The following is a 57,671-nucleotide window of genomic DNA, read 5'->3' as shown; positions in this document are numbered from 1 at the left end:
ACAATGGTTTATTAAATGAAGAAATCATTGATATGACTGCTGTTGATGTATCTGATACCATTCAGAAAGGTGGTACAATCCTTTATACAGCACGTTGTGCAGAATTTCGTACAGAAGAAGGACAGAAAAGAGGTGCGGAAATTTGCAAAAAACACGGCATTGACGGGCTTGTAGTCATTGGCGGTGACGGTTCTTTTGCAGGTGCACAGAAACTGGCAAACTTAGGAATCAACACCGTTGGTGTTCCTGGAACAATTGACCTGGATATTGCATGTACTGAGTACACAATTGGTTTTGATACAGCTGTTAATACAGCAATGGAAGCAATTGATAAAGTACGTGATACATCAACATCACATGAGCGTGTAAGTATTATCGAAGTAATGGGAAGAAATGCCGGATATATCGCATTATGGTGTGGCATTGCTAACGGTGCAGAAGATATTCTGCTTCCGGAAAAATATGATTATGATGAACAGAAGATTATCAACAACATTATTGAAAATCGTAAAAAAGGTAAAAAACATCATATCATCATCAATGCAGAAGGTATCGGCCATTCACAGGCTATGGCAAAACGTATTGAAGCTGCAACTGGTATTGAAACAAGAGCAACCATTCTTGGTCACATGCAGCGTGGTGGAAGCCCGACTTGTAAAGACCGTGTATATGCATCTACAATGGGCGCATTAGCAGTAGACGTTCTGCTTGAAGGAAAAACAAAACGAGTAATCGGTTATAAAAATGGTGAATATGTTGATTTTGATATCAATGAAGCTCTGGCAATGCAGAAATCCATTCCGGAATATCAGTATGAAATCAGCTATTCTCTGTCACATAACTACAGCAAAAATGACTAATTAATAAAAAGTATAAAATATAAAATGAGGCTGTTGCACTGATATACACAGCCTCGTTTTTAATTTAGTTATGGAGAAAATAAAATGATAACAAGTATGTCAAATGGACAGATGAAGCTGGTGCAGCAGTTGATAAAAAAAGCGAAAGCCCGTAAAGAATCTGGTCTTTTTGTCGTTGAAGGAATGAAAATGTTTCGGGAAGCACCACAGGAGAGAATTGAAAAAGTGTATGCTTCCTCTTCTTTTCTGAAAGAAGCAGAAAATCAGAGTGTAATTCTGGAAAAAGGCTGCACAGAAAAGAATGGAAAATTAGAAGAGGTAGATGACAAAGTATTTAAAAATCTGTCAGATACAGTGACTCCGCAGGGAATTTTGTGTTTGATTAAAAGGGTGGAAACTCCGATCAAAGAAATTTTAAAAACAAAAGATGAAAAAGCCCCATTTCTTATGATTCTGGAAGACTTGCAGGATCCCGGAAATATGGGAACAATTCTTAGAACAGCAGAAGGCGCAGGGGTAACAGGAATTATTTTGAGTAAAAATTGCGTGGATTTATATAATCCAAAAGTAATCCGTTCTACAATGGGTTCCATTTACCGGATGCCTGTGATGCAGGCAGATTTGCTTGAAATTCTTCCGGTTTTAAAAGAAAATAAAATACAGACTTATGCAGCACATTTAAAAGGAAAAAACTGGTACCATGAGGAAGACTATACAGAGGGAACTGCATTTTTCATTGGAAATGAGGGAAATGGTCTAAGCGATGAATTATCAGATTCAGCGGACTGTCTGATTAAAATTCCGATGGAAGGAAAAGTGGAATCCTTAAATGCGGCGATGGCAGCAGGAATCCTGATGTATGAGACTGCGAGGCAGAGAAGAACCGGTAGATAAGTCTACCGGTTATCAATTTTTTCTGGATATAAATCATGCTGTGTCAATCTCTGGAAAGCAACCTGTTCCCATAAAGTGCCGGCTTTTCCATAGTTGCAGTAAGGGTCAATGGAAATTCCTCCACGTGGAGTGAACTTTCCCCACACTTCAATGTATTTCGGGTCCATGAGCCGAATCAAATCTTTCATAATAATATTCATACAATCTTCGTGAAAATCCCCATGATTTCGGAAACTATATAAATACAATTTCAAAGATTTACTTTCTACCATACGTTCTCCCGGAACATAAGAAATGTAAATCGTAGCAAAATCCGGCTGACCGGTAATCGGGCATAAGCTGGTAAATTCCGGACAATTGAATTTTACAAAATAATCATTTTCCGGATGTTTGTTTGGGAAGGTTTCTAACACTTCTGGTGCATAATCATCTTTATAAACAGTTTTTTTGTTTCCGAGCAGGCTTAAAGTTCCAAGCTCGTCTTTTGTTCTTGTACTCATATCAACGACAATCTCCTTTATATAAAATGTATCAGTTACCTCAATTAGGAAATAATAAAAGTATATCAAAATGCAGTACCTCTTACAAGAGAACCTTAGAAAAATGTAAAAATTTACAAAATATTACAAAAAACACCGTATTGACATTGAAAAGTAATCTTGATACAATAACTTTGTAATAAAAATTAATAAATTTGTAACAAATTCAAGCAAAGTAATCATAAGGCTTGATAAAACGCAGAAATTTCAGGAGGTAATTATGAAAGAAAGAATGCGCCATATTTTATGTTGTATAGGAACGGTTGGTTTGATGATGACAATGGGGGCAGTGCCTGCCATGGCAGATACTTTAGATGATGCATCTTATAACTGGGACGATAAGGTGGCTGCGAATGTAGTTACATACGCTAATATTCGCGAAAGTGCAGATGCAGATAGTAGCTGCGTTGGACGGCTTCCATCGGGAGCGGTTGCAACCGTAGTCGGAACGGAAAATGGCTGGGTAGAGATTTGTTCCGGAGAAGTAGAGGGATATATTCGTGAGGATTTACTGTTATATCAGGACGATGCAAAGAATTTATACGAAGCACTGCATGGAACAGGCGATGTTGTTACGGCAGAGGCGGTAACACAGGAAGAGATTCAGGAAACAGAGGAAATTCAGGAAGAAATTCAGGAAACGGCAGCAGTAGAGACAGATGCTTCTGCTTCAAACCAAGATTTGGATTTGATGGCTGCAATTATTGAATGTGAAGCAGGTGGGGAATCTTATGAAGGAAAAATCGGAGTTGGAGCAGTTATTTTAAATCGAATCAGAAGCAGTGAATTTCCAAATACCCTTTCAGAAGTAATTTATCAGAGTGGGCAATTTGAGCCGGTCTGGACAGGAAAATTAGCAAGTGTACTTTCAAGAGGAGCAAATGCAGACTGCTATGCGGCAGCCCGTGATGTCTTTGCAGGAGCAAATACAATTGGTGAATGTCTCTTCTTCCATGCGGGTGGTGGAAGTGGACTTACTATTGGAAATCAGACATTTTATTAAACTTTGTTAAGAATTAATACAAAACTAATATACAAGTTGTTAGAATCAGTCTTTTACGATATAATATCCTAAAGGGCTGATTTTTTATTTCATAGAAAATTTTGTTCTATGAAATAGGCAAAATAAACAAGAAAGGAATGTGAGGAAGATGGCAATACTATCAGCAGGCATGATTTCTCTTGGTTGGCTGATACTGCTTGGGATTCTCCTAATCATTGAGATTATCACGCTGGGGCTTACGACTATATGGTTTGCAGGAGGAGCATTAATTGCATTTCTTGTGGCGATTTTAGGCGGTGCAGTCTGGCTTCAGGTTGTGGTATTTCTGGCAGTATCAATTTTGCTTTTGCTGTTTACCAGACCAATTGCAATGAAGTACATGAACAAAAATGTACAGAAAACCAATGTGGACAGTCTGAAAGGGGAAAAAGCAGTGGTCATTCAAACCATAGATAACTTAAAAGGAACAGGACAGGTTGTCATCCGTGGAATGGAATGGTCTGCAAAAGCAAGAGAAGATAAGATTATAAAAGAAGGAACTGTAGTAAAAGTCATTACTGTAGAAGGCGTAAAAGCCGTAGTTGAGGAGGAAAAATAATATGCCGATTATTTTATTAGCAGTCATTATTTTACTGGCACTTATGGTTGCAGCATCCTGTGTAAGAATTGTTCCGCAGGCGCATGCAATGATTATTGAACGACTGGGAATGTATAAAGAAACCTGGTCCACCGGTCTTCATTTTAAACTGCCATTTTTTGACCGGATTGCAAAGAGAGTGAATTTAAAAGAACAGGTAGTGGATTTTGCACCACAGCCGGTTATCACAAAGGATAATGTTACAATGCGGATTGATACGGTTGTGTTTTTCCAGATTACAGACCCGAGACTGTTTGCTTATGGAGTGGAAAATCCGATTATGGCGATTGAAAACCTGACGGCTACAACGCTTCGTAATATTATCGGTGATATGGAACTGGATGCAACGCTGACTTCAAGAGAAATTATTAATACCAAGATGAGAGCATCTCTTGATGTGGCAACCGACCCGTGGGGAATTAAAGTAAACCGTGTGGAATTAAAAAACATTATTCCGCCGTCTGCAATTCAGGAAGCAATGGAGAAACAGATGAAAGCGGAACGTGAACGTCGTGAAGCAATTCTGATTGCAGAAGGACAGAAAAAATCTACGATTCTGGTAGCAGAAGGTAAAAAAGCATCTGCAATATTGGATGCAGAAGCAGAAAAACAGGCTGCAATCTTACGTGCAGAAGCAGAAAAAGAAAAAATGATAAAAGAAGCAGAAGGTAAAGCAGAGGCAATTTTAAAAGTACAGCAGGCAACTGCCGATGGTATCCGCTTTATCAAAGAGGCAGGAGCAGATGAAAGTGTATTAACCTTAAAGAGTCTCGAAGCGTTTGGAAAAGCAGCAGACGGAAAGGCAACGAAGATTATTATTCCATCTGAGATTCAGGGCATTGCAGGACTTGCAGCTTCTTTAAAAGAAATTGTAACAGATGACAAAAAGCAGGAAAAATAAAATTCAACTTAAATAGTGTTTGAGTAAAATCAAAAATAGAAAGATTCAAGTGCGTGCAGGCGTACTTGAATCTTTTAGATTTATTTAACCAAATCAAGTAAGTTCCCTGCTTCAATTGCGAAAAGCAATAAGCAGGGGTGGGGACTTGCTTGTATCAGGAGGGGGCAAGCCCCTTCTGATAAACTGCGTAGCAGCTATTTGGTTATGAGCAAGTAGCGAAGCGGATTGCGAATATCCACTTGACATTTTCGACTAACAAAGGGCAGGTGATTTGTAATATGAAACCAGTAATCGATTTAGAGAAAGAATACGGTCTTGTATTAGAAGGTGGAGGCGCAAAGGGGGCATACCAGATTGGTGCGTGGAGAGCTTTAAAAGAAGCCGGTGTGAAGATAAAAGGTGTAGCCGGAACCAGTGTAGGTGCATTAAATGGTGCACTTATCTGTATGGATGACTATGAAAATGCAAAGAAAGTCTGGGAAAATATCACATATTCAAAAATCATGTCAGTTAAAGATGAACAAATGCAGAAACTGTTTCGCGAAAAGAAAGCGGATATAACGATGTTGAAGGATGCTTTTAATCTGATGAAAGAAGGCGGAATTGATGTGACTCCGCTTCGGGAATTAATTGCAGAATGTATTGACGAGGAAAAAATTTTAAACTCTCCGATTGACTTATATGTACTCACATTTGATGTGGATGAATGGAAAGAACTGGATATTGATATGAAAGAGTGTGAAGATCCATCGATGATAAAAGATTTTTTGCTTGCAAGTGCCTATATTTTTCCATTATTTAAAAATGAAAAATTACATGGAAAAACTTATATTGACGGAGGGGCAATTAATAATGTACCGCTTGGCTCCCTTGTGGAACGTGGTTATAAAGATATTATCATGATACGGATTTTTGGTGTAGGAAGAGAAAAGAAAGTAAAGGTACCGGAAGATACAAATATTTATACGGTAGCACCAAAAGTCAGCCTTGGAAGTATTATTGAATTTGACTCAAGAAAAACCAGAACACATTTAAAACTTGGATATTATGATACTCTGCGTATGATTTATGGATTGAAAGGAAAAATTTATTATATTGATGAATCGGAAGAAGAGTGTTATTATTTAAATCAGCTAGTAAAGCTTAATGCAGAGAATTATCGGCACATCATGACGGCATATAAACTGTCGCAGGCTGAAAGCCGGTATTGCCGAAATATGACAGAGGTTGTACTGCCGGTTATAGCAGAGGAACTGAAACTTTCAAAGGATTGGACCTATAAAGAACTCTATCTTGCGGTTCTTGAGGCAACTGCGAAATTATGCAGAATCAGTAAGTATAAAGTATATACGGTAGATGAACTGCGAGAAAAGATACAGGAAAAACTGCATGGGCTTTCAGGCCGTGAATTGCCTGCATTTGTATGGATTGTTGCAAAAGAAATTCCAGAAGAGATATCCAGCACAGATGAATAAAAAGGATGAGAAATAAAGAAATCGGAGGATAAGAACATGGATTTAAAAGGACGTAATTTTTTAACTTTAAAAGATTTCACAAAAGAGGAAATTGAATATTTTATTAATTTAGCAGCAGATTATAAAGAAAAGAAAAAACAGGGTGTTGCAGTCGATACCTTAAAAGGAAAAAACGTTGCTCTGATTTTTGAAAAAACAAGTACAAGAACACGTTGTTCTTTTGAAGTGGCAGCACATGACCTGGGAATGGGAACTACTTACCTGGATCCGAAAGGTTCCCAGATTGGAAAGAAAGAAAGCATTCGTGACACCGCAAGAGTACTTGGAAGAATTTATGATGGAATCGAATATCGTGGATTTGGTCAGGAAATCGTGGAAGAACTTGCAAAATATGCAGGCGTACCGGTATGGAATGGTCTCACAAATGAATATCATCCAACTCAGATGTTAGCAGACTTGTTAACAATTCGCGAACACCTTGGAAGAGTAGAAGGTGTGAAATTAGTATACATGGGTGATGCCCGTTATAACATGGGAAATTCTCTGATGATTCTGTGTGCAAAAATGGGCATGAACTTTGTTGCATGTGCACCGAAAAAATACTTCCCGAACGAGGCACTGGTAAAAGAATGTGAAGCATTTGCAAAAGAATCCGGTGCGACCATTACTCTGACAGAAGATGTAAAAGAAGGAACAAAAGGTGCGGATGTTATTTATACAGACGTATGGGTATCTATGGGAGAGCCGGACGAAGTATGGGAAGAGCGTATTAAAGAATTATCTCCATATAAAGTGACAAAAGAAGTAATGGAAAATGCAGGAAGTCAGGCAATTTTCCTTCACTGCCTGCCGGCATTCCATGATCTGGAAACAACGATCGGTAAAGAGATGGGAGAACGCTTTGGCATCAAAGATATGGAAGTAACAGATGAGGTATTTGAATCTGAACAGTCTGTTGTCTTTGATGAAGCAGAAAACCGTATGCATACAATTAAAGCAGTGATGGCAGCTACTTTAGGAGCATAAAAAATGGAATTAAAAGCAAAATGGATGGGGATTCCATGGAACTGGACAGAAGAAATGGATTCCACAAATGAATGGGCGAAGAGGGACGCAAAAAATGGCGCTCCCTCTGGCGCTGTTTATATAGCAGACAGCCAGACACAGGGAAAAGGCAGAATCGGAAGAAGATGGGAGACGCCAAAGGGAAGCAGTCTTGCACTGTCTCTTTTACTGCGCCCTGATTTTGAAGCAGAACATGCACCGATGCTGACTTTAGTTATGGGAATGGCAGCGTGCATGGCAATTGAGAAAATTACCGGTCTTACAGCCGAGATTAAATGGCCAAATGATGTGGTAATTAATAAGAAAAAGACAACCGGAATTTTGACAGAAATGGGAATGTCTGAGGGAAAAATTTCTTATGTGGTAGTTGGGATTGGAATCAACTTAAATATGGAATCCTTTCCGGAAGAGCTTGCGTATAAAGCAACGTCATTAAAGATAGAGTGCGGACACGAAATCAACAGAGATGAAATAGCGGCTGCGCTTTTATTTTATTTTGAACAGTATTATGAAAAATTTGAACAGACTCATAATCTTGGATTTTTAATAGAAGAATACAACAATCATCTGGTGAACCGCGGAAAAGAAGTTCTGATTAAAGAAAAAGATGGAGAATACACGGGAATCAGTCGTGGAATTAATGATAAAGGAGAACTTCTGGTTGAGAAAAAAGATGGAAACTGTGTGGAAATCTTTTCAGGAGAAGTTTCCGTCCGTGGTTTGTATGGATATGTGTAATGAATTGTAAGTTGGAAAATAAATTGGAATCAGGGAATGAGTCAGGAAAGGAAAGCAACAAAGAGTATGTATAAAGATAAAATTGTGCTGTGCGGGGCAAGTGCTTATGAACAGAAATATTATTTTAATGAAGATTTTAAGGCACTTCCACAATCCGTTCAGGATGAACTGCATATTATGTGTGTCATGTATACCACAGAAATCGGAGGTGTGCTGACTCTTGAATTTGATGAAGAGGGAGAGCTGCAGTTTCGTGTAGAAGCACTGGAAGCCGATGCCATGTTTGATGAAATCGGAAGTGCGCTTCGGATTAAACAGATCCGAAAAGAAAAACAGGAATTATTAGAAGCATTGGAACTTTACTATCGTGTATTCTTTCTTGGAGAAGATGTTTCTCTGGACGAGGAATAGTGAGTCCAATTTATTGGGGCAAGATAGAATGGTTTAAAGGGCAATGGCATATAATATTTTGAAAAACAGAGGTTAACAGTGAAGCTGAGTATTGGAAATGTAACACTTGAAAATAATTTAATACTCGCACCTATGGCAGGAGTAACAGACCTGCCATTTCGTTTGCTTTGCAAAGAACAGGGAGCGGGACTTTTATGCACAGAAATGGTAAGTGCAAAAGCCATTCATTTTAAAAATAAAAATACAGAAAGTCTGATGCGGATTTTACCCGAAGAGCGTCCGGTGTCGCTTCAGTTATTCGGCTCAGATGCGGATTTGATGGCAGAAATCGCAGCACAGATTGAAGAACGTCCATTTGATATTTTAGATATTAATATGGGATGTCCGGTGCCAAAAGTAGTAAACAATCAGGAAGGTTCAGCACTGATGAAAAATCCAAAATTGGTGGGTGAGATTGTAAGCAAGGTTTCAAAAGCAATCAAAAAGCCATTGACCGTTAAGATAAGAAAAGGATTTACAGAAAAAAGTGTCAATGCCGTAGAGATTGCAAAGATTGTGGAAGATGCAGGAGCTTCTGCAATTGCAGTTCATGGAAGAACCAGAGAACAGTATTATGCAGGAGTAGCAGACTGGGAAATTATCCGACAGGTAAAAGAGGCAGTTTCTATTCCGGTCATTGGAAATGGAGATGTCGATTCACCGGAACGTGCAAAGGCATTAGTTGAACAGACCGGATGCGATGGGATTATGATTGGACGGGCTTCAAGAGGAAATCCCTGGATTTTTTCAAGAATTCAGACCTATCTTGAAACCGGAGAGATACCGCCACAGCCGAGTGCAGAAGAAGTAAGAGAAATGATTTTAAGACATGCCAGACTTCAGATTGAATATAAAGGAGAATATACCGGTATGCGTGAAATGCGAAAACACGTTGCATGGTATACAGCTGGTATGCCTCATTCGGCGGCAGTAAGAAGAGAAGTCAATGAAGTAGAGACGTATGAGCAGTTAGAGCGGCTGGTTAAAGACAGATTGGAATCTTGACATTTTTACTCATTTCATTTATAATATTGGGACTGTTGAGAAGATTATGACAAAATTTTAAATTCATTATAAAATCAAAAATAACTGAGAAAGGATGTTTTATCATGGAAGCAAAGAAAAACATACTGACCTATGCAGGTCTTAAAAAACTGGAAGAAGAACTGCATGATTTAAAGGTAAATAAAAGAAAAGAAATCGCTGGAAAAATTAAAGAAGCCAGAGAGCAGGGTGACTTATCCGAGAACGCGGAATATGATGCAGCAAAAGATGAACAGCGTGATATTGAAGCACGTATCGAAGAAATCGAAAAAATCTTAAAAAATGCAGAAGTTGTAGTAGAAGATGAAGTTGACTTAGACACTATCAGCGTTGGATGTAAGGTAAAAGTTTATGATGTGGAATTTGATGAAGAAATCGAATTCAAAATCGTAGGTTCTACTGAAGCAAATAGCCTTGAAGGAAAAATTTCCAACGAAGCGCCGGTAGGAAAAGCATTAATCGGAGCAAAAAAAGGTGATACCGTACAAGTTGAAATGCCATCCGGAATTATCGAGTACAAAGTTCTGGAGATTGAAAGAAATATCTAAAGATTAAGGAGAGTGTGAAGAAGTGGCAGAACAGAATAAGAACGCACAGGAACAGGACCTGAACAAGCTGTTAAAGGTTCGTCGCGAAAAATTAGCAGAATTGCAGGAAAACGGGAAAGACCCGTTTCAGATTGTAAAATATGATGCAACTCATCATAGTCAGGAAATTAAAGATGCATTTGATGAATTAGAAGGAAAATCTGTATCCGTAGCAGGACGTATTATGTCCAAACGTGTTATGGGTAAAGCTTCTTTTTGCAATATTCAGGATTTAAAAGGAAATATCCAGTCTTATGTTGCAAGAGACAACATTGGTGAAGAATCTTATAAAGATTTTAAAAAGATGGATATCGGTGATATCGTTGGAATTAAAGGTGAAGTTTTCAAAACAAAAACCGGAGAAATTTCAATTCATGCCACTGCAGTCACACTGCTTTCCAAGAGTCTTCAGGTACTTCCGGAGAAATTCCACGGACTGACTAACACAGACCTGCGTTACCGTCAGAGATATGTGGATTTAATTATGAATCCGGAAGTAAAAGATACTTTTGTAAAACGTTCTAAAATCATCAGCACAATCCGCAGATACTTAGATGGACAGGGATTTATGGAAGTAGAAACACCTATGCTTGTAGCAAATGCCGGTGGTGCTGCTGCAAGACCATTTATCACACATTCTAATGCACTTGGAGAAGACTTCAAACTGCGTATTTCTCTTGAATTATACTTAAAGAGACTGATTGTAGGTGGTCTGGAACGAGTATATGAAATCGGACGTGTATTCCGTAACGAAGGTGTTGATACCCGCCATAATCCGGAATTTACACTGATGGAGTTATATCAGGCATATACAGATTACAACGGAATGATGGATTTAACAGAAAATCTGTATCGTTATGTTGCACAGGAAGTACTTGGAACAACAAAAATCGTATACAACGGCGTAGAAATGGATCTCGGAAAACCTTTCGAGAGAATTACCATGTTAGATGCTGTTAAGAAATATTCAGGTGTTGACTTTAATGAAATTCATACACTGGAAGAAGCAAGAGCAGCAGCAGACGCACATCATGTAGAATACGAAGAAAGACATAAAAAAGGTGATATCTTAAACCTGTTCTTTGAAGAATTTGTAGAAGAACATCTGATTCAGCCGACATTCGTTATGGATCATCCAATCGAAATCTCTCCGCTGACAAAGAAAAAACCAGAGAATCCAGATTATGTAGAACGTTTCGAGTTCTTCATGAATGGATGGGAAATGGCAAATGCTTACTCTGAATTAAACGACCCGATTGACCAGAGAGAACGTTTCAAAGCTCAGGAAGAACTGCTGGCACAGGGCGATGATGAAGCCAACACAACAGATGAAGACTTTATGAATGCGCTGGAAATCGGTATGCCTCCGACAGGTGGTATCGGATTTGGTATTGACCGTATGTGCATGATTCTGACAGACTCTGCAGCGATTCGTGACGTATTATTATTCCCAACAATGAAGAGCATGGGAGCTGCAAAGAATGAAGCAAACAACGCTGCACAGTCCGCTCCGGCTGAAAAAACAGTGGAAAAAGCGATTGCTGAAGTGAAAGAAACATACGATTTCTCCAACGTAGAAGTAGAACCATTATTCAAAGACATGGTTGATTTCGAGACATTCAGCAAGTCAGATTTCCGAGCTGTAAAGGTAAAAGAATGTGAGGCAGTTCCGAAATCTAAGAAGCTTCTGAAGTTCGTATTAAACGACGGAAGTGGTGAAGACCGCGTGATTTTAAGTGGTATTCACGATTATTATGAGCCGGAAGAACTGGTTGGAAAGACATTACTTGCAATCACAAACCTTCCACCACGTAAGATGATGGGAATTGATTCATGTGGTATGATTATCTCTGCTACACATCTTGTAGAGGGAAGAGAAGGACTCAATGTTCTGATTCTGGATGATAAGATTCCGGCAGGAGCGAAGTTGTACTAAGAAAGTAAGAAATCTTCACAATTTGACAACAAAAATTCTTTTTGACAACAATTTGACAACAAATTTGTATTCAAACATGAATCATCATGAAGAATGGTGATTAGTTGTCAGTAATACTACTCCAACAATATGAATTGTTGAGGGCACTTTTTGAAAGAAAAATCTTTCAGAGAGTGTCCTTTTTTTATTCATTAACAATGTTCGTTGTGGTCGAATAAAAGGTGAAAGGGGAAACAGATTTGAAAACAGAAAATATGTATTATAACCAGCAGAAGCGTTCAGAGGTAAAAGAAGAAGCACGCAGACTTAGAAGAAAATTTCTTCGTTATCAACAAGCTGAAATTGTATATAGTTTGTCACATAAAAAATTGATGGAACTAGCAAATGATGCAGGAGCGATTTACAGAATGGATGGAATTGTTTTGATAAACAGAGAAATCTTTGATGAGTATCTTGAGCAATTTCATGAAAAATAAGGGAACGTTAGTTTGAAGAAAAGGGGATTCGAGATGCATGGAAAAGTTTGGATGTTTTCTCATCTTATTGATGATGAAGATATAGAATTTATGCAACATGAATTTATAAGTTATAGACAAGCTATGGATTATTACAATCTTGGATATAAGCCAATTGTAAGATTATCTCATAAGGCAGGAGCAGTTTATAAGATTGGAAAAAAAGTTTTAATTAAACGAAGTACATTTGAAAAATATCTGCGAGAGAATATCAGAAGGGAGAAAGAAGAATGGGAAAAGTTATATCAGTAGCAAACCAGAAAGGCGGAGTCGCAAAAAGTACAACGACTTTAAATCTTGGAGTGGGATTGGCAAGACAGGGAAAGAAAGTATTGTTGATTGATGCGGATCCACAGGGAAGCCTAACTGCAAGTCTTGGATATGTAGAACCGGATGATATTGGAACTACTCTTGCAACTATTATGATGAATATTATCAATGACGAAGAAATTGGAGAAGAAGAAGGAATTTTACATCATAAGGAACAGATCGATCTCCTACCAGCCAATATTGAGTTATCTGCTTTAGAAGTAACCATGAGTAATGTAATGAGCAGAGAGCTGATCATGAAGGAATATATTGATACGATGCGATCACGATACGATTATATTTTAATTGATTGTATGCCGAGTTTAGGCATGATGACCATCAATGCTTTAGTAGCTTCTGATACGGTTCTGATACCTGTACAAGCTGCATATCTGCCGGTTAAAGGACTTCAGCAGTTGATCAGGACTATTTCTATGGTAAAGAAGAGATTGAACCGGAAACTGACGATCCAGGGGATTCTTTTAACAATGGTGGATTTTCGTACTAATTACGCCAAAGATATTGCTTCCAGAGTGAAAGAAACTTATGGTTCTAAGATTGCTATTTTTGAAAATGTCATTCCTTTGTCAGTCAAGGTAGCTGAAGCAAGTGCGGAAGGGAAAAGTATTTATTCCCATTGTCCTAATGGAAAAGTGTCTATGGCATATGAAAATTTAACGCAGGAGGTATTGGAAAATGAGAAATAGAAGCGGAGAAAAAATTAAATTGACAAGCATTGATGAATTACTAGGAGTAGTCAATGAAGAATCTGCAATGGAAATAGAAATTAACAGAATCCACGCGTTTAAAGACCATCCTTTTAAAGTATTGGATGATGAAAAGATGGCTGATCTGGTAGAGAGTGTAAAGGTCAACGGGGTATTGACACCAGTTTTGCTACGGTCTGATGGAGAAAATGGATATGAGATGATCTCAGGTCATCGAAGAATGCACGCGGCAGTTATAGCTGGCTTGGCAACAATTCCTGCAATTGTGAGAGAATTATCCGATGATGATGCGGTGATTGCTATGGTAGATGCCAATATCCAACGAGAAGAGTTACTCCCGAGTGAAAAAGCATTTGCTTATAGAATGAAATTGGAGGCAATGAAGAGACAGGGGGTAAGGGTAGATTTAACTTGTGATCAAAATGAACACAAGTTAGGCAAAAAATCGCGAGAGGTATTAGGTGAACAATTAGGAATAAGTAGCGCACAGATTCAACGCTACATTCGCCTTACAGAATTGATTCCAGAATTATTAGATATGGTAGATACAAAAAAATTAAATTTTACCATTGCCGTTGATATTTCCTATATTGATAAGGAAATGCAGAAATGGATTTATGAGTATATCCGGGATACAGGATTTATCAAACCAAAGCAGATTACAGCTTTGAGAAAACAGTTGGAAGAAGGACCTGTGAACCAGGGATTTATGATCTCGATTTTCAATAGCTGCATAGCAGTAAAAGCACCGGAACGAAAAGTGGTGTTATCAGGAAAGAAGCTCACAAAATATTTTCCGGAAGATTATTCGGAAACGGATATGGAAAAGGTGATTGAGGCATTGTTGGAACAATGGAAAAGAGAACAGAAATGAGGGTTGTCAAAATAAGATAACCCGAAGAAAGAATAGATGCAGAAGTTTAAAAAAAGGACTTCTATGAGAGAAAGGAAGGGAGGAAGATACATGGACAAAAAAATGAATTTTAAATATTTTTATGGAACAGAAGCAGACCAGTTTAGTTTTTACAGAATACCCAAAGCGTTATTTACCAATGACTGCTTTAAGGATCTTTCCAGTGATGCGAAAATCTTATACGGTTTGATGTTGGACAGAATGTCTTTATCCATTAAGAATCAGTGGTTTGATGAAGAAAATCGGGCATATATCTATTTTTCCATTGAAGATATCATGGAATTATTGAATTGTGGCAGAAATAAAGCAGTGAAATCTCTTCAGGAGCTGGATGATGAAAAAGGGATAGGATTAATTGAAAAGCGCAGGCAGGGCTTTGGAAAGGTTACGATCATCTATGTAAAATCATTTGTTCAGGAGGAATGTGAGGAAGAGAAAAAAGAGAAATCAAAGATGGTGAAGTTTACAAATCAAACTTCTGTAGAGAAAGAAGGGACAGAAGAAGTTTACAATTCAAACTTCAAGAAGTCCCAAAATCAAACTTCAAGAAGTCCTGAAAATAAACTTCAAGAAGTTTACAATTCAAACTCTAATAATACTAATATTAACAATACTAATCAGAATAATAATAAATCGAATCATATCGTATCTGCAGATGTGATGGGATCCGAGGATGATGAGATGGAAACGCTACGGGCGTATCAATCTTTGATCAAAGAAAATCTGGATTATGAGTCTCTGTTAGTGAGTCATCCTCATGACAAAGATCAAATTGATGAAATTGTGGATCTGATTGTAGAGACTGTTATGTGTAAGAGTGAGAAAGTATTGATTGCAAGCAACTGGTATTCAGGAGCTTTGGTAAGGGGAAAATTCATGAAGCTGGATTATTCCCATGTGGAGTATGTGCTGCATTGTCTGGAAGGAAATACGAGTAAAATCAAGAATATCAAGAAATATTTACTTGCGGCATTGTTCAATGCTCCTTCAACGATAAGTGGATATTACCGGGCAGAAGTAAATCATGATATGCCGTGGCTGGCAAGATAGGAGGACAGATATGGGTATTTTAAAAGTGGCAGGAAAAGTGTTATTGATTCCATTGTGGTTTATCATTTCGATCATAGGTGCCGGAGTGAAGCTGCTGGTACATATGGTGGCAATCGCAAAAAAGATATTGGGATTGGGAATTATGGCGTTGTTCATTGGAACAGTAATCTGTTATCAAGACTGGCTACAGGCAGCTTTTCTGGCTTGTATGGGAGGTGTTCTGATCTTTATCTTATTTGCCGGAGAATTTATAGATACTGTAATCGACTTACTTAGAGAAAAAATATGTACATTGATTTTAGGTTAAGAAAAGATGACAGTTAAAGTAGCCTTAGTGATTTCAGATAAAAATTATAGAGCCTCTCCTTCAGGGAAAGGCTCTATAAGAAAAGTCCAAACTGAAATTTAGCGATTTCTTTTTCCGGTATTCTCTGTCCCACGGATTTCCTCATGATAGAAATAATCTACGATTACCGGATGTCCCTGCGGGACTCTGCCATAAGGCATTTCATTATCCACAAAGGCACAATCATACTTCTTAGCCATTTTCTCAGCTTTTACTTCAAGTGCTTCAAAGTAGCTGCGGTTATGCTTGTTATAGATCTCGTCGTAAAGTGGTACAAGATCAGGATATTTTCCGGCGATATAATCCATAATTGTCTTTTTGAAACCGCCTCGAAGATTGAGATTTTCGAGCCAGAACAGATCGCACTGATCCTTTACCCGCTCAAAGATTGCTTCAAAATCCGTGATACCGGGGAATACCGGGGATACGAAACAGACTGTACGGATACCTGCCTCATATACCTGCTTCATAGCAGCGATACGGTGCTCAATGCTCGAAGCAGAATCCATATCGTTCTTGAAATTTTCATCTAGTGTGTTGATCGACCATGAAACGGTTACACGTCCAAGCTTCTTCAGCAGATCAATATCCCGTACCACAAGATCTGACTTTGTGCAGATCAGAATATCTGCGTCACTGCCGATCAGCTGCTCCAGAAGTTTTCTGGTATTCCCGAATTGCTCCTCCTGTGGATTGTAGCCATCTGTCACAGAACCGATGACCACCCGCTGTCTGGCATATTTCTTCGGATTTTTAATTTCCGGCCAATGCTTCACATCAAGGAAAGTGCCCCATTCCTCCTTGTGCCCGGTAAAGCGCTTCATAAAAGAAGCATAGCAATACTTGCAGGCATGTGTACAGCCCACATAGGGATTGACCGAGTAACCGCCTACCGGCAGACTAGACTTAGTCATGATATTCTTTGTTTCCACCTCACGAATGAGGATTCCATTTATTACTTCTTCCATGATTTCTGTACCTCTAACACTTTATTAAATTCTTTCGGCATTTCCTGAATCATATTTTCATCCCCTATGATAGGGACAAGGTCTTCCTTCATAAACACCGGAATGCCGAGCTTATGTGCCTGGTTCGTCAGAGACCATGCCCATTCCGGCTCCGTATGAATCTTCCTGCTCTGAGCTCCGGTCATGGTGCCCACAACGATCCAATTGATTCCGGAAAGGTCAACTGTGCCGGGATCGTCGAATAACGGCTCAAAGGTAACATGGTAATGTTTTGCTCTAACGTTTTTCCGAAGGGCGTCGATACGCCACAGTTCTGCTTTCCTCGTCACCGTAATGCCAAACCATGCGTTTTCCAGATCGGTATCAAAATCCAGCAAATCAGGTCGCTTGGTAAGGAACAGGAACTGATGCTGTGGATTTTCACGGATCTTTGCAAATACCTCGTCTCTCCATTCCGGCTTCCATCCGGAGAGATCGCTCATCCCAGTAAGAAGAAAGTTCTGCGGACGTTTCTTTTCCATCATCTTGAGCTTACCCGGAAAGAATTCAGGGTCAGCGAAGTCATCAATCATATGCCAGCGTTTCACGTTGTTGCGGGCATAGCAATATGCACACCCCACTGTGCAGCCAATGACGATATTCATGTTCTGAATCTGATCTTTGATACAAATACTCATGACTTCTGCCACTCCTCAAGATTCTTTCTGATGCGGTCGAGGCATTCCTCAAACCGGGTAATTTCTTCCTCTGAAAAACCTTTGTAGTAAATACTGCCCATCTCATCAGATACAGAATCGTACTCGCCCTTTAAGGCATGTGCTTTCTCAGTCAGAAACAGGAGTGTTTTCCTTTTGTCCGTTTTAGACTGAACACGGCTTATCAGCCCTTGATTTTCCATTCTTTCCAGCATCGTAGTAAGAGATGTTATCGCTAATCCGCATTTAGTCGAGAGTGACCTGATTGAGATACCATCCTCCTGCCACAGCACATAAAGAATACGTCCCTGGGCTCCATTAAACGCATCAATATTCTTTTCACTGAGAATCTTCTCGAAAATCCGGTCTCCAAGCTGTTTTATTTTGGTGACAAGAAATCCTCCATTCATTTCCATACAAAAGCTCCTATATAGTAGTTTATTAAAAACATACTATATAGGAGCTTTATTGTCAAGAGTTTATATGTCTTAATAGGTAAATTCCGTTTTTTTCAATTCTCCAAACTGGAACTTGTCGGGGCAAAGCCCCTCCATCTTGCTACGCAAGACCGTTCTGTCGCTTAAAAGCCCCACTGGGGCTTTCATTGTTCTGCTTCGCTCCACAAACGCGAATTTTCAAATTAGTCTTTGCAAATAACCTTTGAACCTTCACCATCAATTACAATTCCCTGACGGTTGTTAATTGGGCATAGATTCAAATCCGAAAACTCAGTCATTATTTTCTCGGTAACTTTCTTAAATGGTGCTGTAAGATAATGCGGAAGAACATAGAAATCAATCAAATCAAGCCCTGCATCATCTTCTTGTGAGTAGTCCTCCGGCTTTTCATCCATTTGCTCGATATAGTGGATGCTTGGAGCGCATATAATCGCACCTGCCGATTCACCAATCATCAGTTTTCCCTTTGCCAATTCTTTCTTCAACAGCTCATCCGTTCCCGTTTTACGGAGCTGGTCTATAAGGAAAAAAGAATTTCCGCCGGTAAAATATATCACATCCGCATCTTCAAAAACAGACTGTATCGTTGAATAAGCCTCCGTTGAAATATCAATTTCAGTTACGATTGCTCCCAACTTTTTGAATAATTTTCGAGCCGAGCCGACATAACCGGTGTAGCCTTCACGCAGCGAAGCTGTTGGAATAAATGCGATTTTTTTATTTTCAATTTCTTCCTTTATCAGACTTCCTACACTTGAAAAGTGCGAACATAAAAACAGTTTCATCAATATTCTCCTTTATATATAAATTCCGATTTGTTGCTTACATTATACTCTATCAACCTAAAGAATGGAAGATTTTTTCTTGCCTCCCAAAGCAAAAGCACCTGTCATTTTCAAAACGAAAACAGCAAGTGCCTTAGAGTTCCATATTTAATTTTAGGTGCAAAAAAGCAGGAGATCTTTTCAGATTTCCTGCTTAGCAAAGCTGTGAAGATTTAATTGTGGTTGGGTTGCCAGTTATACAAACTGGAAGTTATCTTATTATTCAACTATATCCCCATATTCTGTATGTGGTAAATACCTTACAGTTGTTTTATCTCCTAAATCGCTACCTGCTCCCCAATACTTTAAAGAATGTTCTTCTCCAGTTTTCTCATCTCTAATATGTATTCTTCTTTCACTATTAGAGTTTTCTCCAGACATTGCGCCTTGTGTGACTTCTCCGGTAACTTCAACTAAATTATCAGATAGTAAATAAGGTATATCCAAGCAACAAGGAACAGTTATAAATATACCGAGAATCAATAAGCCAACAACTGCCATTACATTGATTATTTTTTCCCAATTTTGATATTTTCTTTTTTCTTTTTCATTGACCGCCTTTCGTTTAATAAACTTTCCTTTTTTCTTTCTATGCAAAATATACATAATTAAAGCTATAAAGGATATGATAATCAGCCCAAAAGTTCTAAATATCAAAAATATCATACATTCGCTCTCCTTTCAGAATTTTTATAAACTTCTGATTTGTCGTTTTTTTCAGTATATCATAATTTTTATCTTTCCAGTAGATAAAAGGCTTTTGTTTCTACGGAATTGTCTTCAAAATCCATTTCTACATAATAATCCCGGATGAAAATTGATTGATAATAATCTTGTAAGGAATAGATATCAAGAGTTTTAAAATCGACCAAACAAAGCGGTATTGGTTCTTTTTTTTCATCTTTATATTTCCAATATTTTAAGGAAGCAGCAACTTTATCAAGACAACTTTGGCAGAGATGATCCGTTAGATTTTTTTTGTTCAATTTATAGTTTTCCGGTAACGTGATATCTATCTCAGCCATTCCGCGGGAAACATCTCCATGAGAGGAATACGTGATTTCGCCTGTGTTTCCGAAAAGGACATTTGAACTGGTTTTATTTGGTATTTCATTTCCGTTTTCATCATATGCTTTTAGTTGGAAATCTAAGACATACCAGTCATTGAGGGAAATTAGTCCAACCGTATCAAATTTTCGATAATAGTCCATCATACTATAATCAGAACTTCCACATAAATAGCATGTAGAGATATCTTTCAGATTTGATTGCAGATCGTCAAAGGTTATTTCTGTCCGTTCTTTTGGGGCATCTGCTTTCAGGGAATATGTTAGAAAAATGCGGTGATGTATAGCATAACCGATGAGAAAGGATATAGCTAATAGGATGGTGCACCAGAATAAATCTTTTCTGATATGATAATATTTTTTTCTTTTTTCATGCATAATTGAATTCCTCCGTGAAAAAATATAGTGTACTTAAAATAAGTCCATTTAAAACATTCTACCATTATTTGTATTTAAAATGAACTTGAAATATGAACTTAATATGTACTTATAGAGATGGAGAGAATAATCATGGAGAAAGAGAAGCATTTAGGATTACGGATTGATGCTGGAACGCATAAAAAACTGAAAAGCCTGGCAGAATTTGAAGGGCGTTCGATCAATGGAGAAGTGCTATATTTAATACGTCAGGCAATCATGGAGTTTGAAAATAAGCATGGAGAACTGAAATAAAAGAATCTTTACATATGGATACAAGAAAAGCCCGTTCGGTTGTATGGAACGGGCAAATTTTATTTGGCCAGGAAGTTGCTCTGTATTTCCAGTGGCATATTGTAGTTCTGACCGCGCTTGATCAGACTGTATAACTTGAAGCTCATGAGTTCCGGACTGGAATTTAAGCAGCTACAGAGCCCGAAATAGTTCAGATCTTCGTTCTTTGACAGGTCTGCGATTTCTTTATCATCCAGGATAAGATCTGCAGCGAAAAGGTTCGCTTCGTATTCCGTATTATCCCTCATGTTATATAAGACATCATCTTTCATCGGCGCCATTTTGAGATGAGAGCGATGCAGAATGATGTGACCGAGTTCGTGGGCGGCAACAATCTTTTTCTCTTCCTCAGATAGAAAACTGCTTACCATAACATAAATGGTCTGGCAGCTCATGAAACAGTATCCTTTTAATTTTTCGTAGCGGTCTGTTTCTCCAACGATCACGTTCATTTCCTCCAATATCTCAAAAGGATCCCTGGTCTTGAACTTTTTTACAAGTTTTTCTACTTTGTTGTAAATATATGAATTCCCCAAATATATCACCTCGTGTATGAATCAAACAGAAGCGGGTAATGTTACTTCTGACAATAAAACTATATCCTATAGGCTGTCCAATAATCACCCCATCTATTTGGCATCTAAATATTTCTTTGGTGTAAATTTCTTTGCACGTCTCTTGGAATCCAGATATAAAGACTGGATCTCATCCATAAAGGCTGTTTTGTCTTCATCAGAAAGTTCCCCGCCGGCGAACATTGCAGCGGCCTGTTCTAAGATCTGCTGAGCCTGTTTTGCTCCACGGTTTCCAAATTGTTCAGATGCTTCTGTGATAAAAGCCTCTTCTTCTGTCATGAGATAGGAGATATCGCAGCTTAAAATGTCTGCAAGTTTCTGGTAAAGGTCATGTTTCTTTGGATAACGGCCTTCAATTTCCCATCCCCGAACAGTCCGAAGGGAGACACCGACAGCATCGGCTAATTGGGTTTGGTTGAGTCCTTTGTTCTTTCTTAAATTTTTCACTTTTTCACCGAATGTCATAAAAATACCTACTTTCTAATTGGCGTTTCAGGATCTTTATGTATGATGCTGAAACGGGATAGGAAATAAATTTCCTATAATCAACAAGTTGCCTCTTGACAAGAGGCGAATGATTGCCTATAATGTGAATCACAACAGAACGGCAACTACTTGCCTATAATATAAATGATATTTCCTTTCTTGTCAATGGATTTACTGAAAATTGCCTATTTTGGCACGATCTCTATCGTGTGAAAAAGAACTGGGATGAGATCTGATTGCTTAGGGGAAGGAGAAAGATAGGCAACTTATGGGAGGTGATTGATTTGAAACAGAAGGAAACATTCCTCTGTATTGATCTGAAATCTTTTTATGCTTCTGTTGAGTGTGTGGAAAGAGGACTGGATCCGTTTACTACCAATCTGGTTGTTGCAGATCCGGACCGATCGGTATCCACCATTTGCCTTGCTATCACGCCGGCTATGAAAAAGCTGGGGATCCGTAACCGTTGCAGGATCCATGAGATACCGGATCATATCGAATATATTGTGGCAAAACCGAGGATGCAGCTCTATATGGAGTATTCGGCAAGGATATACGGGATTTATTTAAACTATGTGGCAAAAGAAGATATCCATGTTTACAGTGTGGATGAGTGCTTTATGGATGTCACAAGATACCTTTCCCTGTATCACCTTACAGCGAAAGAAATGGCACAAAAACTGATGAATGCGGTCATGGAAGAAACCGGAATTACAGCAACAGCAGGAATTGGAACTAATCTGTATCTTGCAAAGATCGCAATGGATATTGTGGCAAAACATATAGAGGATCATATCGGGATCCTGGATGAGATCTCTTACCGGGAACAGTTATGGGAACATAAACCATTGAGTGATTTCTGGCGCATTGGTTCCAGAACAGAGAGAAAATTAGCCGGATATGGAATCCAAACGATGGGAGATATCGCACTTGCCTCTATCCAGTCGGAAGACTGGCTGTATAAAATGTTTGGGATCGATGCAGAACTATTGATCGATCATGCATGGGGCTGTGAGTCCTGTAAAATGAGTGATATCAAAAATTATCATACAGAAGAGCATAGTCTTTCCAATGGACAGGTATTGATGAGAAATTACACATTTGAAGAAGCTGCTGTTGTTGTAAGAGAAATGACAGATGTACTGGTTTTGGATCTGGTGGAAAAGGGACTGGTAACGAATTCTGTAACCTTGTGGATCGCTTACGATTATCGTTTTGAAAGGGAGCCATCGAAAGGAACCGTAAGGTTTCCGGATCGTACCAATCGTTCCAAGGAAATGATCGATACAGTAGAAGCGCTTTATCGAAAGATCGCAGATCCACATACCGGGATCAGACGGATAGAAATCATTGCAAATAAGATAACACCAGAAGGCTATCAGCAATATACTCTTTTCCAGGATTCCATAAAAGCAGAAAAGGAAAGACATCTGCAGGAAGCAGTATTACAGGTGAAAAAGCGTTATGGAAAGAATGCGATCATGCGGGGATCCAATCTGTTGGAATGTTCTACCTATCGGGAAAGAAATAATCAGGTTGGGGGACATCGTGCGTAGGAGGTGAAAGTATGCTGGCAAAGGCTTATCAGAAATATTTATATATTCCGAGACCGGTTTCCAAGAGATATCCTATGGATGTGCAGCACAGAGCGAAGCAATTTGCCCCCTTTGCAGCACTTCGGGGATTTGAGGAGATCGTTCGGAAACAGGAAGTTCTTTATGAACAAAGGAAGGTCTTATCCGAAGAACAAAAATGTGGATTGGATAGGAAGCTACAGATGGTTTCTGTTGGAATGAAGATACAGGCAACCTATTTTAAAGAAAGCCGGGAAATGAAACCGGCAGGCCAGTATCATACGATTTGCGGAACCGTTGAATTTTTTGATCCATCGATTCATTTACGGATTGATGATACGATCATTTTGATCCCGGATCTTTGTGAGTTATCCGGAGATATATTTGAAGAATTGGAATTACCTTGTTAAATACAATCGGCAGAAATTCTTAGGATCCTGGGTGAGTGGGAATCCGGAGAGAATAAGGATGGATGCGCCAGATCAACAAAGCAGGTCTGGGATTTGATGATCATGCTGTTCGTGCAGCTTTGGCACTTACGGAATGGACAACATGATGCTCATAAGGCGGATTTGATTTCCCTTTGATCCGTTGAGTAATAAAATGGAATTTTTTATTATTGCTTAAAGGAGGAAGCCTATGGGATCAGATGCTATCAGATGGCATGTACATTGCTCTGTATGCGGAGCATTTATTGAAAAAAGCGCGCATTGCGATTCAGAAGTAGAATGTAAGAAATGTAGAAGCACTTTGGAGATTTTAGTAAAAGATGATATTGTTTCAGTACGGCCTTTGCACATCAAAGACGAAAAACTGAAAGAAAGAATGCGGGTATATTCGCAAAAAGTGATGAATTCCCGAAAGGAAACTAAATAAAATGAGCTATTAGGATAAGCGGTGGATTTGGCTGGAACCATCAAGGCTGCACCTGATAGCAAGAGTTTGTCAAGGAGCTGAACCTGACTGGAATCATGAAGAGCCCGGCAAAACATTTGCAGATACAATGCAGGATGATATTTCATTCTGTGTCTGTGGAAGCATTTGTTTTGCCGGCTTTTTTTGTTTTCTCAAAAATTTTAAAAAAGTTGAGTTTTTAACCTGTAAAACAGGGCTTTTTCCTTTCTATATATAGAGGGCAAAGTTTCGTGTGCAAAAATCAGAGAGGATACGGAATTTTGTATGATATAGCCGAAGGAGGTAATTACATAGGAGCTGCGGGCTCCCGTTCAAAAAAAACGGGTGAGTTCGTGGCTAATTGTGATGAGATTTTTATAGAGTTCATGGATCACCCGTAGCCGTAAGGCAGAAAGGTGGTCCATATGTTGACATTAAAAGAATTAAAGAAAGTAGTAAAAGTGGCAGGTATGACAAAGAGAGTCCCTTCTGAAAAGGCGTTAGAAAAAGAAGAGATTGTAGTAAAGGAAATTCTGAGTGGGGAATGTGATATTACCGTTTACGCAAATGGGTATGTGTTATACAGGGAAAACGGAAAGAAAACCATCTTTCCACTCCATTCCTGTAAAGATTATCAATACATGGATGTGAAGGAAGATCGAAGCATTATGAACGAAGAATTTTTTGACAACGAAAATTGGTACATTCGTTTGTTAATGGAAGCAACGGATCGTATGGAAATAAATCAGACTAAGGTGGCATCAAACCATAGACTCGTTTCGTATAGCGATTATGCGGATGATAGGATCTTACTGCTAGATCCAGCTTCAGATTTTCTCGACCAGTATATTGAAAAAGAGATGGTTCGCGATTTCTTAGGTTGTCTGACTGCCAGACAGAAAGAAATCATCCAGTTATTTTACTTTGAAGAAATGAATCAAGAGAAGATTGCGGACTATCTTGGGATCAGACAGCAGAGTGTTTGTGAAATGATGCAAAGAGCACTTTCTGTCATGAAAAAACATGCAGATGCAGAAGAAAATTAAAAAAAATCAAAAAAATTTAAAAAGCACCCTGTAAAACAGGCCATTTTCCTTTCGTTATATGAAGACGTTTGTAAGAAACACTTCATGTACCTTGAAAAGAGAATAGCCTGCCCGGAGTGATATCTGCCTTGAATGTGCATTGTGCGTGTCCTGACAGAGAAAACGTTTTGGAGATATGGACTCTAAAACAGGAACGGATCCGGGGAAGAGAACAGGAAAACGCTTAAATCTTAAATAAAAAATAATTGTCTGAATCAAAATGAGGATGACAGTAGAAATCATATGGCGGTGTTTGTTTGAAAAGGCAGATACCGCCATATACTTGTGCTGTTATCTCGGCAAAAGTGCTGACTGTCCCAAATAGCACAAGACCAGGAAAGGAGGGGATTATTTTCAGGAAAGAATGATGGAAAACGATGAACAAGTATAACGGATAAATAAGATTCAGAAGAAAGGAAGGATTTAAGAACATGAAAGTGAAACAAAAAACAAAGCGGGTTGTATCCGGATTGCTGACAGCGGTCACTCTTTTATCTACAGTGTTATCACCAATCAGCAGTTATGCTGCGGAGTTTCCCAAAGAAAGAAAACTGCCTCTTTTGGAAGAGGTACAAAGCCAGCTAGATGAAGATGAAATTGTTCTGGCAAAGGAGCATCAGGTGGAAGTGGGAACAAATTTTGATGTAAAAACAGATTTTACAGGGTTAGAGATCAAGGATGCAGCAAAGGTAAAGATTACTTTTGAGGAAGCAAAGAATGAGCAGGGAGAGGATTTTACAACATCCCACGCAGATACCTATAAAACTGTTTATCAGGTAGAAACGGTCAATCAGGAACATCCGAATTATCAGATCAGCAGAAATGTGGTCGTAAAGGAAATAGAAAAAGAGAGTAAAAGTCCTTCAGCAGATGCAGAGCAATCCGAAACAAAAGAGACGGAAGAGGATGAGGAGGATTCAGAGAAGCCGTCAGAAATCCCAACAGAGACACCGGATGTATCAGAAGGAAATGCTGCTTTTGCTGCTTTGGTAGAACAGATGACAGAACAGGATACCTTTGATGAAGGATCGGGATTAGCATTACATGATGTAATGGAACAGGCTGCAAATCAGGGAGTGGATTTTGAGGCTATGGAAACCGGAGAAGTTGCGACTTTTTCAGCAATAGCAGCCAGAGATGCAAGTGTAGGATCTCAGCAGGTAACTATTGAAAAAGGTCCAATATATCGATATGCAGACTATGGGCTTGGAACATATCTTACAGAGCCGTATTATATTTCTTATGGAAGTGTAAGAGCAACGGCTTATTGTATCCAGCCGGCAAAGCCAGGTCCGGGTTCCGGTACCTATACCATCACAAAGCTGGCTGATAATCAGGCTCTTGCAAAGGTCTGCTATTACGGTAGCGATGCGGCAGGTGCAGAAAGTTATTTTGCGAACAAGCACAGCGATTTTTCGGCTGGAAAGAGATTTATCCTTGTCCATATGGCGGCTGCTTATGCTTATGGCAGTAGTGATGCGTTCTATGGAACCAATGCAACAGGACAGGAACTAGCAATGGATATTTACAATTATTGTGTAAAGAAGCCTGAGATACCGGATGTGTCCATGTCATTTTCCGATGCCGATGTAAAGGCTTATGTAGAAGGAAATACACAGCGTACAAAGGAAATTACATTCCAGGCTGCAGGACAGCAGAGTGTGACAATCAGCCTTCCATCCGGAGTACGTTTTCACAACGTGAGTACAGGAAGTACAAGTACACCGGGAGCAAAGGTAACGGTCAAGGGAGGTACAAAGTTTTATCTTTCTGCGCCTCTGACACAGGCAGAAGATACCGCAGAAGTATTTGCTACAACCATGGCAGGTGGATTAAAGAAAGATTATTCTGCGTATAAACTGACAACGAATTCCAGTACTCAAGATCTTGCCTTTATTTTTGGAGAAGGTGTGGAAACAACAAATAAAGTAAGCCTGAATGTTACATGGACAAAGCAGGCGGAAATTGCGATTGTAAAAAATGATAAAGACACCGGAAATCATCTGGCAGGAGCCATCTATGGTGTTTACCGTGATAAGGAGTGCTCAGATCTGATCACGCAGATGCCTGAGACAGATCAAAAGGGCGCTTCTAAAGTAACCATCGAAAAAACACAGGATGCTGTGTATGTAAAAGAGATCCAGCCACCGGCAAATTATCAGGCAGATCCAACTGTTTATCCAGTAGATGTCAATATCGGTAAAACAAGTACAAAGAATGTTCTGAATGAACGTACTTATGCAAAGATCCATCTGATCAAAGAAGATGCAGAAACAGGGGCAAATCCACAAGGAGATGCGACTTTAAAAAGTGCGGTGTATGGCCTCTATGCGAGAGAAAACATTGTACATCCGGATGGAACAACAGGAATTGTCCATAAAGCCGGTGATCTTGTATCTACCTTAAAAGTAGATCAGAAGGGAGATGCGGTGGTAAAAGACCTGTATCTTGGAAAATATTTTGTAAAAGAGATCCAGGCGCCGGAAGGATATCTGTTAGACGAGACAGAGCATGATGTGGAATGTTCTTATGAAGGTGGCACAGTTCCAACGATAGAACGTACTGTGAAATCAACAGAACTTGTTATGAAACAGCCGTTCCAGATCATAAAAGCTGCGAACAATGGACAAACGGATGCAGATCTGTTAAAAGGGGCAGGTTTCAGCGCTTACTTAAAGAGCAGTCTGGAGAAAAAAGAGGATGGAAGTTATGATTTCTCCCATGCAGAGCCAGTCATTCTTACAGCAGATGGTAAAACGGAAATGTTCACAGATGAGAAAGGGTATGCGTGCAGTATTCCACTTCCATATGGAACGTATATTGTACGAGAAACAACCACGCCTCATAATTATAAACCGGTAGAGGATTTTGAGATTACCATCCGTGAAAACAATCCGGATAAACCGCAGGTTTGGAAGGTACTGTTGGACAAAGAATTTTCCGCAAAGTTAAAGATCATCAAAAAAGATGATGAAACAAAGAAACCGGTATTAGTAGCCGGCACAGAATTTAAAATTTATGATCTGGACCATAAGAAATATGTGGAACAGGTAACAACCTATCCTACGGTCACAGTCCATAAATCTTTCTTTACGGACAGCCAGGGATACTTGATCTTACCGAAAAACCTAGAGATCGGGCACTATCGTATTGAAGAAGTGACAGCACCGGATGGATATGTTGTGAACAAAAACTATGTAGAGATCACCGTGGATTCGGATACTGCCTATGAAGTAGATGGAGTAAGTGGAGATGTGATCATTGAAGTTTCCTATGAAGATCAGCCGGTAAAGGGAAATCTTGTTGTGTATAAGAAAGGTGAGATGCTTTCCGTTTTTGAGAACGACTTTATCTATAAAGAACAGTACCTTTCCGGGGCGGAATTTGAAGTGCGTGCTGCAGAGGATATCTGCACTCCGGACCATCAGAAAGATGCAAATGGAAACCGTATCGTACTTTATGCAAAGGATACGCTTGTGACAACGATCACAACGGGAGAGAGTGGAAAAGCTGTAGCAAAGGATCTGCCGCTTGGAAGATACTATGTAGTGGAAACAAAGGCACCGGAAGGATTTGTATTAAATCCGGAGCCGGTAAAGGTTGCATTAACTTATCAGGATCAGGATACACCGATCGTTGAAGCAGAAGCAATCGTAGGAAATGACAGACAGAAAGTCGCTATTTCCGTAGAAAAGCAGGATGCAGAAAATGGACAGGTATTATCTGGGGCTGTATTTGGCATCTATAATAAGAAAGATATCCGGGCAAATGGGAAAGTTCTTGTGAAAGCAGATACCTTATTACAGGAAATGACATCCAATGAGAACGGTATGGCAACATGCACCCTGGAGCTTCCATTTGGAGAATACTATGTAAAAGAATTGAAAGCGCCGGAAGGATTTGTTTCTTCGGATGAGGTGCTGGAATTTGTTGCAGAGTATCAGGGACAGGAGACAAAGATTGTTTCCTTACAGGCCGTAAAGAAGAATGAATCGACTACAGCAGAGTTTACAAAGTCTGATCTGACTACAGGCGTAGAGCTGGAGGGTGCAAGCCTGAAAGTGATTGATAAAGATGGAACAGTAATTGATGAATGGACTTCCGTAAAAGGGAAGCCACATGTGATCAAACGTCTTGCAGTAGGGGAAACTTATATTCTTCATGAAGAATTTGCTCCATACGGTTATCTGAAAGCAACGGATGTGACATTTACGGTCAAAGATACTGCTGAAGTACAGAAAGTGGAAATGAAGGATGAGGTTCCAAAAGGGCTTCTGATCATCAACAAAAAGGGAGAATTTTTAGAGAAGATCACTCTTCTGGATAATGTGAAAGGAACGGTAGAACATTTCTTTGAATATATCACAGGAAACTTAAGTAAAGTCACCTTTGAAGTCTATGCTGCAGAAGATATCAAGGCTGCGGATGGCGTAAGTGCAGATCATTATAAGAAAGATGAGCTGGTAGGCACGATCACAACCGATGAGAAGGGGATCGCAAAAATGGAAGACCTTCCGGTAGGAAAATATTATGTGAAGGAAGTGAAAACGGCACATGGTTTTGTACTGGATGGAGAGCCTAGATTTGTGGATCTGACCTATCGCGATCAGGATACGCCAGTGGTTACCTTTGATGAAGAATGGCAGAACAACCGCCAAAAGATAAAAGTAACGGTCCTTAAAAAAGAAAAGGAAACAGAACGTATGCTGGAAGGTGCGATCTTCGGCTTATTTACAAAAGAAGATATCAAAGGCAGAGATGGAAAAGTCCTGATGGAAGCCGGAACGTTGATCGAGCAGAAAACAACGGATGAAAATGGACAGATCCTTTTCAAAGCAGATCTTCCAGTGGATGGAACCTATATCGTAAAAGAAATCTATGCACCGGATGGTTTTGTGACATCGAATGAAGAAAAGGAATTCAGTTTTGAGTATGGAAAACCAGAAGAAGCTGAGGTTTCCTATGAGTTTGTTTTTGAAAATGAGCCGACAACGGTAGAACTTACGAAAACAGACCTTACCACAGGAAAAGAACTTCCGGGAGCTCATCTGAAGGTGACAGATGAAGATGGAAATGTAATTGAGGAGTGGGTATCTACAGATAAAGCCCATGTGATCAAGGAGCTGACAGTTGGAAAATCCTATACGATGACAGAAACAAAACCGGCAGATGGATATGTAACTGCTGAGAGTATTACCTTTACAGTAGAAAATACTGCAGAAATCCAGAAACAGGAGATGAAAGATGATGTGACAAAGGTGTTGATCTCGAAACAGGATATTGCAGGAAAAGAACTTCCAGGTGCAAAACTTACGATCTTAGATGAAGATGGAAAAGTGGTAGAAAGCTGGACATCTACAGAAGAGGCACATTATATAGAGATGCTTCCAATCGGAAAGTACACGCTCAGGGAAGAAACGGCACCGGAAGGTTATCTGGTTGCAAAGGATGTGGAATTTGAAGTAAAAGATACCGCCGAAGTGCAGAAGGTTGTTATGGTTGATGAGGAAAAACCAAAAGAAAGCACTCCGGAAGGTGGAAAACCTTCTAAAGATGCACCGAAGACTGGGGATAACACCAACTTGCTGTTATGGCTGATCGTGCTTGGAATGAGCTTAAGTGGAGTGGTAGTCCCTGGAAGAAAAATAAAGAAGAAATAATGTAAGGGAAAGCGTTCATGGAAACCTGAGGGAATCTGTGAACGCTTTTTTTGTTAGGAGGAACATGAGAATGGACAGGAGAAGAGATAAGAACCTGATCGTGGAACCAAATGCAGCAATGCCGGGGAGAAAATACAGTGAAGAAAAACCCTGGTCTTGTAAATATTGCTACTGGTGGGGAGGGAGAAAAAAGGGCTGCATTGAGAAGCAGTGTTATTATTTGCTTCCCTCAAAGGATCAAGGGAAGAAAGGGAGTGGTTAATTGCAGGATGAAGTGAATGAAAAAATCATAGCTCTGTGTGTCCAGACAACCCGGATGAGTACCGGCGTGCTAAAAGCATCTATGAGAAAATTTCTGGATGGAATGAGCAGACAGAAACAGAAGCGGGTACAGGTGAAACAGGCTGTCAAAACAGGAAAAGCACAGGAAAAGGGCAGAGAAAAAGAAAGAAAAAGACAGGAGATGAAAAAGCCTCATGGAAAGCAGACCATAAAACAACTGATTGCACAGGGAGCACAGCTAACGAATATCCAGATCACGGATCAAAATATCAAATCTTTTGACCGGGTAGCCCGGAAATATGGGATTGATTATAGTCTGAAAAAGGATTCCCATGTGGAACCGCCATTGTATCTGGTGTTTTTTAAATCGAAAGATGTAGATGTGATGACGGCTGCATTTAAAGAATATGCAGGCATAGAGCTGGATCAGTCTAAAAAGAAAAAGCCTTCTGTCCGAAAGAAACTGCAGAAGACACAGGAGAAGAAAGCAAAACATCGTCAGAGAGTCAAGACGAAGCGGAAAGTCAGAGGGCAGGAACGATGATCCGGGAAAAGATGCAGAATATCCAGATGAAGAGAGTGGTGATATTAAGTATTCCGTATCTGATCATCTTCTATCTTGCAGATAAATGTTTTTGGCTATACCGCCATTGCATTGGTGACAGTATGATTGAAAAAATCGGTGTGATGCTGATGCATTTCCAACTGGCATTTACCAACTGGCTCCCAAGTTTCCATATGCAAGATCTATTAGGAGGATTGGTGACCGCCCTTATCTTTCGGTTGATCTTGTATTATAAAGCGAAGAATGCGAAGAAGTTCCGTCATGGAGAAGAGTATGGATCGGCCAGATGGGGAAACCGGAAGGATATCGAGCCATTTGAAGATCCGGAGTTTGAAAATAACATCATTCTGACCGATACAGAACGGCTTACGATGAACAGCAGGCCAAAGGCTCCAAAATATGCCAGAAACAAAAATGTTATTGTAATTGGTGGTTCAGGATCCGGTAAAACTAGATTTTACGTCAAACCCAATCTGATGCAGATGACAGATCATGTATCCTATGTGGTCACTGATCCAAAGGGAACGATCATTGTAGAATGCGGAAAGATGCTGGTAAATGGCGGCTATCGGATCAAGGTGCTGAATACGATCAATTTTAAAAAGTCCATGCACTATAATCCATTCCATTACATTCGTAGTGAGAAAGATATCCTAAAACTGGTGAATACCATCATAGCAAATACAAAAGGGGAAGGAGAAAAATCTACGGAGGATTTCTGGGTGAGTGCGACTCGTTCGCAGACGGTAAAAAGTCTGCGCACGAGCAACGGTTTTCCGTTGTTCGGAGAACTGGTAGTTTGATAGGTGGAATGACGGGGTAACGCCCTGAAACGCCTACCCTTGATGGGCGTGCATTAGCTGTAATGGCTGGTGTACGAAGCCCCATGACAAAGGCTGAGAGTAACCGTAACCACTGCCTAAAGTGGTCGAAAGCGGTCTGGAGGCAGACTGTGTTACCTATAAGCCGAGAGTCTATAAGATACCTATGGTTAGAATGTTCGCTTTGGCGGGCGGACTGACGAACCTGCGAATGTACAGGTCTAAAAGAAGACCACGCAGAAATGTGTGGGTGCGTTAATGCGCAGTCGGTGTGGTTTAGTAGAAATTGATCCTACGAACGACCATGCTGTGTTACAGGCACAGGCAAGCCGACAGGTCTATAGTAGGAACCTACGGGTATGTATGAACAGATAGAACTATCGGAACGAGGAAAGGCAGCAGATTCCGCAAGGAATAGTCTGACGAAAAACAATAAGCAGACGAACTGCTGCTGAAAAGTAGTGGTCGAACCTATGATGTGCTTGCGTTATGTGAGCTACGGAGGAATGGCCACAAGTCGGTTGAGATAAGCAGGCATTATTCAATCCAACATAAGGATTCGAGTAAGACCAAAAGGGTCACTTTCGCAAAAAGGAGGTGATGCCTTATGCCAAAGAAAAACAAAACTCTATGTGTAGATGACTTACGTCATGCCGAGTATTACGGTATGCAGCCAGTTTTTGATGAACTCTATCATCGAAGTTTGGAGGGAGAAAATTTTACCGACCTTATGGATTTAATTCTGAGCCGGGACAACATTCTTCTGGCATATCGGAACATCAAAGCAAACGGAGGAAGCTACACAGCAGGAACAGACAACAAAAACATCAGTGACATCGGGTGTTTACCGCCCGAAACAGTTGCAGAGAAAGTGAGGTTTATTGTCACAGGAAGTCAGCACGGATACCGCCCAAAGCCGGTAAGACGCAAAGACATTCCGAAACCAAACGGAAAAACCAGACCGTTAGGTATTCCCTGTATCTGGGACAGGCTGGTACAGCAATGTATCAAACAGGTCATAGAGCCAATCTGCGAAGCGAAATTCAGCGACAACAGTTACGGCTTTCGCCCGAACCGTTCCGTGGAACACGCCGTGCAGAAAACTTACACCATGCTTCAACGCATGAACCTGCATTATGTGATTGAGTTTGATATAAAAGGATTTTTCGACAACGTAAATCACAGCAAGCTAATGCGGCAAATATGGGCAATGGGAATACACGACAAGCAGTTGATTTTTATTATCAAGCGGATTCTGAAAGCACCGATTAGAATGCCAGACGGCACTACACTCATTCCAGACAAAGGCACTCCGCAAGGCGGTATCATTTCACCGTTGCTTGCCAATATCGTGCTGAATGAACTGGACAAATGGGTTGAGAGCCAATGGCAGAACCACCCTCTTGTAAAGGAATACGGGTATGAGAGGAAAATCAGAAACTCGATTACTTTTGACCGGAGCAAGGCATTCCTCAAAATGAGGAAAACAGGGTTGAAAGAAATGTATATCGTGAGATATGCAGATGATTTCAGAATTTTCTGCCGGAATAAAGAGGACGCTTTGAGAACGAAAGAGGCTGTAACGGCATGGATAACCGAGAGGCTGAGGTTGGAGGTATCGCCAGAGAAAACAAGGATAGTCAATGTTAGAAAACGCTATTCAGAGTTTCTTGGGTTTAAGATACGAGTCAGACCGAAAAGCAGGAAGTACATCGTGCAATCTCATATCTGTGACAAAAAGTTGGAACTGGAAAGGCAAAAACTGGTGGAACAGGCGAAACGAATTGCCCGACCTTCAGAGGGAAAAAGACCTTTGGACGAAATACGGCTGTACAATTCAATGGTTCTGGGAATACAGAATTATTTTCAACTTGCCACCTGCATCAGCATTGATTGCAGGAAAATCCACAGACAGGTCATGACAGTTTTAACAAATCGGCTCAATACAGAAACCGGGTGCAGACTTGTTCGAGAGGGCGGCGCAATGACCGAGAGCGAAAAAGAACGGTTTGGAAAGTCGGCAATGATACGGTATGTATCTGGAATCGACCAACCTATCTACCCTATCGCATACATCAAGAACAAGATACCGATGGCAAAGAAAGCGGCGGTTTGCAGTTACACGGTAGAGGGACGGGCATTGATACACACGAACCTAAGTATGAACTCATCTGTTCTATCAGGTTTGAGGAATCAACCGTCTATGGGGCGAAGCACAGAACTTACTGACAGCAGGATTTCACTATTCTCGGCTCAACGTGGAAAATGTGCGCTAAGTGGGGAACTCTTTGAAAATGCGGCTGACATAGTATGCTGGCTGAAAACACCGGCAGAATTGGGCGGCAAGGAACGCTATCGAAATATGATTTTGTTCCATAATAGATTTCTTCCACTCCTGCAAGAGTGTCCTAAGAATGAGCTAAAAGAGATAGCCGACACGCTCAAGGCAACAAAGGAACTGATGTTAAAAGTGAACAGTCTGCGCCAGCAGGCTGGTTTGTCCGCAATAGAAAACTAACATTTCATTTGGTGATTGATTAAATGCTTGTGAAAACAACCGATGGAACGCCGGATGCGGTGAAAGTCGCACGTCCGGTGTGGAGTGGGGGAAAATCCGGCGATAACTTCAAAGGATTACCTATCACTATAAGCGGAACGCCTTCTGTACTCTGCCCTGATTGGTTACATCTGGTATGAAGCACCGGAAGAAGAACAAAATTTTTCTACTCTTCTGGAATTTATCAATGCCAGTGAAACGAGAGAAGACGATGAGGAATTTAAAAATGCGGTAGATGAACTGTTTGAAGAATTGGAAGCAGAAAATCCGGAACACTTTGCAGTCAGACAATACCGAAAATATAAGTTGGCGGCAGGAAAAACAGCAAAGTCTATCCTTATTTCCTGCGGCGCCAGACTGGCTCCTTTTGATATCCAGGAACTTCGGGAGATTATGTCCTATGATGAGATGGAGCTGGATATGATCGGGGATCAGAAGACAGCAATGTTTGTCATTATCAGTGATACTGATGATACTTTCAACTTTGTGGTGGCGATCATGTACACACAGCTTTTTAATCTGCTCTGTGATAAAGCAGATGATGAGCATGGTGGAAGACTTCCGTACCATGTGCGATTACTGCTGGATGAGTTCAGTAATATTGGTCAGATCCCGAAATTTGATAAACTGATCGCAACGATTCGAAGCCGTGAGATCTCCGCCTCTATTATTTTACAGTCGCAGAGTCAGTTAAAAACCATTTATAAGGATGCTGCTGAAACCATCACGGGGAATTGCGATACCGTATTATTTCTTGGAGGAAAAGAAAGTTCCACGTTAAAGGAAATCTCGGAAACGCTGGGAAAAGAGACCATCGATCTTTACAATACCTCTGATACCAGAGGGACAAGCCAGTCCTATGGTTTGAATTATCAGAAGACAGGGAAAGAATTGATGAGCCGGGATGAGCTGGCTGTAATGGATGGAAATAAATGTATTTTGCAGCTCCGAGGTGTTCGGCCATTTCTCAGTAACAAATATGATATCACAAAGCATAAGAGATATAAGGAATTGTCGGATGCGGATAAAAGGAATGCGTTTGATGTGGAAAAATACCTAGAGCATAAGCTAGTCTTTTCGCAGGATACAGAATTTGAAGTGTATGAAGTAAATGTAACAGAAGAGGATGTGAAAGCAGTGATAGAGGAAGAAGTAAACTAAAAAGAGTATCTTTTGAGCTAGAAATGTGATATGTTTTTATAAAGACAAATTTGTAGTGGTGATTACATTGGAGGAAAATATGGAAAAGTACTATAAGTTATATATTTTAATGGAAAATAAACTATTTAGTAAATTTGGTGAGAGAAAATACATTGAGTTAAATAAAGCATATTATACACAAGACCCACATTATAAACTTTGTTTTGCCAATATAAATCATATACTGGATTATAAATATGAGCATGGACTAGTTGTTTGTGATGTTGAACCCGTGTCTGAAGTTATACACAGTACACTTAGCTCAAAAGTAGAATCGGCATGTGTGGGTATAATTCCTAGTAATCCGAGATCCATTTATTCGCCTGAATTCATACAGGAACTAATTAACGATGGGAATAAAGAGGCTTGGTCACATGTTTCAGATGAATCATATGTAATAGGAACAATAGAGCACTCTAAAGAAGGAATGTGTTATGACGTAAATCTGAGTTATGAATTAAGTAAAGCATTACATCTGTTATTATTAGACATTTATGATAATGACGAGTTAAATAAATGGTTTGAGTATAGAAGAACAAGATTTAATTACAATGATATCTTAAAAAAGATAAAAAGTGATCAAATTAGTAGGAAGATAGTAATTGATGCATGGAATGTGTATGCTCCGTGTAAAAAAAGTAAATTATTGAAAATAGTCAGCTTTTTTTCTTGTCAAAGAATGCTGTACAACAAATTCCATTTTATTGAATTGAAGAATGTGAAATAAGTGTTAGAGCATGTAGATATCCATCTATGTGCTCTTTTTTTGCGTTTTTTTTAGAAAAAGTCCTGATGATCAGGCAGAAAGGAGAAGGAAATGAAGATAAAAATAAGATCACCTTGCAAATAAAACAGGGAAAAAAAGAGGTCTGAATAATAGGGAAAGGAGAGAGGAAACGCTGACAGACCATAGAAACAGCGTTTATTCAGAAAAGAATATGGGATTTTTCGGAAGTGCAATTACAATCTTACAGACATTAGTCGTAGCGATTGGTGCAGGTCTTGGTGTCTGGGGAGTCATCAACCTGATGGAAGGTTACGGAAATGATAATCCTGGTGCTAAATCACAGGGAATTAAGCAGCTTATGAGTGGCGGTGGTGTGATCCTGATCGGTACACAGTTGATTCCGCTTTTGAGTGGATTATTTGGTTAAAAGAAAGGAGTAGAGATCCATGTTCAATCAAATTTTTGATGCGATTGAGGAATGGATGAGGGAACTTCTAACAGGTATGATCAGTTCTAACCTGGACCGTATGTTTACGGATGTCAATCAGAAGACAAGTGAGATTGCGGGCCAGGTTGGACAGACGCCACAAGGATGGAATGGCAGTATCTTTAGTATGATTGAAGGACTGTCTAATTCAGTCATCATGCCGATTGCAGGTATCATCATAACATTTGTACTGTGTTATGAACTGATCTCCATGCTGACAGAACGAAATAATATGCATGATATTGATACATGGATGTTCTTTAAGTATTTTGTAAAAATGTGGATCGCCGTTTATCTGGTAAGCAATACGTTTACCATTACGATGGCGGTCTTTGATGTAGGACAAAACGTCGTAAACTCGGCGGCAGGGCTGGTTTCCGGAGATACATCCATTGATATCAGCTCTGCGATCACAGATTTATCTACTACATTGGAAAGCATGGAGATCGGAGAACTTGTGATATTGGCATTGGAAACTTTGATCGTAAGTTTCTGTATGAAGATCATGTCTGTACTCATTACGGTTATCTTGTATGTCCGTATGATAGAAATTTACCTTTATACCTCAGTTGCACCGATCCCGTTCGCAACGATGAGCAACAGAGAGTGGGGACAGATCGGAACGAATTATTTCAGAGGACTCTTTGCCCTGGCATTCCAGGCATTTCTGATGATGGTATGTGTTGCTATTTATGCAGTATTAGTGGCAGGCATCCAGTTTTCAGATAATCTGAGTTCCTCATTATTTGGTGTAATGGCATATACGGTGATCTTATGTTTCAGTCTGTTCAAGACAGGATCACTTAGTAAGTCAATCTTTAATGCACATTAAAAAGAAAGGAAGTGAAACACATGGCGTATGTGAGTGTGCCGAAAGATTTAACGAAGGTAAAGAATAAAGTGGCATTTAATCTTACGAAAAGGCAATTGATCTGTATTGGCATTGGAGCAGCTATGGGAATTCCCTGTTATTTTCTCTTTAGAAATGCTCTTGGAATCAATAATGCTGCAGTCCTTATGGTACTTATGATGCTGCCGGCCTTTTTGTTTGCCATGTATGAGAAAGATGGAATGCATCTGGAAGACGTATTGATGCATGTGATCCGGGTTAAATTTATCCGGCCATCTGTCAGAAAATATGAAACTGAAAACTATTATGAATCGGATCCAGATGGAGAAGATCAGAAAACGATGAGAAAGGAAGAGAGGAAAGGGGGAAAAAGCGGTGGTAAGAAAAAGAAAAAAGGCCGCAAATAAAAAGACGAATGGAAAGAAGGATGTAAAGAAACTTACCGTTCAACAGACCATTGCCTACAAAGAAATGGGAAGGGATGGTATTTGCAGGGTGCAGGGAAATGTCTATTCCAAATGTATCCGGTTTTACGATATCAACTATCAGTTAGCACAGAATGAAGATAAGAATGCGATCTTTGAAAACTGGTGTGATTTCCTGAATTATTTTGACAGCAGCATCCATTTTCAGCTCAGTTTTATCAATCATAAGAGCAGCATGAAAGAATTTGAGCAGGTGATCAAGATCAGTCCCCAGGGAGATGCTTATGATGATATCCGTATGGAATATGCCAACATGCTGAAAAAACAGCTTGCAAGAGGAAACAATGGTTTGGTGAAAACGAAATACATCACCTTTTCCATTGAAGCGGAAAATATCCGGGAAGCAAAACCGAAGCTGGAGCGTATCGAATCCGATATCCTGAATAACTTTAAGATCCTTGGTGTGATGGCATATCCTCTGAATGGGGAGGAACGATTGCGGATCCTGTATGAAACCTTTAATCCGGATTCTACGGTGGATTTCCAGTTTGATTATGGTTCTATGGTCAAAACGGGATTAAATACAAAGGACTATGTGGCTCCTACCAGTTTTGTTTTTAAGGATGGGAAGACGTTCCAGATGGAAAATACGATGGGGGCGGTTTCTTATTTACAGATCCTTGCTCCGGAGCTGACAGACAAGATGCTGGCAGAGTTTTTGGATATTGATAAGGACTTGATCGTAAATCTACATATTCAGTCTGTGGATCAGATGAAAGCGATCAAGCTGGTAAAAAGTAAAGTAACGGATATCAACAGAATGAAAATTGAAGAGCAGAAAAAGGCAGTAAGAGCAGGGTACGATATGGATATCATTCCGTCGGATCTGAATACCTATGGAGGGGAAGCAAAACGGCTTTTGGAAGATCTGCAGTCACGAAATGAGCGTATGTTCCTTGTAACAGCGCTCTTTTTAAATACAGCAAAAAGCAAACAGGAATTGGAAAATGCGATCTTTCAGACAGCCGGTATCGCACAGAAATATAATTGTATGTTAAAGCGTCTGGACTATCAGCAGGAAGAAGGCTTGATGAGCAGCCTTCCCCTTGGAGTCAGCCACATTCCGATAAAAAGAGCGCTGACAACGACCAGTACAGCGATTTTTGTACCATTTACCACACAGGAATTATTTATGGGCGGCGATTCTTTATATTATGGACTGAACGCTACCAGCAATAACCTGATCATGGTAGACAGGAAGAAGTCGAAAAATCCAAATGGACTGATCCTCGGTACGCCCGGATCAGGAAAATCCTTTGCGGCAAAAAGGGAAATGACAAACGTATTTTTTACGACCAATGATGACATTATCATTGGAGATCCGGAAGGCGAGTATTATCCATTGGTCCATGCGTTGGGAGGACAGGTCATCCATATTTCCCCAAACAGTAAGGATTACATCAATCCGATGGATATCAACATGAATTATTCTGAGGATGATAATCCGCTGGGAGTAAAATCTGACTTTATTTTATCCCTTTGTGAATTGATCATGGGAAGCCGGGATGGGATTGAAGCAGAAGAAAAGTCTGTCATTGACCGATGCCTTCCGCTTGTATATCAGAACTATTTTTCTGATCCGAAACCAGAAAATATGCCAATCCTTGGAGATCTGTATGATTGTCTCCGCAAACAGAAAGAACCTCAGGCACAGAGGATTGCCACAGCTCTGGAAATCTACGTCAACGGATCTTTGAAAGTGTTCAATCACCAGACCAACGTAGAACTGAATAACAGAATTGTCTGCTTTGATATCAAGGAGCTCGGAAAGCAGTTAAAAAAACTTGGAATGCTCATCATACAGGATCAGGTGTGGAACCGGGTGACTGTCAACCGTGGCGTAAAATCTACCTGGTACTATATCGATGAATTCCATCTCCTTCTGAAAGAAGAGCAGACGGCATCTTATTCGGTAGAGATCTTCAAGAGGTTTAGGAAGTGGGGCGGAATCCCGACTGGAATCACGCAGAATATAAAGGACCTCCTTTCCAGCCGGGAGATTGAAAATATTTTTGAAAACAGTGATTTTATTTTGATGTTAAATCAGGCTGCAGGTGACCGGCAGATCCTGGCAAAACAATTAAATATTTCACCGTATCAGTTGTCTTATGTTACGAATTCCGGGGAAGGGGAAGGACTTCTCTTTTATGGGACAACGATCATTCCGTTTAAGGATAAATTTGATAAGTCGCTGAAGTTATATTCTCTCATGACAACAAAGCCGGAAGAAGTGGAACAAAGAGAAAAGGAAGGAGGCGGAAGTCTTGGCAGGGAAAGAACTGAAAGGAAGAGAGAAAATTGTAAGTAAAATGACAAGAGACGGTCTGACGGAAGAAAATCTGGCAGATGGTTCTGTAAAAGATATCAGCCATAAAAGCCGGGGCAGACCGCCGGAAATGCAACAGGACTTTGTTTTTGACCGGGAAAAGAAGAAAGACAAGCTGTCAGATGGACAAAGCGAGGAACGGAATCTGCAAAAAAAGCAGATCCGAAACTCCTCTTTGCGAAAAGAAGCAATATCTGAGGAACCTATTTTAGAAGAATCTGTGTTAGACAGAGAGGGAGCTGGGGAGAAAAACGTTTCTGGAGAATTCCCAAAATACAAGAAAAAGTTTCGGGAACATGCACAGATACCGGAAGATGACTCCTTGACCGGACAGAAGAAAAAAATCCGGAAAAAGCAAATCCAAAAACAGATGAGAAAAGAGCAGACAAAATCCGGAAGGTTATCCTTTGATGATGAGGAAAATCAGATGGTAAAAGGTTCGGGGATGAAACCGGGCAGAACCATTGGAAGGTATGCGGTAAGGGATGCAGTTTCAAAAGGGATATCGGATCCAGAAGAGGAGGAGCAGGATGTTGCAACGGAAACGGTTCAGTTTGCAGAAAGAGGGACGGAAACAGCGGTAAGAGGTCTGCGCTATGCACAGCTTCGGAGCCAGCGTGCAGATGTAAAGGCAAACCGGAGAGGATATCATCTGGATGAAACCGGAGAAAAGTTAAAATTTGGTATGAGTGACAGCATGGGGAAAGCAGGGGCGGAGGAAACGGCCAAAAAGTCGGAAGAGAAGAAAAGGGTTCTGAACCGCTTTTTCCAGAGAAAACGATATAAGGATGCCTATCGGGCTGCCAGAACAGGAAAATCTGCAGGCAGTGCAGGTGGGGCGGCAACTGTTGCCGGCGTTGAGAATATAACCGTGAAAGCGAAGATCGCATTAAAAGAGATTGTGAAGCGGAATCGGGCTGTATTTTTTGGCGCCGGTATTTTTGTGCTCTTATTTCTGATTGTGGCAGTATCTTTGGGAAGCTGCAGCGCTTCCATACAAGGGGGCGGCTCTGTGATCGAGATCACCACATATCCAGGAACAGATGAAGATATCTATGCGGCTGAGAACTACTATGTTTCTTTGGAAACGGCTTTGAACCAGCAGATCAATGAGATGGAAACTACCCATCCGGACTATGATGAATACCAGTACAACGTAGGCGAGATCGCTCATAATCCGTATCATCTGATCTCCTATCTGACAGCAAAATATGGGGATTGGAAATTTGAAGATATCAAGGATGAATTACAGGCTTTATTTGAAGCACAGTACAGCTTGGATACAGAAAGTAAAACAGAAACCGTGACAAAAACGAAGACAGTACGGGTAGGGGAATCCTTAGGGAACGTAGTTACCAGCGGTTACTGTAATTGTTCGATCTGTTGCGGACAATGGTCAGGCGGTCCTACAGCAAGTGGCGTTTATCCAACCGCAAACCATACGATCGCGGTAGATGCTTCTGATCCATTTGTTCCGATGGGAACAAAGATTGTGATGAATGGCGTGGAATATACCGTAGAGGATACAGGAGCCTTTGCAAGATATGGGGTGCAGTTCGATGTTTACTATGATAATCATAGTGCAGCATCCGCACATGGCCATAAGACCTGGGAAGCGTTTATTGCGGATAGTAACGGAAGCAATGAAGTGACGGTAACGAATACAACAACGAAAAAGATTCTGTATGTAACCTTAGGAAATACAGGATTTGATGCAGTCGCAAGAGCCAATCTGAATGAGGAACAGATGATCCTATACAATGCTTTAAATACCACCTATGGAAACAGAAATTACTTGTGGGATATAGGAAATATCTCTACAGGCTCCGGTTCAGACGGAATGAGTTATGAGATACCTCCGGAAGCATTACAGGATGAAGAATTTGCCCGGATGATCCGGGAAGCTGAGAAATATCTGGGAGTCCCGTATGTATGGGGAGGATATTCTCCTTCTGGATTTGACTGTTCCGGATTTGTATCCTATGTGATCAATCATTGTGGAAACGGATGGAATCTGGGAAGGCAGACCGCAGAGGGATTGCGAAACAGTTGTACGTTTGTTTCTCCGGGAGATGCAAAGCCGGGGGATCTGATCTTTTTCCAGGGAACGTACAGTACGCCAGGAGCAAGCCATGTGGGTATCTATGTGGGAAATAACATGATGATCCATTGTGGGGATCCGATCCATTATTCCAATATCGGTACAGCATACTGGCAGCAACATTTTATGTGTTTTGGCAGATTGCCATAAGAAAAGGAGAGTGAAAGATTTGAATAAAAAAATCAAGAAATATATGGAGGAGATCCATAAGACAGAACAGAAGATCGCTGATCTTCAGCAGTATCTCAAAGGACTTCATGCTGCTTTAAAACAGGAAGAAGATAATGAGATGATCAAAAGCATCCGTGGAATGAAATTAGACAGTCATGCCCTGCATGATCTTCTGAATGGAATCCAGGAAGGAACCGTAAAATTTCAGGTCAGCCAGGAGTCTGAGGAAGAAGGAACAGGCTCCTTTGTATTTACAGAAAAGAAAGAGGAGGGACATCCGTATGGTGAAATGGAAAAAACTGAATAAGAAAGTGGCAGGAGTATTGTTAGGCGTTATGGTGCTTTTTTCCGCATCCACAACAGCCTTTGCATATGTGGATCCGTCGGCAGAGACGACAAATACAGAAGCGGCACAGACGGAGACGGTACAGAATGAAGAAACAGAAAAGCCGGCAGATAAGGGGATTCTGCCGGAAAATAATAAAACAGAGAAGAAAGAAGATGCTTTTACAGAACCGGGAAATGGGGAAGTCCAGGATGATATCCAGAATGGATCCAGTAAAGAATTCCTTACGATCACAACAAAGAATAACAATACCTTTTATCTTGTGATTGACCGTAGTTCTACCTCCCAGAATGTATATCTGTTATCTCAGGTAGATGAAAATGATCTGAAGGAATTTGTGGATCAGGAAAAAGGGCCGGCAACTGTCACACCCACTCCGCAGGTAGTCATCGATGAGAATAAGACCGAAGAAACCGGTAAAAAAGAAGAGGCAGCAAAGCCGGAAAAAGAGAAGATGCCACAAGCGAATATGGGAGCAATGGCAGCGATCCTTATTCTTGCGTTAGGTGGAGTTGCAGCTTATTACTACTTCAAGATCTATAAGCCAAAGAAAGAGGAAGAAGAGGATTTTGAAGAGGAAGGACTGGAAACAAGTGACGGATTGGAGATCATCAATGAGGATGAATTTGAAGACCGGGAAGAAGAAAATGAATAAAAAATAAAAAAATGAGTGGAACGCCCTGTATTTTTGGGGCGTTTCCTTTCGTTATATGAAGGAGGTAATAAGTTATGTATTTAGTAATTGCAGAAAAACCAAGCGTGTCCAAAGCGATTGCGGAAGTAATCGGGGCATCAAAAAAAGAAGAAGGGTATCTGGAAGGAAAGGGATGCATTGTCAGTTGGTGTTTTGGCCATCTTGCAGAATATGTTCCACCGGATTCTTATGATGAAAGGTTTACCAGATGGCTGTATGAGGATCTTCCGATCATCCCAGAGGAATGGAAACTGGTAGTATCCAAAGATAAGAAAGAACAGTTCTATATTTTGAAAAAGCTGCTGAACCGCCCGGATATCGAGTTTGTGGTAAATGCCTGTGACGCCGGACGGGAAGGAGAACTTATCTTTAAGCATGTATATGATCTGTCCGGAAGTAAAAAGCCGGTCAAGAGATTATGGATCAGTTCGCTGGAAAGTTCTTCGATCTTAGAAGGGATGGAACATCTGAAAGCTGGAGAAACCTATCATAATCTGGCAGAAGCGGCGGTTTGCCGGGCACAGGCAGACTGGCTTGTCGGTATGAATGCGACAAGAGCTTACACAACAAAATATTTTAAAAAGCTGACAGTAGGACGCGTGCAGACGCCGACACTTTCCATGCTTGTCGAAAGACAGAAGCAGATTTCAGGTTTCAAAAAAGAAAAATATTTTAATGTGGTTTTGGATTGTGATGGACTGATCGTAGAGAAGAAGAAAATCTTCGATGTGGAAGAAGCAGAAAGAGTGTGGAAAACCTGTCAGGGCAGTGATGCGATTGTGGAAAAAGTGGAGTCAAAGGAAAAGACGGTAAAACCGCCGAAACTGTATGACCTGACAACCCTGCAGAGAGAGGCGAACCGTATCTATGGAATGACTGCTCAGCAGACATTAAATGCGGCGCAAAGCCTGTATGAGCAGAAGCTGATCACTTATCCGAGAACGGACAGCCAGTATTTGACAAGTGATATGGAAGAAACGGCGAAACAAGTGATCCGTAAGATCTATGAGAAGTATCAATTGCTGGAACCGTTTGACCAGCCCAAAACACCGGAGGTAAAGAAGGTGCTGAATGACAAGAAAGTATCGGATCATCATGCAATCATTCCTACGATAGAACTTGCAGAATTTGACTTCTCTAAGTTAAGAGAATGGGAACAGAAGATTTTATTCCTGATCGCAGTACATACCGTAGAAGCAATGGAAGAAGATCATGTATTCATGGAGACAGAGGTGGAAGTACGATGTCAGGATGAGATTTTTAAAGCAAAAGGGAAAGTGGTCGAACAGATCGGTTGGAAACTGTATGAGGAATGCTTTAAGAATGATGACGGACTTGCCATAGAAAACCCGGCAGATGCAGGAAAAGACAGCATTCCCAAAGTAGAAGTAGACCAGAAGTTTTATAACGTATCGGCAGTGAAAACGGAACATTTCACATCGCCACCAAAGCAGTACAGCGAAGATACTCTCCTTGCGGCAATGGAAACTGCTGGAAATAAGGAATTCGATGAAGACACAGAAAAGAAAGGATTAGGAACTCCGGCAACAAGGGCAGGGATCATAGAAAAACTGATCGCTTCCCAGTATGCGGTACGAAAAGGCAAACAGATCCTTCCAACAGAGGACGGAATAATATTGATTGATATCTTACCGGATTTCTTGAAATCTGCCACCATGACAGCCGAATGGGAAAACCAACTGTTAGAGATGGAGCAGGGAAAGATGGCTCCTGGGCAGTTTATGACAGGCATCGAAAAGCTGATTTCCATGATGCTGAATCATTGTGACTCCATTCCGGAAGAAGAGACACGAAGATTCCAGAAAAAAGAGAGCTTGGGAACCTGTCCGGTCTGTGGCGGCCTGGTCTATGAAGGAAAGAAAAATTTCTATTGCGGTAATCGTGAATGTAATTTTTGTCTCTGGAAAGAAAACAAGTATTTACAGAGTATGGAAAAGGATATGGATACCAGGATGGCTGCTGAGCTTCTGAAGAATGGAAGTGTTCATGTGAAGGATCTGTATTCCAGAAAAAAAGATCTGTATTTTGAAGCAGATCTGCATATGGAAGCCGATGAAAACGGGAGAGTGACATTTTCATTATCTTTCCCGAAAAAGAAAACAACGAAGAAAAATAAGAGAAAATAGAAGGAGGAATAAGATATGGATTTTAATCAATTTGTTGACGAAGTAAAGGGAAGAATCAAACAGTTTCTTCCGATTGAATATGAAGGTGCCCAGGTAAAAATCGAAGAGATAAAGAAATTAAATGAGAATTATCTCGGAATCACGGTCTTAAAAGAAAATCAGGTAATCGCGCCGACCTTTAACCTGAATCAGTTATACGAAATGTTCCAGTCAGATCCACAGAATTCTATGGAAAACATTTTGAGAAATATTACGGAGCTGGTGCTTGATGCACCGGAACAGTTTGATCCGAAGAGCATCACAGAATATGAGACTGCAAAGGATAAGCTGTTCATCCGCGTATCTTCAGCAGAAAAAAATGAAGAAATGCTGCAGAACGTACCTCACCAGATGAGAGAAGATCTGGCAATTACCTATCATCTTGCAATCAGCATTGATGATATTGGGGTGGGTTCTACGATGATCACGAATGATATTTTAAAACGTTATGGGATCAGTGAGGAACAGCTTCATGCAGATGCCATGGAAAACAGTCCTAATGCCAGACCGGTTCAGGTGATGATTATGGGAAGTATGATCGAGCAGCTTATGGGAATGGGTTCTGAAACAATCATGAGGGACGAACCTGTTCAGAACATTGCAGAAATTATTTCAAAGGGAATGGGAATGGAAAGGGAGACTCCGATGTTCATTATCACGAATCCGCAGACAGTGGATGGAGCAGGTGTGATTTTTTATCCGGAAGTAATGGAGCAGATTGGGGAAGGTTTTCAGGGAGACTTCTTTATTCTGCCCTCTTCCACCCATGAAACATTAGTCATTCCGGATAATGGAACATTTGATTACCGGGTTCTGGAGGATATGGTCCAGACGATCAATGAAAATGAAGTCGCTCCGGAAGAACGACTTTCCGATCACGTCTATCATTATGATGTGAAAGACCGGGTATTTGAAAGGGCAGATAAATTTGAAGAGCGTCAGAAAGAGAAAACAGCTCAGCTTGGTAAAAATGAGCATACGGGAAAAGAGCAGAGTATGAAGCAGCCGAAAGCTAAGAAACATGAGATGGAATTATAGAAGTGTAGAGTCCGTATAACGATAAGATGGGAATCCCTCATACACACGGCTGTATGGGGGATTTTTTAAAAGAGAAAGAGAGGAAATGAATGAGCGAAGAATTGACAAAAACCAAATTACTTCCCATACAAGGGAAAGATATGGACAGTATCATGCAAAACCTGGAAACAGGAGTCGCAGAATTATTTACCAGTGAACGGTATCAGGAATATTTGAAAACAATGTCAAAATTCCATAATTATTCTTTTAATAATACGCTGTTGATCGCCATGCAAAGGCCGGATGCCACCTTAGTAACGGGATATCGAAACTGGCAGTCTATGGGCAGACAGGTAAAAAAAGGGGAGAAGGGAATCACAATTATCGCACCGGCGCCAATCAAAAGGAAAAAGGAACAGGCAGTATTGGATCAGGATCAGAAACCAGTCATCGATCCGGATGGAAAACCAAAGACGGAAGAGGTAGAGGTCACACTTCCTTGTTTCAAGGCGATCACAGTATTTGATATTGAACAGACCACAGGAGAACCGATCCAGACACTTGCTCCTGAAATCCTGACAGCGGCAGTAGAAGATTTTGATTTATTCCTGCAAGCAATCCGGGAAATCTCACCAGTACCGATACGATTCGATGCGATCGAAGGATCTGCAAACGGTTATTATCACAACCTGGATAAAGAAATCGTCATCAAAAAAGACATGAGCCAGAGCCAGACTTTAAAAACAGCAATCCATGAAACCGCACATGCAAGGTTACATGACAAGGAGATCATGGAAAGCCAGGGCATTGAGAAGGACCGGCTAACAAAAGAAGTGGAAGCAGAATCAGTTGCATATTGTGTGTGTTCTGCCTTTGAACTGGATACGTCAGAATACAGTTTTACGTATATTGCAGGTTGGAGCAGTGGAAAAGAAATGAGAGAACTGAAAGCCTCTATGGATGTGATCCGTAAGACAGCCGGAGAAATGATCGATGAACTGACAGAAAAAATAGAAATGATGCTGGAACAGAAACAAGAGAACCTTAGAATTGAAAATGTTGTTCAAAAAAGGGATATTTTAGAAGAAACGAGCTGTATCAGCTTCTATGCGGCAGAATGTTCAGAGTTTCCGGTATTAGGAGAAATTCATCATGATCTGAGTCTGCCGGAAGCTTTAGAAGCGTATGAGAAGATACCTGCAGAACGAATGAATGGGCTCAAATCCGTTGGATTTAACTTGCAGGAAGGAAGTGATTATGACGGAATGATGGATCTGATGGTTGCCGGAAGATTACAAAGAGAAATCTTAGATTCCATACCATTTTACAGGGAGAACAAGTTGGTGCAGGAAGCCTTGAAACGTGTAGAACAATATATCGACGAAAAGCCTCTGAATGTAGAGAAAACCAGACCAAAAGAAGAAAAAGGAGAGATACAAAAAAACAAATCTCAAAAAAGAAGGGAGGATATGAGCTTATGAGCAAAGTGAAATTTGAAGAAGATGAATTGGCGGTTGTGGCTCTTTTCCAGGAAAACACAAGAAAAGATACGATAGATATTTTGAAGGATACCTTAGAGGCATTGGAAGAAACGAAAGAAGATCCGTTGGAAGACGATCTGCTGGAAACGATTGCATCTACGATCAGTAAGTTACAGATGATCGAAGATAAATATTATTATTCCCTGGATCTGAATCGTTATCTAAATAACCTGGAGGATGATGCTTATGAAGAATGATCAATTTGCAGTTTACCGAGTAGACCGTAATTCGGAAGGGAGAGACCTTTGGCACCTTTCCTATCAGGAAGCGGTAAGCAGGAAACTTGCGATACGGATTGAATATTACCGGCAGATGGATATCAGGCCATTATTGCCGGGGGAGAATGCAATTGCTTTATGGAAACGCATGAAAGAGTCTTGTGAAGTCAGTGATGTGCTTGTACTGAATCAGAATGGGGAAATCCATTGTTATTATGTCAATGAAGATTATCCACAGCTTTTATCAGGGTTCATTCGATTAAACCCGTCAGGTACATTAGTCACGCTGGATACGGAAAATTACTGCATTAGTGGAAAGCCGGGAAACTGGATGGCTACGGATGATATCATCATTGACGGAAAACAGTTTTATCTTATGGAGCATCAGGAATATCACAGGCAGGTTGCCTATATCATCCTAGACAGTTATGGGAAGATGATCATGGAGGAATGTAATAATGGATTCGATGAAAAAACCAAACAGAAACTCCATGAGTTTATGAAAGCACCGGAACAAAGGGAACAGAAACATCAAAAAAATAGAGACAGGCTGGAACATTATCAGAAATTTTTTGAGAATGGAACTTATGAGAGAAGCTGGGAATCCGGAACAGAAGGAAATTATAATATGGTGGATGGCCAGGTAAACAATCTGAAAAGTGCAGAAGGGAAAAGAGTGGAAAGAAAGCCGGCACAAAGACTAGAACAATCCTCAAAAAAGAAACCAAAGAAAAGAGAGTCGGTGATCAAGAGATTACGGGAAAAACAGATTGCAATCGCTATGAAATCCGGAAAACCAGTACCGAGATATTTGGAGCAGGATATGGAGAGACGAAGAGGATAATTCAAAAAACAATAGAAAGATTTAGATAAAAGTGTTCTGTGAAAACGCATAAAGGCTTAGAAGGGGATGGCATTTCTCTTCTAAGAGAATAGTGATTTAAGAGGGTTTGTAAGCTTTACGTTTGACCGTGTATTTTGTGCTAAAAGCATTGCGCTTAAAGAATCACAAAAAGGCGGCATTTATTTGGAGATGCCTAAGTACAAAGAGTATGGAACAGGAGAATATGTACCATTTTTTGCTTTTAAAGATGGGGAATTCCGAAAAGTAGTTACGGAACAAGTCAAAAACGCTTACCCAAATATGGAAGATAAAATAGTGGATCTGGAAGAAAACTGGCGAGATGAGGAAGTTTATTATGACTTGAGTGTCATGCCGACTAAGGGAAATGAAACCTTTAAAGGGGAAGTGTCTATGAAACTGCAGGATGTGTTTGTAGTACACCAGATGCATATCATTTAGAGGTGGAATGGAAAAACTTTTGTGGGGATGCCACAGAAGGAGAATTCCTCAAAGAATGAGAGGGAGGATATTGCACATCCGATTGAAGCCAATTTTAAGCAGGAATTGGAAGTTGCCATTATGGAGGGATATCAGAGAAAATAGGAAGTAGCACAGAATCAGCGGCAGAATCGGACAGCCAGATGATTGACTGGAAATACGCTTGAAATATGAGAATCTTTTATAAAGGATAGTAATTTTCTGTAATTAGTGGTAAGATATAGAAATAATAAATTACGGAGGGTTGTTATGGCAAGAGGGCGGAAAAAAGCGGAAAATATCACTCTGGAGGAACAGTTGGAGGCGGTTGTAAAGCAGATTGAAGAAACAAAAGCAAATCTCAAAAATCTGCGTCAAAAGAGGAAAGAAATCGAAGTAAAGATAAAAGATGAGAAGAAGGAAAAACTGTATAAAGCGGTTGTGGCTTCAGGAAAGAGCATTGATGAGATCCTTGCTGTGATTTCAGAAGAAAAATAAGGAATGTATAACGAGCTGTCATTGTGGTATAAAACCATGATGGCAGTTTTTTACTTAGTGTCTGCTGATCAAACTGTTTTTGATTCAAAATCAGCAGTTTAATACGTTATCAGTCTCCAATACCAAATACAGATAGCAAAGTTTTAAAAGTAGTTAAAACTTTGCTATCTGTATTTCAATTCAAAATAAACAACCAAAAAATGGCAGTTTACAATCATTTCAATTTTTAAAGGAAATATATGCTAGAATACAATTACTAAATGAACCGGTCCACTTAGTAAAAGAAAATTAAATAAAAACAATTGAAAGGAATAAAGTTATGACAAGAACAAACGTATTAAGAAATCCACTTTTAAGAGCAAGAGGAAAATTTGATATTGAAACACCAGTTGTCAGTCTGGGAACTGAAATTCAGGAGCAGGAATTAGACACACAGGTAGGTGCAGGAACAATCACCATTACTGTTACAACTGTAACAATTACACCGACACCGTCTCATGGCTGTGGTGCAGTATACACAGTTTCATTGGAATGCACCGGTTCCAAATGCTAATGCATTCCAATGAAATAAGACGTAGTAACATTATCTTTTGAAAATGCATAATACTACCATTACATACTATCATAAAGTATATATAAAGTAAATAGCATTTTAAACTGAATTACAAAAAGGCAACCACCATTGCAAAAAAGTGATGGTGGTTGTTTAATAAGGAGTGAAAATATGGAAAATATATCAGATAGCAGGATATCTTTTGAAGATGTTCTTGAGTTTTGGAAATCATTCTTACCTACTTATGTCAGTAAAGAACAACTTATTAATGAAGTCGAAAAAATAACTGGTTATAATATAAATGAAATCGAGAAAAAATATACTTCCGAAAACCCAGAAAATGTCTCGAAATACTTCGATAGTAAATATACATGGGATAATGAAGATGGTTCCTTCTATCTGAGTAATAATATTTGGTTTGGTTTCTATGCACCAATTCTTAATATTTATTATACAGATTTATGCAATCATATAAACCACTCGAAAATTATTAGTAACAAAAAACAACTTATTAGATCAGTAGTTAATCAATTATTGGAAAAATGCAATCAGATTTCATTTAGAACATTGATTTTAGAAACTAATATTGCGAAAGAAGAAGGAAAACTTATAGGCGATGGACCAGTAGAGAAGGGGAAATATTTTTCAGAAATGATTTTAGCAGATAAGCAATATGTATTGCAATTATATCATATCTACCCAGAGCTTATACGTTGCTTAAAAATTCAAATAGAAAATAGAGTTAACTTTGTTAAAGAAGTTATTTTGAAGATAGAAGAAAATAAAATCTCAATAAAAAAACACTTTGGAGAGACAGGGTGTTTAGTGGATATATCCTTTGGAAAAGGCGATACTCATAATAATGGAAGAATGGTATGTAAACTTATTTTTGATAATATAAATTTGATTTACAAACCTAGAAGACTTGAAATGGAGGAACAATATGTAAAATTAGTTCAGTGGATTAACAGTCAACAGATTCCTGATTTTAAAAAACTTAAAGCTTGCAAATGCTTTAGTGAGAACTCTTGTGGATGGATGGAGTTTGTTACATATAAAAAATGCTGCACCGAGGAAGAAATTTGTGATTTCTATACTAGAATAGGTGAACTGCTGTGCTTATTGCATGTTTTAAATGGTAAAGATATGCATTATGAAAATATTATCGCAGACCGAGATCAACCTGTTCTGATTGATCTAGAAACTTTATTACATGCAGAATTGGTAATGGATAATGAAACTTTAAAATCATTAAACGGGCAAATAGGACAAGTGATATTGAATTCTGTAAATAGTATTTCATTATTACCTACATATATGACTGGAAAAAATAAGGATAAAGCAATAAATATTGGAGGCGTTTCTCAGGGTACTCCACAAATTGCTCCGTTTAAAGATTTATTTATAAAAAATTACGATACAGATGAAATACAGCTGGTATATGATTATGGTGTTATTGCTCCTGCCCAAAACAATCCAGCATTAAATAATAAAAATGTCAATCCGGAACAATATGCAGATTATATAAAAAAAGGATTTACATGTTTGTATAAATGGATGCAGCAAAACAAAGAAGAATTCACATTATTCTTCAAGAAAAACTTATATTGTAAACAAGTAAGACATGTTTTAAGACCGACAAATGTTTATTCAAGATTACTGAGTACAAGCTATCATCCGGATCTATTACATAACACGCTGGATAGATATGTATTCCTTATGTGGTTAAGATTTCAATTAGATGAGGAAATAAGAGAACAGGACATAGCCGCTTTAAAAATAGAGTATGATAGTCTTTCCAGAGGAGATATTCCATATTTCTTTACGTATACTGATTCAAAAAATCTATTTTCAGATAATGAATTTAAAATTGAAGACTATTTTACAAAAACAATTTGCGAAACTATCGAAGCAAAAGTTGAAAGTATTGGTACAGATGATTTCAGAAGACAAATGGCTTTTATTAACGCTAGCTACCGTTTCTCCGATAAAAAGCAACACCTAACACAAACTGTTTTTCAATCACCAGCAGTTTATCAGTCTGATTACAAAGTACTAAAAAAACATTTTACAGAAAAGGCTATTGAAATTGCAGATTTAATAAGTCGAAAAGCCATTTATGGAAAATCAGTACTGGGGAAACCTGCAGCTTCATGGATTGGGATAAGTATCACAAAATCAAAGGTAGATATGATGGGTCCAGCAGGAAACGATTTATATGATGGTAATAGCGGTATTGCTCTATTCTACGCTATTTTGTATAAAGTTACTGCAGACGAAAAGTGGTTGAATATGGTCTATATGGTTTTGGAACCAATTAAAGATGTACTTGACAATCCAGACGAGCATTTTGAGAAGTTTAATCTAGGTGCATTTAGCGGTATGTTTGGATGGCTATATGCAATGCAAAAAATCGCTGATGTTTTAAATGACACAAATATGTATTTATATATAGAGGATAAGCTTCCTAAATTGTTTGAACAGCTTTATAAATGTTCTAATTCCTCAGATGTGATTAGCGGGTATGCTGGTATCTTGTCACTAACTTTGTTCTGGCTCAAAAAAGATATTATTGAGGAAAATACAGCAAAACAGTTTTTTGTGTATATACTTAATAAAATATTGGAAAGTGCAGCTATAGATGACAAAACAAACGGTTACATGTGGGAAGGTGAATATAGCAGCTATGCACATGGTAATGCAGGCATTTCAGCTCAGCTTGCAAAATTATATGAGATTACAGGCGAGAGAAAAATACTGGGTATTATCCGAAAGTGTTTAGATTATGAACGTAGTCTCTTTGATTCAGAGCAAAAAGCATGGCTGAGAAGAAGCGGATCAAAAGAAATACAGTATACCTGGTGTAATGGTGCTATCGGTATCCTTTTAAATCGGATACAATTATTGGAATGTGGATATATAGACGAGTATATTGAGGATGAGCTACGCTATTTAGTCTCTATTTGTAAAGAACATAGTATGGGAAAAGGTATGTGTCTTTGTCACGGAGATGTAGGTAATATTCTTATAATAAAATATGTTGCAAAGTATTTGGGGGATACTGCTTTAGAAAATGAATGCATTTTAACTATGCAGTATTTTATGGAACACTCTTTAAACTTAGTTCAACTGGAGGAAGAAGAGGAATGGGGACTATTGACAGGAGCAGCAGGAATCGGTCTAGGTTTGCTAAGTACATTAGAAGATAATTTTGTTATAGATATATTGCGCCTAGAATAGACCGTGTTTATTGGTTGTTTGTAGCAACATAATTTCTTGATTTAGAGAACGTTTATGTTGCTATGACATTGAATATGTTAACATTCTGGCTATGAAAGGAGAAGTATTGTGGTTAAAAAAGTCCCATATATAGAAATTAATCAACAAACAGAATGTGGTATAGGTTGCATATGTATGCTGTTAAGATTTTATAAGCATTATGTAACATTGACGGAACTTAGAGAACGCTTGGAAGTAGGACGTGACGGTAATAGTTTAAGGCAACTCATTAAACTGATGGAGGAATACAATCTTAGTGCCAAAGCATATAATATTGTTAGCACAAATCTTAAAAGTATCCCAACACCAGCTATTTTATTTTGGGATAATAGGCATTTTGTTGTTCTAGAAAAAGTCAATAAAAACACCTATTATATTGCAGATCCCTCCTTAGGATACCTGAAATATACATATGATGAGTTTGAAAAACATTATTCAAATACAACAATTATCGTAAAGCCCAATGAGAATTTTGAAAAAAAAGCTCAAGCAAAAGTAGGGTGGACATTTGTAAATTCAGTTTTTCTAAGCGAGAAATCTTTATATATTAAAATGGTAGTCGCATCACTATTTATGTATGGAACTACTTTAATCATACCGATTTTAATCCAGTATATAATTGATGCTTCAGCCAGCCATCAAGTTTCGCTTAATTTAGCCTACTTATTTATGTTACTTACATTAGTTTCGTTATTTTATCTACTTGTATTTCGGCTAAGAGGAAAAAGTGTTCTTAATTTACGTGTTAAGGTAGATAGAAAACTTAACACAGAGATATTCAATCATCTGTTGAGGTTACCTTTTAAATATTTTGAGTTAAGAGGGAAAGGTAATATAATTTACAATATAAACAGTACAGCGACTATTAGGGAAATTTTTACTAGTCAGTTAGTTACAGGTATAATTGATTGTGGAGCAACAATTTTTATAGGAATTTATATGATAATAAAATCCCCAATTCTATTTGCTATAGCATTTTTCTTATTCCTATTAAATATTATTGTTTTAAAAATATCTTATCGGACACTTTTGCAGAATAGTAGGGATGTATTGGTCGAACAAAGTACAAGTCAATCTGTACAGATGGAGTCCGTATACTCAATATTGGGAATAAAAATGACTTCAATAGAAAATAGTATTTTTAATGATTGGGAACAGAAATTTTCTAAATATATTTCTAAATTTATAAAAAAAGAAAACTACAACCTTTCAATGAATTCATGGTTGAGTTTTTTGCTATTTGCTTCACCGATAATCATTCTTTGCTGTGGACTTATTTTAAGTAAAAATGGAAATATAACAATTGGCGAGACAATTGCCTTCTATACATTAAGTGGAAACTTCTATTCTTTGTCCCATTCTGTATTTAATACGTGGACGGGTATAATTAATAGCAAAGCAATTTTTGAAAGAATATCTGATATAATTTTAGAAAAACCAGAAAATACAAATCCAGAAGGAGTTAAATGTGAACTAAAAGGTGATATTAAATTGGAAAATGTTAGTTTTCGATATACAAATAACTCTGGAAATGTACTGAAAAACATAAATATGCATATTCCGGTTGGAAAAAAGATATCCATTGTAGGTAAGTCTGGAGATGGCAAGACAACATTAGCCAAACTTTTGGTGGGTTTGTACCGTCCTTCTGAAGGACATATATATTATGACGATTTAGAAATAGACCAATGGAATTTGAATGCATTAAGAAATCAGATTGGAATTGTACCTCAAGATGTTTCTTTGTTTAATAAGACTATATACGAAAATATTGTATTAGATTCAAATAAAGAAGTATCTTTTGAAGATGTGAGATCAGCTTGTCAGGCTGCTGAAATATTAGAAGAAATTGAGACGATGCCAATGGGATTCAATACCATAATTTCAGAAATGGGGATGAACTTATCTGGAGGTCAAAGGCAACGTATTATGTTGGCAAGAGCAATTTTAAACAAGCCACAAATACTAATTTTGGATGAAGCTACAAGTTCTTTGGACAATATTAATCAAGAAAAGGTTTCACAAAATTTATCTAAATTAAATTGTACACAAGTGATTATAGCTCATCGATTATCAACTATTATTGATTCAGATATTGTATTCGTTTTTGAGGATGGCAAGATTGTAGAACAAGGAACACATGAAGAATTATTAACTAAGGGAGGAACATATTATAAACTTTATACAAATTTTGATAAGGAGAATCTGTAATGGAAAATATAATAAAAACTTGTGGTCTTACAAAAGTATATGGTCATAATGAAGTGATAAAGAATATTAATATGACAATACAGAAAGGAGACATATATGGTTTCATAGGTGAAAATGGAGCTGGAAAAACAACCTTAATGAAAATTATAGTAGGGCTTATAAAACCTAGTGAAGGCAATATTCAATTATTTAATGGTCTTAATCCTAATATTGCCAGGAAAAAAATTGGATGCATAATAGAACGTCCA

56 protein-coding genes and 2 pseudogenes (2 of these 58 cut by a window edge) are annotated in these 57,671 nt (G+C 39.3%); 49 read left to right on the top strand and 9 right to left on the bottom strand.

Annotation, left to right across the window (positions count from 1 at the left end):
- Positions 1 to 860, top strand: the 3' portion of a protein-coding gene (pfkA, locus tag ACYQ2D_RS09350; protein ID WP_022303330.1) for a 6-phosphofructokinase. It extends 139 nt beyond the left edge of the window; 860 of the gene's 999 nt are visible here — the last part of the coding sequence; its start codon lies beyond the left edge, outside the window; its stop codon occupies positions 858 to 860.
- A gap of 84 nt (positions 861 to 944) precedes the next feature.
- Positions 945 to 1,754: a TrmH family RNA methyltransferase gene (locus ACYQ2D_RS09345; protein WP_022303329.1), complete on the top strand. Its 810-nt coding sequence runs from the start codon at positions 945 to 947 to the stop codon at positions 1,752 to 1,754.
- A 2-nt stretch (positions 1,755 to 1,756) separates the two neighbouring features.
- Here the strand turns inward: ACYQ2D_RS09345 and queF are convergent, their stop codons facing one another.
- Positions 1,757 to 2,254, bottom strand: coding sequence for a preQ(1) synthase (queF, locus tag ACYQ2D_RS09340; RefSeq protein ID WP_022303328.1), 498 nt, complete (start codon positions 2,252 to 2,254; stop codon positions 1,757 to 1,759).
- Positions 2,255 to 2,513: 259 nt separating this feature from the next.
- Here queF and ACYQ2D_RS09335 point away from each other — a divergent pair, with 259 nt between their 5' ends.
- From ACYQ2D_RS09335 to ACYQ2D_RS09260, 16 genes are all read left to right on the top strand, one after another.
- Complete coding sequence (locus ACYQ2D_RS09335; protein ID WP_117457111.1) at positions 2,514 to 3,296, top strand: cell wall hydrolase; 783 nt, start codon at positions 2,514 to 2,516, stop codon at positions 3,294 to 3,296.
- A gap of 148 nt (positions 3,297 to 3,444) precedes the next feature.
- Positions 3,445 to 3,894 (top strand): NfeD family protein, encoded by a 450-nt coding sequence (locus ACYQ2D_RS09330; protein ID WP_243182737.1) that lies wholly within the window; start codon positions 3,445 to 3,447, stop codon positions 3,892 to 3,894.
- A gap of 1 nt (position 3,895) precedes the next feature.
- The gene (locus ACYQ2D_RS09325; protein WP_022303325.1) at positions 3,896 to 4,834 is read left to right on the top strand and encodes an SPFH domain-containing protein; all 939 of its coding nucleotides are present in this window, start codon (positions 3,896 to 3,898) and stop codon (positions 4,832 to 4,834) included.
- Between the two features lie 278 nt (positions 4,835 to 5,112).
- A complete protein-coding gene (locus ACYQ2D_RS09320; RefSeq protein WP_118701198.1) occupies positions 5,113 to 6,309 on the top strand; it encodes a patatin-like phospholipase family protein in 1,197 nt (398 codons plus the stop codon).
- Positions 6,310 to 6,345: 36 nt separating this feature from the next.
- Complete coding sequence (gene argF, locus ACYQ2D_RS09315) at positions 6,346 to 7,335, top strand: ornithine carbamoyltransferase (protein ID WP_022303870.1); 990 nt, start codon at positions 6,346 to 6,348, stop codon at positions 7,333 to 7,335.
- Between the two features lie 3 nt (positions 7,336 to 7,338).
- A complete protein-coding gene (locus ACYQ2D_RS09310; RefSeq protein WP_372554652.1) occupies positions 7,339 to 8,112 on the top strand; it encodes a biotin--[acetyl-CoA-carboxylase] ligase in 774 nt (257 codons plus the stop codon).
- A gap of 66 nt (positions 8,113 to 8,178) precedes the next feature.
- Positions 8,179 to 8,523, top strand: a complete 345-nt coding sequence (locus ACYQ2D_RS09305) for a DUF6145 family protein (RefSeq protein WP_117457153.1) — start codon at positions 8,179 to 8,181, stop codon at positions 8,521 to 8,523.
- A gap of 78 nt (positions 8,524 to 8,601) precedes the next feature.
- Positions 8,602 to 9,567, top strand: coding sequence for a tRNA dihydrouridine synthase DusB (dusB, locus tag ACYQ2D_RS09300; RefSeq protein ID WP_444139728.1), 966 nt, complete (start codon positions 8,602 to 8,604; stop codon positions 9,565 to 9,567).
- 104 nt (positions 9,568 to 9,671) lie between these two features.
- Entirely contained in the window at positions 9,672 to 10,154 is a 483-nt protein-coding gene (gene greA / locus ACYQ2D_RS09295) for a transcription elongation factor GreA (RefSeq protein WP_022303866.1), read from the top strand.
- A gap of 22 nt (positions 10,155 to 10,176) precedes the next feature.
- Entirely contained in the window at positions 10,177 to 12,129 is a 1,953-nt protein-coding gene (lysS, locus tag ACYQ2D_RS09290) for a lysine--tRNA ligase (protein ID WP_459785235.1), read from the top strand.
- A gap of 239 nt (positions 12,130 to 12,368) precedes the next feature.
- Positions 12,369 to 12,605 carry a DUF6462 family protein gene (locus ACYQ2D_RS09285; protein WP_008976884.1) on the top strand — a complete coding sequence of 79 codons (237 nt, stop codon included), beginning with the start codon at positions 12,369 to 12,371 and terminating at the stop codon, positions 12,603 to 12,605.
- 33 nt (positions 12,606 to 12,638) lie between these two features.
- Positions 12,639 to 12,896, top strand: a complete 258-nt coding sequence (locus ACYQ2D_RS09280) for a DUF6462 family protein (protein WP_118700171.1) — start codon at positions 12,639 to 12,641, stop codon at positions 12,894 to 12,896.
- Complete coding sequence (locus ACYQ2D_RS09275; protein WP_204454666.1) at positions 12,875 to 13,660, top strand: ParA family protein; 786 nt, start codon at positions 12,875 to 12,877, stop codon at positions 13,658 to 13,660. The genes ACYQ2D_RS09280 and ACYQ2D_RS09275 overlap by 22 nt, the downstream gene beginning before the upstream one ends.
- Positions 13,650 to 14,555, top strand: coding sequence for a ParB/RepB/Spo0J family partition protein (locus tag ACYQ2D_RS09270; protein ID WP_204454665.1), 906 nt, complete (start codon positions 13,650 to 13,652; stop codon positions 14,553 to 14,555). Before ACYQ2D_RS09275 ends, ACYQ2D_RS09270 begins: the two co-directional genes overlap by 11 nt.
- A gap of 90 nt (positions 14,556 to 14,645) precedes the next feature.
- Positions 14,646 to 15,644: a DUF6017 domain-containing protein gene (locus tag ACYQ2D_RS09265; RefSeq protein ID WP_008977295.1), complete on the top strand. Its 999-nt coding sequence runs from the start codon at positions 14,646 to 14,648 to the stop codon at positions 15,642 to 15,644.
- 10 nt (positions 15,645 to 15,654) lie between these two features.
- Entirely contained in the window at positions 15,655 to 15,951 is a 297-nt protein-coding gene (locus ACYQ2D_RS09260; protein ID WP_009246955.1) for a hypothetical protein, read from the top strand.
- 98 nt (positions 15,952 to 16,049) lie between these two features.
- Here the strand turns inward: ACYQ2D_RS09260 and ACYQ2D_RS09255 are convergent, their stop codons facing one another.
- The 6 genes from ACYQ2D_RS09255 to ACYQ2D_RS09230 form a co-directional block, all read right to left on the bottom strand.
- Entirely contained in the window at positions 16,050 to 16,958 is a 909-nt protein-coding gene (locus tag ACYQ2D_RS09255) for a radical SAM mobile pair protein B (protein ID WP_204454663.1), read from the bottom strand.
- A complete protein-coding gene (locus ACYQ2D_RS09250) occupies positions 16,946 to 17,635 on the bottom strand; it encodes a radical SAM mobile pair protein A (RefSeq protein WP_204454661.1) in 690 nt (229 codons plus the stop codon). The genes ACYQ2D_RS09255 and ACYQ2D_RS09250 overlap by 13 nt, the downstream gene beginning before the upstream one ends.
- On the bottom strand, positions 17,632 to 18,069 hold the full coding sequence (locus ACYQ2D_RS09245) for a radical SAM mobile pair system MarR family transcriptional regulator (protein ID WP_015567822.1): 438 nt from the start codon (positions 18,067 to 18,069) through the stop codon (positions 17,632 to 17,634). Before ACYQ2D_RS09245 ends, ACYQ2D_RS09250 begins: the two co-directional genes overlap by 4 nt.
- 224 nt (positions 18,070 to 18,293) lie before the next feature.
- On the bottom strand, positions 18,294 to 18,896 hold the full coding sequence (locus tag ACYQ2D_RS09240) for a Type 1 glutamine amidotransferase-like domain-containing protein (protein WP_459785234.1): 603 nt from the start codon (positions 18,894 to 18,896) through the stop codon (positions 18,294 to 18,296).
- Positions 18,897 to 19,154: 258 nt separating this feature from the next.
- Positions 19,155 to 19,601 carry a hypothetical protein gene (locus tag ACYQ2D_RS09235; protein WP_204454839.1) on the bottom strand — a complete coding sequence of 149 codons (447 nt, stop codon included), beginning with the start codon at positions 19,599 to 19,601 and terminating at the stop codon, positions 19,155 to 19,157.
- Positions 19,602 to 19,669: 68 nt separating this feature from the next.
- Positions 19,670 to 20,380: a hypothetical protein gene (locus ACYQ2D_RS09230; protein WP_204454837.1), complete on the bottom strand. Its 711-nt coding sequence runs from the start codon at positions 20,378 to 20,380 to the stop codon at positions 19,670 to 19,672.
- A 132-nt stretch (positions 20,381 to 20,512) separates the two neighbouring features.
- Between ACYQ2D_RS09230 and ACYQ2D_RS09225 the strand changes: the two genes are divergently transcribed.
- Complete coding sequence (locus ACYQ2D_RS09225) at positions 20,513 to 20,674, top strand: type II toxin-antitoxin system antitoxin (RefSeq protein WP_204454835.1); 162 nt, start codon at positions 20,513 to 20,515, stop codon at positions 20,672 to 20,674.
- Between the two features lie 59 nt (positions 20,675 to 20,733).
- Here the strand turns inward: ACYQ2D_RS09225 and ACYQ2D_RS09220 are convergent, their stop codons facing one another.
- Both ACYQ2D_RS09220 and ACYQ2D_RS09215 read right to left on the bottom strand, forming a co-directional pair.
- Positions 20,734 to 21,249 carry an ImmA/IrrE family metallo-endopeptidase gene (locus ACYQ2D_RS09220; protein ID WP_243272319.1) on the bottom strand — a complete coding sequence of 172 codons (516 nt, stop codon included), beginning with the start codon at positions 21,247 to 21,249 and terminating at the stop codon, positions 20,734 to 20,736.
- A 93-nt stretch (positions 21,250 to 21,342) separates the two neighbouring features.
- Complete coding sequence (locus ACYQ2D_RS09215; RefSeq protein WP_009263234.1) at positions 21,343 to 21,753, bottom strand: helix-turn-helix domain-containing protein; 411 nt, start codon at positions 21,751 to 21,753, stop codon at positions 21,343 to 21,345.
- A gap of 305 nt (positions 21,754 to 22,058) precedes the next feature.
- On the opposite strand from ACYQ2D_RS09215, the gene ACYQ2D_RS09210 reads away from it, so the two are divergent.
- From ACYQ2D_RS09210 to ACYQ2D_RS09065, 30 genes and pseudogenes are all read left to right on the top strand, one after another.
- Complete coding sequence (locus ACYQ2D_RS09210; protein WP_204454833.1) at positions 22,059 to 23,330, top strand: Y-family DNA polymerase; 1,272 nt, start codon at positions 22,059 to 22,061, stop codon at positions 23,328 to 23,330.
- 11 nt (positions 23,331 to 23,341) lie between these two features.
- The gene (locus ACYQ2D_RS09205; RefSeq protein WP_204454832.1) at positions 23,342 to 23,758 is read left to right on the top strand and encodes a hypothetical protein; all 417 of its coding nucleotides are present in this window, start codon (positions 23,342 to 23,344) and stop codon (positions 23,756 to 23,758) included.
- A 229-nt stretch (positions 23,759 to 23,987) separates the two neighbouring features.
- The gene (locus tag ACYQ2D_RS09200; RefSeq protein WP_009268912.1) at positions 23,988 to 24,224 is read left to right on the top strand and encodes a hypothetical protein; all 237 of its coding nucleotides are present in this window, start codon (positions 23,988 to 23,990) and stop codon (positions 24,222 to 24,224) included.
- Positions 24,225 to 24,667: 443 nt separating this feature from the next.
- Positions 24,668 to 25,288, top strand: coding sequence for a sigma-70 family RNA polymerase sigma factor (locus ACYQ2D_RS09195; RefSeq protein ID WP_204454830.1), 621 nt, complete (start codon positions 24,668 to 24,670; stop codon positions 25,286 to 25,288).
- Between the two features lie 470 nt (positions 25,289 to 25,758).
- Positions 25,759 to 30,987: a SpaA isopeptide-forming pilin-related protein gene (locus ACYQ2D_RS09190; protein WP_204454828.1), complete on the top strand. Its 5,229-nt coding sequence runs from the start codon at positions 25,759 to 25,761 to the stop codon at positions 30,985 to 30,987.
- Positions 30,988 to 31,057: 70 nt separating this feature from the next.
- On the top strand, positions 31,058 to 31,249 hold the full coding sequence (locus ACYQ2D_RS09185; protein ID WP_204454826.1) for a hypothetical protein: 192 nt from the start codon (positions 31,058 to 31,060) through the stop codon (positions 31,247 to 31,249).
- The gene (locus tag ACYQ2D_RS09180) at positions 31,250 to 31,813 is read left to right on the top strand and encodes a PcfB family protein (protein ID WP_204454825.1); all 564 of its coding nucleotides are present in this window, start codon (positions 31,250 to 31,252) and stop codon (positions 31,811 to 31,813) included.
- Positions 31,810 to 32,571: pseudogene (locus ACYQ2D_RS09175) on the top strand (type IV secretory system conjugative DNA transfer family protein); the annotation flags it as partial. The gene ACYQ2D_RS09180 and the pseudogene ACYQ2D_RS09175, both read left to right, overlap by 4 nt.
- A gap of 691 nt (positions 32,572 to 33,262) precedes the next feature.
- A complete protein-coding gene (gene ltrA, locus ACYQ2D_RS09170; RefSeq protein WP_009005801.1) occupies positions 33,263 to 35,173 on the top strand; it encodes a group II intron reverse transcriptase/maturase in 1,911 nt (636 codons plus the stop codon).
- A 132-nt stretch (positions 35,174 to 35,305) separates the two neighbouring features.
- Positions 35,306 to 36,373: pseudogene (locus ACYQ2D_RS09165) on the top strand (VirD4-like conjugal transfer protein, CD1115 family); the annotation flags it as partial.
- Between the two features lie 79 nt (positions 36,374 to 36,452).
- Entirely contained in the window at positions 36,453 to 37,139 is a 687-nt protein-coding gene (locus tag ACYQ2D_RS09160) for a hypothetical protein (protein WP_204454818.1), read from the top strand.
- A gap of 211 nt (positions 37,140 to 37,350) precedes the next feature.
- Positions 37,351 to 37,566 carry a Maff2 family mobile element protein gene (locus ACYQ2D_RS09155; protein ID WP_009268903.1) on the top strand — a complete coding sequence of 72 codons (216 nt, stop codon included), beginning with the start codon at positions 37,351 to 37,353 and terminating at the stop codon, positions 37,564 to 37,566.
- A gap of 19 nt (positions 37,567 to 37,585) precedes the next feature.
- A complete protein-coding gene (locus tag ACYQ2D_RS09150) occupies positions 37,586 to 38,458 on the top strand; it encodes a VirB6/TrbL-like conjugal transfer protein, CD1112 family (protein ID WP_054705757.1) in 873 nt (290 codons plus the stop codon).
- A gap of 20 nt (positions 38,459 to 38,478) precedes the next feature.
- Complete coding sequence (locus ACYQ2D_RS09145) at positions 38,479 to 38,883, top strand: PrgI family protein (RefSeq protein ID WP_095889427.1); 405 nt, start codon at positions 38,479 to 38,481, stop codon at positions 38,881 to 38,883.
- Entirely contained in the window at positions 38,852 to 41,269 is a 2,418-nt protein-coding gene (locus ACYQ2D_RS09140; protein ID WP_204454816.1) for a VirB4-like conjugal transfer ATPase, CD1110 family, read from the top strand. The genes ACYQ2D_RS09145 and ACYQ2D_RS09140 overlap by 32 nt, the downstream gene beginning before the upstream one ends.
- Before the next feature lies 1 nt (position 41,270).
- Positions 41,271 to 43,538 carry a C40 family peptidase gene (locus ACYQ2D_RS09135; protein WP_204454820.1) on the top strand — a complete coding sequence of 756 codons (2,268 nt, stop codon included), beginning with the start codon at positions 41,271 to 41,273 and terminating at the stop codon, positions 43,536 to 43,538.
- A 19-nt stretch (positions 43,539 to 43,557) separates the two neighbouring features.
- Positions 43,558 to 43,866 (top strand): DUF4315 family protein, encoded by a 309-nt coding sequence (locus ACYQ2D_RS09130; protein ID WP_016439433.1) that lies wholly within the window; start codon positions 43,558 to 43,560, stop codon positions 43,864 to 43,866.
- Positions 43,841 to 44,560, top strand: coding sequence for a DUF4366 domain-containing protein (locus ACYQ2D_RS09125; protein ID WP_204454815.1), 720 nt, complete (start codon positions 43,841 to 43,843; stop codon positions 44,558 to 44,560). Before ACYQ2D_RS09130 ends, ACYQ2D_RS09125 begins: the two co-directional genes overlap by 26 nt.
- A gap of 74 nt (positions 44,561 to 44,634) precedes the next feature.
- Positions 44,635 to 46,746 (top strand): DNA topoisomerase 3, encoded by a 2,112-nt coding sequence (locus ACYQ2D_RS09120; protein WP_204454813.1) that lies wholly within the window; start codon positions 44,635 to 44,637, stop codon positions 46,744 to 46,746.
- 15 nt (positions 46,747 to 46,761) lie between these two features.
- Positions 46,762 to 47,823: a DUF5688 family protein gene (locus ACYQ2D_RS09115; RefSeq protein ID WP_204454811.1), complete on the top strand. Its 1,062-nt coding sequence runs from the start codon at positions 46,762 to 46,764 to the stop codon at positions 47,821 to 47,823.
- An 89-nt stretch (positions 47,824 to 47,912) separates the two neighbouring features.
- Positions 47,913 to 49,283: an ArdC-like ssDNA-binding domain-containing protein gene (locus ACYQ2D_RS09110; RefSeq protein WP_204454810.1), complete on the top strand. Its 1,371-nt coding sequence runs from the start codon at positions 47,913 to 47,915 to the stop codon at positions 49,281 to 49,283.
- Positions 49,280 to 49,540 carry a transposon-transfer assisting family protein gene (locus ACYQ2D_RS09105; RefSeq protein WP_204454808.1) on the top strand — a complete coding sequence of 87 codons (261 nt, stop codon included), beginning with the start codon at positions 49,280 to 49,282 and terminating at the stop codon, positions 49,538 to 49,540. Before ACYQ2D_RS09110 ends, ACYQ2D_RS09105 begins: the two co-directional genes overlap by 4 nt.
- A complete protein-coding gene (locus tag ACYQ2D_RS09100) occupies positions 49,530 to 50,405 on the top strand; it encodes a DUF4316 domain-containing protein (RefSeq protein WP_204454807.1) in 876 nt (291 codons plus the stop codon). Before ACYQ2D_RS09105 ends, ACYQ2D_RS09100 begins: the two co-directional genes overlap by 11 nt.
- Positions 50,406 to 50,588: 183 nt before the next feature.
- Positions 50,589 to 50,864 carry a hypothetical protein gene (locus tag ACYQ2D_RS09095; RefSeq protein ID WP_464146722.1) on the top strand — a complete coding sequence of 92 codons (276 nt, stop codon included), beginning with the start codon at positions 50,589 to 50,591 and terminating at the stop codon, positions 50,862 to 50,864.
- Between the two features lie 21 nt (positions 50,865 to 50,885).
- Positions 50,886 to 51,008: a septation protein SpoVG family protein gene (locus tag ACYQ2D_RS09090; protein ID WP_204454805.1), complete on the top strand. Its 123-nt coding sequence runs from the start codon at positions 50,886 to 50,888 to the stop codon at positions 51,006 to 51,008.
- A 144-nt stretch (positions 51,009 to 51,152) separates the two neighbouring features.
- Complete coding sequence (locus ACYQ2D_RS09085) at positions 51,153 to 51,380, top strand: flagellar export protein FliJ (protein ID WP_204454803.1); 228 nt, start codon at positions 51,153 to 51,155, stop codon at positions 51,378 to 51,380.
- 319 nt (positions 51,381 to 51,699) lie between these two features.
- The gene (locus ACYQ2D_RS09080) at positions 51,700 to 51,933 is read left to right on the top strand and encodes a plantaricin C family lantibiotic (protein WP_204454802.1); all 234 of its coding nucleotides are present in this window, start codon (positions 51,700 to 51,702) and stop codon (positions 51,931 to 51,933) included.
- A 171-nt stretch (positions 51,934 to 52,104) separates the two neighbouring features.
- Positions 52,105 to 55,173 (top strand): type 2 lanthipeptide synthetase LanM family protein, encoded by a 3,069-nt coding sequence (locus ACYQ2D_RS09075; protein WP_204454800.1) that lies wholly within the window; start codon positions 52,105 to 52,107, stop codon positions 55,171 to 55,173.
- Between the two features lie 108 nt (positions 55,174 to 55,281).
- The gene (locus ACYQ2D_RS09070; protein ID WP_204454798.1) at positions 55,282 to 57,423 is read left to right on the top strand and encodes a peptidase domain-containing ABC transporter; all 2,142 of its coding nucleotides are present in this window, start codon (positions 55,282 to 55,284) and stop codon (positions 57,421 to 57,423) included.
- Positions 57,423 to 57,671, top strand: partial view of an ATP-binding cassette domain-containing protein gene (locus ACYQ2D_RS09065; protein ID WP_204454797.1) — the beginning only. The gene runs 657 nt beyond the window's last position; the window shows 249 of its 906 coding nt (coding positions 1–249); its start codon is at positions 57,423 to 57,425; its stop codon lies off the right edge, out of view. The genes ACYQ2D_RS09070 and ACYQ2D_RS09065 overlap by 1 nt, the downstream gene beginning before the upstream one ends.

It is taken from the genome of Blautia stercoris (genome assembly GCF_054657695.1).
The sequence above is the reverse complement of the archived record's forward strand: the minus strand, read 5'-3'. Positions and strand labels throughout refer to the sequence as shown.

Excerpts from the sequence above, each read along its gene's own strand:
- ACYQ2D_RS09345 (WP_022303329.1), top strand. The coding sequence starts at position 945 with ATGATAACAAGTATGTCAAATGGACAGATGAAGCTGGTGCAGCAGTTG.
- queF (WP_022303328.1), bottom strand. The coding sequence starts at position 2,254 with ATGAGTACAAGAACAAAAGACGAGCTTGGAACTTTAAGCCTGCTCGGA.
- ACYQ2D_RS09335 (WP_117457111.1), top strand. The coding sequence starts at position 2,514 with ATGAAAGAAAGAATGCGCCATATTTTATGTTGTATAGGAACGGTTGGT.
- ACYQ2D_RS09330 (WP_243182737.1), top strand. The coding sequence starts at position 3,445 with ATGGCAATACTATCAGCAGGCATGATTTCTCTTGGTTGGCTGATACTG.
- ACYQ2D_RS09325 (WP_022303325.1), top strand. The coding sequence starts at position 3,896 with ATGCCGATTATTTTATTAGCAGTCATTATTTTACTGGCACTTATGGTT.
- ACYQ2D_RS09320 (WP_118701198.1), top strand. The coding sequence starts at position 5,113 with ATGAAACCAGTAATCGATTTAGAGAAAGAATACGGTCTTGTATTAGAA.
- argF (WP_022303870.1), top strand. The coding sequence starts at position 6,346 with ATGGATTTAAAAGGACGTAATTTTTTAACTTTAAAAGATTTCACAAAA.
- ACYQ2D_RS09310 (WP_372554652.1), top strand. The coding sequence starts at position 7,339 with ATGGAATTAAAAGCAAAATGGATGGGGATTCCATGGAACTGGACAGAA.
- ACYQ2D_RS09305 (WP_117457153.1), top strand. The coding sequence starts at position 8,179 with ATGTATAAAGATAAAATTGTGCTGTGCGGGGCAAGTGCTTATGAACAG.
- greA (WP_022303866.1), top strand. The coding sequence starts at position 9,672 with ATGGAAGCAAAGAAAAACATACTGACCTATGCAGGTCTTAAAAAACTG.
- ACYQ2D_RS09280 (WP_118700171.1), top strand. The coding sequence starts at position 12,639 with ATGCATGGAAAAGTTTGGATGTTTTCTCATCTTATTGATGATGAAGAT.
- ACYQ2D_RS09275 (WP_204454666.1), top strand. The coding sequence starts at position 12,875 with ATGGGAAAAGTTATATCAGTAGCAAACCAGAAAGGCGGAGTCGCAAAA.
- ACYQ2D_RS09270 (WP_204454665.1), top strand. The coding sequence starts at position 13,650 with ATGAGAAATAGAAGCGGAGAAAAAATTAAATTGACAAGCATTGATGAA.
- ACYQ2D_RS09265 (WP_008977295.1), top strand. The coding sequence starts at position 14,646 with ATGGACAAAAAAATGAATTTTAAATATTTTTATGGAACAGAAGCAGAC.
- ACYQ2D_RS09260 (WP_009246955.1), top strand. The coding sequence starts at position 15,655 with ATGGGTATTTTAAAAGTGGCAGGAAAAGTGTTATTGATTCCATTGTGG.
- ACYQ2D_RS09255 (WP_204454663.1), bottom strand. The coding sequence starts at position 16,958 with ATGGAAGAAGTAATAAATGGAATCCTCATTCGTGAGGTGGAAACAAAG.
- ACYQ2D_RS09250 (WP_204454661.1), bottom strand. The coding sequence starts at position 17,635 with ATGAGTATTTGTATCAAAGATCAGATTCAGAACATGAATATCGTCATT.
- ACYQ2D_RS09245 (WP_015567822.1), bottom strand. The coding sequence starts at position 18,069 with ATGGAAATGAATGGAGGATTTCTTGTCACCAAAATAAAACAGCTTGGA.
- ACYQ2D_RS09240 (WP_459785234.1), bottom strand. The coding sequence starts at position 18,896 with ATGAAACTGTTTTTATGTTCGCACTTTTCAAGTGTAGGAAGTCTGATA.
- ACYQ2D_RS09235 (WP_204454839.1), bottom strand. The coding sequence starts at position 19,601 with ATGATATTTTTGATATTTAGAACTTTTGGGCTGATTATCATATCCTTT.
- ACYQ2D_RS09230 (WP_204454837.1), bottom strand. The coding sequence starts at position 20,380 with ATGCATGAAAAAAGAAAAAAATATTATCATATCAGAAAAGATTTATTC.
- ACYQ2D_RS09225 (WP_204454835.1), top strand. The coding sequence starts at position 20,513 with ATGGAGAAAGAGAAGCATTTAGGATTACGGATTGATGCTGGAACGCAT.
- ACYQ2D_RS09215 (WP_009263234.1), bottom strand. The coding sequence starts at position 21,753 with ATGACATTCGGTGAAAAAGTGAAAAATTTAAGAAAGAACAAAGGACTC.
- ACYQ2D_RS09205 (WP_204454832.1), top strand. The coding sequence starts at position 23,342 with ATGCTGGCAAAGGCTTATCAGAAATATTTATATATTCCGAGACCGGTT.
- ACYQ2D_RS09200 (WP_009268912.1), top strand. The coding sequence starts at position 23,988 with ATGGGATCAGATGCTATCAGATGGCATGTACATTGCTCTGTATGCGGA.
- ACYQ2D_RS09195 (WP_204454830.1), top strand. The coding sequence starts at position 24,668 with ATGTTGACATTAAAAGAATTAAAGAAAGTAGTAAAAGTGGCAGGTATG.
- ACYQ2D_RS09190 (WP_204454828.1), top strand. The coding sequence starts at position 25,759 with ATGAAAGTGAAACAAAAAACAAAGCGGGTTGTATCCGGATTGCTGACA.
- ACYQ2D_RS09185 (WP_204454826.1), top strand. The coding sequence starts at position 31,058 with ATGGACAGGAGAAGAGATAAGAACCTGATCGTGGAACCAAATGCAGCA.
- ltrA (WP_009005801.1), top strand. The coding sequence starts at position 33,263 with ATGCCAAAGAAAAACAAAACTCTATGTGTAGATGACTTACGTCATGCC.
- ACYQ2D_RS09160 (WP_204454818.1), top strand. The coding sequence starts at position 36,453 with ATGGAAAAGTACTATAAGTTATATATTTTAATGGAAAATAAACTATTT.
- ACYQ2D_RS09155 (WP_009268903.1), top strand. The coding sequence starts at position 37,351 with ATGGGATTTTTCGGAAGTGCAATTACAATCTTACAGACATTAGTCGTA.
- ACYQ2D_RS09150 (WP_054705757.1), top strand. The coding sequence starts at position 37,586 with ATGTTCAATCAAATTTTTGATGCGATTGAGGAATGGATGAGGGAACTT.
- ACYQ2D_RS09145 (WP_095889427.1), top strand. The coding sequence starts at position 38,479 with ATGGCGTATGTGAGTGTGCCGAAAGATTTAACGAAGGTAAAGAATAAA.
- ACYQ2D_RS09135 (WP_204454820.1), top strand. The coding sequence starts at position 41,271 with ATGACAAGAGACGGTCTGACGGAAGAAAATCTGGCAGATGGTTCTGTA.
- ACYQ2D_RS09125 (WP_204454815.1), top strand. The coding sequence starts at position 43,841 with ATGGTGAAATGGAAAAAACTGAATAAGAAAGTGGCAGGAGTATTGTTA.
- ACYQ2D_RS09120 (WP_204454813.1), top strand. The coding sequence starts at position 44,635 with ATGTATTTAGTAATTGCAGAAAAACCAAGCGTGTCCAAAGCGATTGCG.
- ACYQ2D_RS09115 (WP_204454811.1), top strand. The coding sequence starts at position 46,762 with ATGGATTTTAATCAATTTGTTGACGAAGTAAAGGGAAGAATCAAACAG.
- ACYQ2D_RS09110 (WP_204454810.1), top strand. The coding sequence starts at position 47,913 with ATGAGCGAAGAATTGACAAAAACCAAATTACTTCCCATACAAGGGAAA.
- ACYQ2D_RS09105 (WP_204454808.1), top strand. The coding sequence starts at position 49,280 with ATGAGCAAAGTGAAATTTGAAGAAGATGAATTGGCGGTTGTGGCTCTT.
- ACYQ2D_RS09100 (WP_204454807.1), top strand. The coding sequence starts at position 49,530 with ATGAAGAATGATCAATTTGCAGTTTACCGAGTAGACCGTAATTCGGAA.
- ACYQ2D_RS09085 (WP_204454803.1), top strand. The coding sequence starts at position 51,153 with ATGGCAAGAGGGCGGAAAAAAGCGGAAAATATCACTCTGGAGGAACAG.
- ACYQ2D_RS09080 (WP_204454802.1), top strand. The coding sequence starts at position 51,700 with ATGACAAGAACAAACGTATTAAGAAATCCACTTTTAAGAGCAAGAGGA.
- ACYQ2D_RS09075 (WP_204454800.1), top strand. The coding sequence starts at position 52,105 with ATGGAAAATATATCAGATAGCAGGATATCTTTTGAAGATGTTCTTGAG.